Here is a 57671-nt window from a genome sequence, read left to right as displayed (position 1 = left end):
GCGGTGCCTGCGGAAAGCGCATCAGACATGGCTGTATCCCTTTTCAAGCTCGAGATTGCCCTGCCGCACGAGGTCTTCGAACAAGGGCAAAGCGCGGGTTTCAAGACTGCGCGGACGCGGCAGGTCGTTTTCGATGATCGATTCAATCCGGCCCGGGCGCGGTGTCATCACGACGATGCGATCCGACAGCAGCACTGCCTCGCGGATCGAATGGGTGACCAGCACCACGGTGACACCGGTGACTTCATGGATATGGGCAAGCTCCATATTCAGCCGGTCGCGGGTGATCTGATCAAGCGCGCCGAACGGCTCATCCAGCAGCAAAAGATCGGGCTTTGTCGAAAGCGCCCGCGCAATTGCGGCGCGCTGGCGCATGCCACCCGAAAGCTGACGCGGCCGCGCCCTTTCGAACCCTTTCAGACCCACAAGGTCCAAAAGCTCCTGCGCGCGGGCCTCGCGCTTTGCACGCGGGCTGCCATGCAACTCCAGCGGCAAGGCGACATTTTCGATGATCGTGCGCCAGTCAAGCAGCGCCGCCTCCTGGAAAACAAAGCCGATCCGCCGGTCCAGGCGTTCTGCCTTCGGCGATTTGCCATTGATCCTGACCTCGCCCGCGCCGGGATCGAGGAGATCGCCAAGAATGCGCAGCAGCGTCGATTTCCCGCAGCCCGAAGGCCCGATCAACGAGACGAACCCGCCCGTCGGGATCGTCAGATCCACGTCAGAAAGCGCGTGAACCTGACTGCCCTGTCTGCCATAGGTCAGCGACAGGCGGCGGATTTCGACGGCGATCGACAAAGGCTCAGCCATAGCGTTTCCCCCCGGCGAACCAGTCGGAATAGTCCTCGCTGGTGCGCACCGTTACCGACCCTTTGATCAGATAGCCGAGCAGCGCATCCCAGCCGTTTTCATGGCCGTACCCGCTGTCGCCCGAACCGCCCCAGATCGAGCGCGGGTCATTCTTGTGATGGTCATTGATCCAGGCCACCCCCGCCTTCAGCCGGTCGGTAACCCGGTGGGCGCGCATCACATCGCGGGTCCAGACCGAGGCACCAAGGGCGAAGGGCCCGGCATTGGCCAGTGCGATCCCGTCTTCTTCGCTGTCAAAGGGCGTGACCGAGACGACGGGGCCGAAAACCTCTTCGCGAAACAGCCCGGCCTCGGGCGGTACATCGGCGAAAACGGTGGGGGGGACGAAAAAGCCACCTTTGAGCCCTTGCGGCAGCGCGCGCGGGCGGCCGCCCGCGATCAGCCGAAGGCCCCCGGCTTCAGCCCGCGCAATGAATCCCATGCAGCGGTCGCGCGATTTGCCCGAAATCACCGGGCCGATATCGGTCGCAGGGTCAGACGGATCGCCCTGGTGCAGCGCCTCTGCCCGGGCCGCGAGTCTTTCACAAAACGCGTCATAATGGCCGCGCTGCACAAGGAAACGACTGCCTGAGACACAGGTCTGCCCTGCGGCCACAAATCCCGAGAAAAGCGCCCCCGCAACCGCTTCGTCCAGTTGCGCATCGTCGAAAACCAGGACCGGTGTCTTGCCGCCAAGCTCCAGCGTGCAGGGCACCAGCCGTTCCGCCGCCGCCGCTGCCACGCGCCGGCCGGTCGTGGTGCCGCCGGTCAGATCGACATGGGCGACATGCGGGTTCGCGACCAGCATCTTGCCGGTCTCGATACCACCGGTCACCACATTGATCACCCCCGCCGGAAAACCCGCCTCCATCGCCCATTGGCCGAGGAAAAGCGGCGTAACCGGTGCCAGTTCTGACGGCTTCACCACCACGACATTCCCTGCCGCCAGCGCCGCCGCCAGTTTTTTCACAAGGATCAGGATCGGATGGTTCCAGGGGGTCAGCAGCGCACAAACGCCATAGGGGCGATAGCGCGTATAGGTCAGAAACCCGCCTTTCACCCGGTTCGAGCCACCTTCCAGCCCGGCAAGGATCCCGGCGAAATAGTCGAACCATTCCGGGATCCTGGACATCTGCGCCCGCATCTCGCGGATCGGGCGCCCGGTCACGGCACTTTCCAGCGCCGCGAGATCCGCCATCTTTTCGCGCAGCACCCCGGCCAGCGCCCGCAACAGCTTTGAGCGCTCATCCGGATCGGTTGCCGCCCAGGCCGGAAAGGCGCGGGCGGCGGCCTCACAGGCGGCCGCGACATCCTCCTCCCCCGCTTCCCTCACCCGCCATCCGGGCAGACCCGTCGCGGGGCGCAACACCTCATGGCTGTTGCCCGAGGCCGCATCCTGCCAGCCGCCGCCGTGGAACAGCGGAAAGCTCTGGAAAGGCACCGGATCGAGAAGGGGGGTGAAGGAGATGCTCATCAGATGATCGACGCCCTGGAGGCGATGCCGCCATCAACGGTAAAGATCGCGCCCGAGGTATAGCCCGAGCGGTCCGAGGCGAGGAATGCCATCAGATCGGCGATCTCGCGCACCTTGGCCGGGCGCCTGAGCGGATAGGTCGCAAGCAGCTCTTCCCAGCGGCTTTCATCGCCATACCAGTCGACCGCGCGGCGCTTCAGCAGCTTGTAGATCCGCGTGGTATCGACCGGCCCCGGATTGACGCCCACCACCCGGATATTGTCTTCCAGCGAGCGCCCGCCAAGCGCACGGGTAAAGGCCATGAGGCTTGCATTGCCGGTGGTGCCGGCGATGTAATCGGCGTCATAGCGTTCGCCCGCATTGCCGATATCATTGATGATCACGCCGCCGCCGGCTGCCTTCATCACCTGATAGAACTGGCGGCACATGTCGATATAGCCGAAAACCTTCAGCTCCCAGTTGGCACGCCATTCGGCATCGGTGGTCGAAAAGAGATTGCCGCCCGGGATGACGCCCGCATTGTTGATCAGCACATCCGGCGCGCCCACCTGCGCCAGCAGGGTCGCCACCGCGCCCTCGGTCGTCAGGTCCAGCGGAATCGTGGTAACCTCGCTGTCAAACCGCGCGCGCAACCGGGCCGCGATGGCCTCCAGCTTGTCCTGCGAGCGTGCGGTCAGATACAGGCGCGCACCTTCTTCGGCGAAAGTTTCGGCAAGGCCTTCGCCGATGCCCTGCGACGCGCCCGTGATCAAAACGCGCTTTCCACCAAGTCCAAGATCCATGGGGCTTCCTTTGCAGTCTGGAGAATCTGGCCACATGGGCCGTGCCGAAGGTTGAGTTCCGGCCTGTTGAGGTTAAACTATGCCGCGTATGCCAGATGTATACAAGAATTTTGAATATTTTCGCTCATGGTCAAAATATGCACAAATAATAGGCATTATTTGATCAATTATGACCGAAAATTGTGCTTAATGTAACCGTGACACAGAAAGTAGCCCGATGAGTGGAAATACCGGCAACCGAATGACCGAGGTGCCTCATGAGATTTCCAGGGGCGTCGCTCAAAAAACAGGCGAATCGGCAATGGAAATTCCGGCCCGGCCTTTGACGCTTGCGGGTGAGATCGCCGCCACGCTCGAGAAGGAAATCATCACCGGCGACCTCGCGCCGGGGCAGCGCCTTGACGAACAGATGCTGGGCAACCGGTTCAACGCCTCCCGTACCCCTGTGCGCGAGGCGCTGCGGCTGCTGGCGGCAAGCGGCCTTGTCACCTCTGAGCCGCGCCTCGGCACGCTGGTGTCACGGCCGACCGTCTCCGAGATCATGGATCTGTTTGAACTCGTTGGCGAGATGGAGGCCGTCGCGGCCCGGCTGGCCTGTGAGCGGATGACCGAACATCACCGCATCGCCATCGCTGACAGCCATGAGGCCTGTCGCCTGGCCGCCGCCGGGGCGGATGTCGACCTTTATATCCGCATGAATGACCTGTTCCATGCCGCGATCCACGCCGCATCGGACAATCGCGCTCTGATCGCCCAGATCGGGGCGCTGAACAAACGGCTGATGCCCTATCGCCATTTCATCACCTTCCGCCCCGAGCGCAACCAGGCGGCAACCCAGGAACATGAGCTGCTGGCCGCCAAACTGTTATCCGGAGACGCCCCGGCGGCGGCGCGGGCGATGCGCGAACATGTCGGGATGCTGGCAGAAGACGCGCTTGTCCTCGCGCGGAGCCTCAAGCTCTGAAATGTTCAGAGCAGTGCTCCGTCTCGGGCGGCCTGCACATTTCAGCCTGGCCCGCAGGGATGAAATTGACGAACATATAGTGAACATATACTGTCGCGCGTATGGCAAGACCCCTTCAGGACAAGCTGGCGATCCTTTCGGATGCGGCGAAATATGATGCCTCCTGCGCTTCCAGCGGAGGCGAGAAACGTGATTCCCGCAAAGGTGGCATCGGATCTTCGGGCGGCGCCGGCATCTGCCACGCCTACACGCCCGACGGGCGCTGCATCAGCCTTTTAAAAATCCTGATGACCAATTTCTGCATCTTCGACTGCGCCTATTGCATCAACCGCGTGTCATCGAATGTCGAGCGCGCGCGGTTTTCGGTCGATGAGGTCGTCTCGCTCACGCTGGAATTCTACCGGCGCAATTATATCGAGGGGCTGTTCCTGTCATCGGGGATCATCCGTTCGCCCGATCAGACCATGGCGGATATGGCCCGCATCGCGCGGGTCCTGCGCCAGGAGCACGGCTTCAGGGGCTATATCCATCTGAAGACCATTCCCGATGCCAGCCCGGATCTGATCCGCGAGGCAGGGCTTTATGCCGACCGCCTCTCGATCAATGTCGAATTGCCCGCCGATGCCTCGGTGCGCCGCTTCGCTCCGGAAAAACGCCCCGAGACAATCCGCTCTGCTATGGCGCAGGTGCGGCTCGAGGGGGAGGCGGCGAAAGAGAAGACCCTGACCGGCAGGCGCCCGCCGCGTTTTGCCCCCGCAGGCCAGTCGACGCAGATGATCATCGGCGCGGATGGCACCGATGATGTGACGATCCTGCAAAGCTCGACCCGGCTTTACACCGGTTACAAGCTGCGGCGGGTCTATTACTCGGCCTTCTCGCCGATCCCTGATGCGTCATCGGCCCTGCCCCTGGTGCAGCCGCCGCTCCTGCGCGAACATCGGCTGTATCAGGCAGACTGGCTCCTGCGTTTTTACGGCTTCAGCGCCGAAGAGATCGCGACCGGCGCGACTGCCGGGCATCTGGATCTGGAGATTGATCCGAAACTGGCCTGGGCGCTGCAGCATCGCGGGCTCTTCCCGCTGGATGTGAACCGGGCGGCGAAGGATATGCTGTTGCGGGTTCCGGGCTTCGGCACCCGTACGGTCGACCGCATCCTGGCCGCGCGCCGCTCGCACGGCTTACGCTATGAGGATCTCGTGCGGATGGGCGCCCTGATGAAAAAGGCGCGGCCCTTCATCACGGCCCCGGGCTGGTCGCCGGGCGGGCTGACCGACAGCGCCGGCCTGCGCGCCCGTTTCGCACCACCGCCAGAGCAGCTGTTGCTTATATGAGCTTCGCCGTCACCCTGCCCGATCAGGGGCAGTTCGCAGCCTGGCGGCAGGCGGCGCGGCTTGCGATAAGCCACCGCATCCCTCCCGGCAAGATCGACTGGGCCGGCGGGGCCGGGCTTTTCGCGACCGATCCGCTGCCGGACAGCCCTGGCCCGCATCAGGCACGGGTGCCGGAGCAATTCGTGAAACTGGCAGGCTCGGTCATCTGGCATTCTGCGCCAGAGCGGTTCGCCCTGCTCTATCAGGCGCTCTGGCGACTGGACGCGCGCGAGGGGGAGCCTCTGTCGCAAACCGATCCGCTCGGGCGGCGACTGACCCTGATGACAAAGGCCGTGGGCCGCGACATCCACAAGATGCATGCTTTCGTGCGGTTTCGCGAATTGCCTTCTGACGGCAGACGCCGTTTTGCGGCCTGGTTCGAGCCCGGGCATAACACGCTGGAACCCGGCAGCAGTTTTTTCGCGAAACGCTTTGCCGATATGGACTGGATGATCGCCACGCCGCGCCTGACCGCCAGGTTCGAGGCGGGACAGCTTGCCTTTCATCCCGGCGGCGCGCGTCCCGATCTTCCCGAAGATGCCTCGGAAAGCCTCTGGGCCACCTATTTCGCCAATATCTTCAACCCGGCACGGGTGAAACTTGATGCGATGCGCTCGGAGATGCCGAAGAAATACTGGAAGAACCTGCCCGAGACGCGGCTGATCCCCGATATGCTGAAGGATGCAGAAGCGCGGGTGCAGCGGATGCGTGAGGCGGCGGCCAGCGCACCGCGCCCCGGTGCCGCCGCTGTTTCGACCCGCTACCGCGCTACGATGCCCGCAGCTCAGGATCTGCCAGAGACACTGGCGGCGGCGCAGCATGCGGCGCAGCAATGCCGCCGCTGCGGTTTATGTGAGGCGGCCACCCGGACCGTCTGGGGAGAGGGCTCTGCAACCGCCCGCCTGATGCTGGTCGGCGAGCAGCCCGGCGACCGCGAGGATCTGGCGGGCCGCCCCTTCATCGGCCCCGCCGGACAGCTTTTGCGGCACAGCATGGCGGCGGCCGGCCTCGACCCGGCTTCGGTCTGGCTTACCAATGCGGTAAAGCATTTCAAATTCAGCCCGCGCGGCAAACAGCGCCTGCATCAGACCCCGGACCGCCAGGAGATCCTGCACTGCCGCTGGTGGCTCGGGCTGGAGCTGAGCTTTATCCGGCCAGATCTTGTGCTGGCGCTTGGTGCCACGGCGGCGCTTGCCCTGACCGGCAGGGATGACCCGATGACCGCCCGGCGCGGGCAGATCGAGACCGGCCTCCATGGCGGGCCGGTGTTGATCACCTGGCATCCCTCGGCAATCCTGCGGCAGCGGGACCCCGGGGCCCGGGCCCGGATGACCGAAGACCTTGCAGCCGATCTTGCGACGGCGCGCCATCACCCCTGAGTGAACGCGACGTCATCCCGGGGAACCTGAGAGCCGCTTTGCCGTTGAACAGGTGTGAGTTCGTTTACTTGTTCTAAAAGGAGAGCTGACGATGGCAGAGGCCGCAGACGATATCCGCGCCAATCTGGAGAAGCAGATCACCGATCTGAAGAAAGAAGTTTCCAGAATGAGCAAATCTCTCGCGTCGCGGGCGTCAGACGCGATGGATGACGCGGAAGATGCCTTCGAGGAAGGCAAAGGCCGGGCACGGCAGGCTGCGTCGCAGGTTCGCGAACAGGCCCAGCTTACGGTCGGCGCGATGCGCGAAAACCCCGGCACAACGGCAACCGTTCTGACCTCCGTTGGCCTGATGGGCGTTGCAGCGGGCTTTGTGCTGGCAGGGCTTTGCGCCGGTGATCGCCGGCGCTGACGCCTCCGTCGGCAACGGACGGCCGGGGCCGGGCCTCTCCCCTCCCCCTGCCCCGCCCCGGCCTAACGCGGCCCGTGTATTTACACGCGGGCCGCATCCTTATGTCCTCGCGACCAGGCCAGCCCGAAGGAGCGCGACCAACCATGCTGAGACCACTTTTTTTCATCGTGCCGGTGGTCGTGGCCGGGTTGCTGATCGGCTGGCTCAACATCCCCGGCGCCTGGTATGAGAGCCTCGTGAAGCCCGGCTTTAACCCTCCAAACCAGGTTTTCGGCCCGGTCTGGACCGCCCTTTACGTTCTGATCGGCCTCGTCGGCTGGCGGGTCTTTGACAAAACACCCGATCAGCCGCTCCGCTGGCTCTGGATCCTGCAAATGGGGCTGAACTTCGCCTGGTCGCCGGCCTTTTTCGGGCTGCAAAACATTGCACTCGCATTGGTTATCATCCTTGCTCTGCTCGCGACGCTGGTCGCTTTCAGTCTGAGAGCGAGGACGAAAGAGCCGATCTCAGCCCTGCTGTTTCTGCCCTATATCGCCTGGGTCGCCTTTGCTTCGCTGCTCAATATCGCGATCTGGCGCCTGAACTGAGCCGAGGCGCGGAGTACCACTGCCGCAACCGGGCAGGGAAATCGGTGCTGATCATCGACCTATTGCGAGGACAGTCGGCTACCGCTGCCCCTTTTTCGGGCGGCGGAAGCGGGTTTTCAGCCGCTCCCACCCTTTGAAGATCCCGCGCTTTGCCGGGCTCTCGAACATCTCGTCCGGGCCGTTCGGATCGAGGATCTCGTTTTCGGCGAGCCATGCTCCGATGGCGGAGAGGTCCGGGACCTCGTATGGGACGAGGCTGCGGCCTGGTCCGCGCAGCGCCCCGACGGTGGCGATCAGCGAGCCTGTGTCCTGCAGGCTGGCGGCGACCTCCTCTGGTGTGACGCCCAGATGCTCGGCCAGCAGATCATTGCGCAGCGCCGCGATTTCATCTTTCAGATCCGCGTTGCCCGGCTCATCCGCCGAGAGGATCACATCGCATTCACTGTCGAGCCGCATCGAGCGGTTGTTGAAATTCGAGGATCCCACCCGCAGGATCTGATCATCCACAACCATGACCTTGGCATGGACATAGATCGGCTTCCCGCCTGCGGTCTGCGGATGCAGAATGCACAGACGGCCGTGGTGGTCGATCCGCTGCAAAGCCTCGACCAGCTTCGCGCGGGCAGTGTCCATCGCCAGCGGCTCCAGCCAGCCATAGGCGGTATGCGGCATGACGATGACGATCTCGGGCGGGTCCGCCTCTGCAAGCCGTTCGGCAATGGCGTGCGCGATCCTGCGCGAGGCGAAATACTGGCTTTCGGCATAGATCATCCGCTGTGCCCGCGCGATCATATCGATCCAGGCGGCCTCGATCTCATGGACCGGTTCCTGCCCGTCCATCTTCGGGATGGTCCGCGAAATGCCAAGCCGCATCTCTGTGAACGACGTCGCCAGCCCTTCGGGCCAGCACTCGTGACACTGGGAACAGGGTTCAAGGCTTTCCCCCGTGGCGTTCAGCCAGCGCGCCCGCGCCAGATCGCCAATCGCCCGCGCGGCGTCCCCGTCAAAGGCGCTGGTCGCATCATGCCAGGGATCCGTGGGCCGCCCGTCCGGGCTGACACGCCGCGGATCATCATCGAGATGGTCGCGCGTGTCCCATCGCTGCATGGTCAGATCAATGCCGCCGGCAAAGGCGATACTGTCGTCAATCGCCACGATCTTCTGGTGATGCGATCCGGCCAGCGGGTGCTTTGCGTCAAGCTTCAGCGTGATCCGGGGATGCGCCTTCCAGCGCAGAATGGTGAAGATCGTATTGCCGCGCAGCATCGCCCTGAAAGCACCCGTATCCCAGCGAAGCAGCCTGATCTCCAGGGACGGCGTCCGATCCGCCAGCCAGAGGATAAAATCCCCGAGACGCTCAGGCCCCCCGTCATTGCTGTCGCCAAAGGTGATCCGGGTGTCGAAATCCCAGCCCACCAGCATGATCGAATGCCGGGCCTGAAGAAGCGCCTTGCGCAGGGATACGAAGTAATCCGCGCCATCAATGACAAAGGCAAATCGCTGCGCGGTCTCGACCCTCCAGCAGGTTTCACCTGGTCGCAGCAGTGGGCTTTCGGACATATTCCCTCACACCGCATTCATCATATCGGCAACGCCCGGGCCTGGCAGAGGTTCCCTCGCAACCGGCAGGGGTATCAGCCATCAGCGCGTCACTGCGGCGTATCTGCCCCCGCGCAAATGATGCGGTTGCCGCTTTTTTCCTGCAGCAGCGCGAAATGGGGATGTTCCTGCGCGGCTGCGTCCATGATGATATGGTCGGGTTCACTGGCCGATGCAAAAGAGATACGCCCGCAGCGCCCCAGTTTCGATCCATCCGCCAATAGGATCCGGCGCGTGGCGCTGGCAAAGACAGCCCGCGCGATCTCGGCCTCTTCGACGAGTATGCTGGTCGCGCCATCCGCCGCGCTCAGGCCATAGGGCGATGAAAACGCGATGTCGGCGCGCACATTGGCGATTGCGGCAAGGGTCGTCATGCCACAGGTCGAAGCGGGGGCAGGGATGAAATCGCCGCCAAACAGGATGGCGCGGTTCTGGCGCGCGCGCGACGTGGCCGTGCTCAGATGATTGGCGACTTCGACCGAATTGGTGAAGACCAGCAGCCCGCTCAGCCCGGCCAGTTGTCCGGCGAGGCAGGCAGTGGTGCTGCCCGCATCGATCAGCAAGGTCTGGCCGGGGCTGACGAGCCGCAGGCAGGTCCCGGCAATCGCCCGCTTTTCGCGCAGATTCTGGCGGGTCCGTTCCGGATACGGCGCTTCATTCTCCGCATGTGACGGCACGATGCCGCCATGAATGCGCCGCAGGGCCCCCGCATCTTCCAGCTCTTTCAGGTCGCGCCGCACGGTTTCGCGTGAGACGCCAAGCTCGGTGACGATCCTGTCGATGCTGACCTGACCAAAAGTTTCCAGAAGGGCGCGGATCCGCTGATGACGCTTTGCCTGCCACATGGGGCGAAGACCTTTTGTTAACTGTTCAGAAAGGCCAGGGCTTCGCGGTGCAGCGCGGGCGTTGCGGCAGCGATGACCTGCTCGCCGGAGCCGATGGTCAGTGGTTTACCCTGCCAGTCGGTGATGACGCCGCCAGCCTCGGTGACCACCGGCGCGATGGCAAGAAAGTCATATGGCTGCAGGCGGCTTTCGACAATAAGGTCGATATGTCCCGAGGCGAGCAAGCCATATCCATAGCAGTCGCCGCCGAAACGCTGAACCCGGGACGCATCGCGGATCGCCTCGTAATGCGGGCGTTCGCTGCTGTCAAAATAGTCAGGCGAGGTGGTGTAGAACCGCGCCTGGGCCAGGGTTTCACAGCTGCTGCTGCGCGCGGCGCTGTTTGTTCCATCGGCGCCGTGAAAGCGGCAGCCATTGCCGGCGCTGGCGACCCAGGTCTCGCCGAGGGCCGGCATATGCACGATGCCGAGCTGCGGGTGATCTTCGGTGATCAGGGCCATCAGAGTGCCCCAGATCGGCCAGCCGGTGATAAAACTGCGGGTTCCGTCAATCGGATCGACGACCCAGGTCGGAGCGCCGGACTGGCCTTCCAGGCCGAATTCCTCGCCCAGAATTGCGTGTCCCGGAAAAGCCGCGCGCAGCCTGTCGCGCAGCAAAGCCTCGACCGCGCGATCTGCTTCGGTGACGGGGCTCTGGTCTTCTTTGATGTCAATCGAGACCGGCTTGCGGAACCATTGCATGCCCAGCCTTCCGGCCTCGGTCGCGATTTCGAACGCATAATCAGCCATTTCGGCCGGAATTGTCCGATTTCCTGGCGCTGCTGTAACCATGTCCGGACAACTCCTGTGCTGGAATGATCATTTTTAAAAAACCTCAATATAGCACAAATGCACAGATTGCCACATCGTCAAGCCTGCGTTACCGTTTCTGAAAAATAAAACCAATCAACAGGAGAAGGCTTATGAAGAATACTATTTCACTTCTTGCCGGACTTGCTCTCGGGGTGGCGGCTTTGCCGGCACTGGCGGGTGAGATCACAGTCTATTCGGCGCTGGAAGAAGACGAGATTGCCGCCTACCTGGAGCGGGCAGCAGCCGATATGCCGGATGTTACCGTCAATCTTCTCCGGCTTTCGACCGGCGACCTGGGCGCACGGCTGATTGCAGAGGCCGGCAATCCCCAGGCCGATGTGATTTGGGGCTTTGCCCTCACCAATATGCTTAACCCGGCGATCTATGACCAGCTTGCGGGCTATGACGCCAAAGGCGAGGACGCCCTTGGCGCGCAGTTCCGCGACAAGGATGGCCGCTGGTTCGCGCCCACGGGCTATGTCGGCGCTTTCTGCGTCAATACCGAACGTCTGGCCCAGCTCGGCGCGCCGGTCCCCACCTCCTGGGAGGATCTGAAGAACCCCGCCTATAAGGGCGAGGTGGTGATGCCTGATCCATCCTCTTCGGGCACCGGCTATCTGCAGATCGCCGCGATCCTGCAGGGCGCGGGGGACGAGGCCGGCTGGCAGCTGATCAAGGATATCGACCCGAATATGGCACAATATACCACCTCTGGCTCGCGGCCCTGCCGCATGGCCCAGGCCGGTGAATTCGCCATCGGGGCATCGCTTTCCTACGTGGCGATGCAGGGCATCGATGAGGGCTATCCGATCCAGATGGTGATCCCCTCGGATTACGCCGGCTTTGAGCTGGAAGCCAACGGGCTGATGGCTTCGGCGAAAAATCCCGACGATGCGAAGCGTTTCCTTGACTGGACGCTGGGGGAAGGCGCGGCCGAGGCCTATGCGGCGCGTAAGGATCTGGTCACCATTCCCGGTGTGCCGCGGTCGCCCCAGGCCGAAAAAGCCGGTCTGCCGGAAGATCTTTCCTCGGTGCTTTTCCCGATGAATTTCGCCGCTTCGGGCGAGGCGCGCGATGCGATCCTCACCAAATGGCGCGAGACCGTCGGGCGCTGAGACACCTGATCTGTGGGATGCGGCGCCTTTTCCGCATCCCGTCTTCACCGGTCTCCGGTACAAAGCAATTCTGGTTTTGAGTGAGGTAAGATGACCCTGGACATCCGAGGGCTGTCGAAATTCTATGGCACATTTCAGGCGCTGAACGAGATCGATCTCTCGGTCGGCGACAGTGAATTCGTTTGTCTGCTCGGGCCTTCGGGCTGCGGCAAGACCACGCTGTTGCGGGTGATCGCCGGGCTGGAAAGCTTTGAGACCGGCGAGATGATGCTGGGCGGGCGGGATCTTGCCACGATCGGGGCGCGGGACCGCGGCTTTGGCATCGTGTTCCAGTCCTATTCGCTGTTCCCGCAAATGACTGCGGCGCAGAATATCGGCTATGGGCTGAAATTGCGGCAGCGCCCCCGGGCCGAGATCTCCGCGCGGGTCGAAGAGCTGCTGGCGCTGGTCAGACTTGAACAATTCGCCGACCGCCTGCCCTGGCAGCTTTCCGGCGGGCAGCAGCAAAGGGTGGCGATTGCGCGCGCCCTGGCGGTGCAGCCGGCGCTTTTGCTGCTGGACGAGCCGCTTTCGGCGCTGGATGCGCGGGTTCGGGCCGGGCTCAGGACCGAAATCCGTCAGATGCAAAAGCGGCTTGGCATCCCGACCATCATGGTGACCCATGACCAGGAAGAGGCGCTGACCATGGCGGACCGGGTGGTCTGCATGAGCGCAGGCCGGATCGAGCAGATCGGCTCTCCGGCGGAAATCTACGCGCGGCCGGCGACCCGCTTTGTCGCCGATTTCGTTGGCAGCTCGACCCTGTTGAGCGCCGCGCGTGCGGCGGGGTTCGGCGTCACGCCGCCCCCGGGTCAGGGCGACAGCCTTTTCGCGCTGCGCCCGGAAGATGTGCTTATCCGCGAGGATGCGGCGGCCGCAGGCCGGGTGCGGTCGATCACCTTCCTCGGCAATGTCAGCCGCGTCGAGGTCGACTGGCAGGGCGAAACCATCCTGGCAGAGACCCACCGCCTGCCCGGATTTGGCGAGGGCGCCTCGGTTGACCTCAGCCTCCAGCCGGGCGCCGGTGTCTGGGTTCAGCCATGAGCGCGGCCGGCAAACGCGTCGCGCGCGGCCTGGATACCCCGTTTGAAGAGCGGCTCTTTCAGCGCGTGGTGCTGCTGGTGCCACTGGCGGGGCTGGCGCTCTTCTTCCTCTATCCGCTGGCGATTGTGATCTGGCGCAGCCTGTTGCAACGCGACGGCGCGGTGGGGTTTGGCAATTACCGCGAGATCCTCGCGCTTGATCACCTCTGGCGCGTGGTGTGGAATTCGATGGTGATGAGCGGCCTGACCGCGCTGATCTGTGTCAGTCTTGGCCTTGTGATCGCCTATGCGATGAGCCGCAGCAGGATACCGCTGCGCTGGCTGGTCTCGCTGGCACTGATCCTGCCGCTGCTCGCGCCCTCGCTGGTGCAGGCGCTCGGGCTGATTTTCATGTTTGGCCGCAATGGCCTGCTGAATTACCTGACCGGGATGCAAATGCAGATCTACGGCCTGCCCGGCCTGGTGATCGCCAATTCGATGTATGCTTTGCCCCAGGCCGTGATGATCCTTGCGGTCGCGCTGCGCTATGCCGACCGGCGTCAATATGATGCGGCGCTGGTGCTGGGCGCCTCGCCCTGGCGGCGTTTTGTCGATATCACGCTGCCATCGCTGCGGTTCGGCCTTCTGAGCGCGGGTTTTGTCTGTTTCACCGTGACCATTACCGATTTCGGCAATGCGGCGGTGATTGGCGGCAATTACCGGGTGCTGGCCTCCGAGATTTACGCCCAGGTCGTCGGCCAGATGAATTTCAACATGGGCGCGGTGGTCGGGATCCTGCTGCTGATCCCCACTTTGCTGGCCTTTTATCTTGAAAAAGTCGCCGCACAGCGCGGCGGCACCCAGGAAGGCGCGATCCCGGTCGAGCCCGACCGCTGGGCGCCGCGCGATATTCCGCTTTGGGCAGCCAGCTATCTGACCGCGCTGTTCCTGATTGCGATTGTCGCGGTGGTGATCTTCGCAAGCTTTGTGCAGCTCTGGCCCTATAAAATGAGCCTGACGCTGAAGAACTACAATATCACCACCCATGGCGGCTATGATCCGCTCTGGACCTCGCTTTATGCCTCGCTGATCACCGCGACCTTTGGCACACTGATGTTGTTCGCCCTGGTGCTGGCGCAGCGCAAGATGTCGCGCGGCCCGGCAAGGCTGGTCTATCTGCTGGCGATCATTCCGGTTGGCGTGCCCGGGCTGGTGCTGGGGCTGTCTTACGTGCTGTCCTTCAATGTGAAGCCGGTCTTTCCTGGCATTCTTTACGGCTCGGCCCTGCTGATCGCATTCTGCAACTTCTACCATTACCATTCGCAGGGATTCCTGACGATGGTGACGGGCGTGCGCAACGTGCCGCGACAGCTTGAGGAGACCGTGACCACGATCGGTGGCGGTGTCTGGGCCAACCTGCGCGATGCGATCATTCCGATCATGGTGCCAACGCTGATTTCGGTGTTCTTCTTCCTGTTCATGCGCGGGATGGTGACGCTGTCGGCGGTGATTTTCCTGATCACCCCGAAGCTGAGCGTCGGCGCGGTCTCGGTGATGCGGCTGGATCAGGCAGGCTCATCGACACAGGCGGCGGCCTTCTCGGTGCTGATCATGCTGACCGTGCTGGCAGCCATGGGGCTGATGCGCCTGCTCCTTCTGGCGCAGGCGCGGTACAATGGCCGCCCGGGGAAGGGAGAAATTGCCGCCTGAAGGGATGGTCATGCTTTGCAGCGCCGCTGCAAACCGGATCTGCGGCACGAAGAACACGCGGTGTTAACCGGCACATAAAAGCGATGCGAGGTGGCGCAGCCGCGCGCTGGTCTCCTGGGTCCAGCGGAAGGAGAAATTCAGCGCCAGCGCCGCGGCGAAATTGGCCCCGGGATCGGGCGTGACAGGTGCAAAGATCGTGCCGGGCAGAAAACTGGTCCGGGCCTTGCCCGCTTCGCGCAAAAGCACGCCCTGGTCCAGCGGCGCGGGCAGGCTCAGCCAGCAGGTGAAGCCCCCCGCCGGATCAGAAAGCACGCCCCGTCCGCCCAGGGCTTCGGTCAGGATCGCACGGCCCTCCTGCATCCGGCGCGCGAGCGTGCGGTTGAGGTTGCGCAGCTGGCGGTCATAGCTGCGCCCCGAGAGATAGCGCGCGATGCCCCATTGCACGAAACCGTCGCGCAGACGGTGCCCGTTCATGTAATGGGTGACCAACAGATCGCGTTTGTGCAATCCGCCCACCACCCAGCCATAGCCATATTCCGGCGGCAGGGTGAATTCGAAGCTGCCGATCTGCACCACCGTGGCGCCCTGATCGAAATGCCGCAGCGTGACGCGCGGGCCCGGACGGTAGCCAAGATCGCCAAACATATCATTCTCGATGATCACGGTGCCATGACGCGCGGCGATGGCGACAAGCCGCTCCATCACCTCTGGCGGACAGGTGACGCCGGTCGGAAAGTGGTTGGTCACCGTCAGGATCGCCGCGCGCACCGGATGCGCTGCCAGCAGCCGGGCAAATTCCTCCGGGTCAAGGCCGCGCAGCGGATCGGGGGTGATTTCGATCACCTTCAGATCGCGCCGCCGCAGCGTCGCCAGCAGCGGGAAATAGCCGGGGCTTTCCACCAGAACGGTATCGCCCGGCCGGGTAAAGCTGTCGAGACAGAGGTTGCAGGCCTGGATCGCCGATCCGGTGATCAGGATCTCACCCGGCTGGGCAAAGGTGCCGCGGCGGGCGATATGGCGGCAGATCTCCTCACGCATCCGCAGATCGCCATCGGGCTCCAGCCCCTCGGCAAGGCGGCGGCTGCCGGTGCGCAGCGACTGGCGCATGATGCGGTCGGCCTGGGCGCGCGGGATCAGATCGTCACAGATCCACATGGCACCAAAGGTCTCGAACCGGCGGTCCTGCTGTGGACGCAGGAGCTGGCTGTGCAGATCCCCTGCCCTGTCGTCAGGGGCGGTATCGGGCAGGCTTTCAGGCGCGGGCGGAACGGCTGTGACGAAATAACCCGAGCGCGGCTGCGCGCGGCACAGACCACGGCTTTCCAAAAGCTCATAGCCATGCAGCACTGTGACCGCGCTGAACCCGGTGATCCGGCTCATCTGCCGCACCGAGGGCAGACGATCCCCCGGCCGCAAAGCGCCCGCGCCGATGCGCGCGGTGATCATCCCGGCCACTTTCTCGTATCTGGTCATCAGCTGGTTTTCTCAATCTGTACTGATCGAGAATGAGGGGATCTGCTGATAGGAAACAAGGACGCAGCACGCTAATCTTTTCAGGAACAGCCCTTATCTGCGCGGCAGGCCGCGCGACACGCCGGAACGGGCGTGATCGCGAGCGATAAAAGTTTCATCTGTTCTGATTGCCCCGCCGCCTGCATCTCCCCCTTCACCCTCTTCGCAGAGAACAGCCACGATGACCGAAATCAGCCCGCTTGCCGCCGCCACCATCGGGTCCCGGATCGAAAAACTCCTGGCGCTGCAGCCGCCGGGGCGTTCACCTTTGCAGCCGTTCTACACCGATCCCGCGATCTATGCCGAGGATCTGGAACGCTTCCTGTTCCGCCACTGGATTTGCGCCGGCCATATCAGCAGCCTGGCCGCGCCCGGCGATTTCTTCACCGTTGAATTCGCCGGGGAATCGGTGATCCTGGTCCGGGGCCGTGACAATGAGATCCGCGCGCTGGCCAATGTCTGCCGCCATCGCGGATCGCGCGTCTGCCTGGAACGCTCTGGCAATGCGCGGCTGTTCATCTGCCCCTATCACGCCTGGGCCTATCATCTGGACGGCGCGCTCCGGGCGGCGCGCGACATGGGCCCCGAGTTTTCGCGCGAGGATCATGGGCTGCGGCAGTTGCAGGTCAGGATCGCCGGCGGGCTGATTTTCTTCACCTTCGCCGATCAGCCGCCGGATTTCTCTGCGGCGCAGGAGGTGATCGCCACCGTCGCCCGCGCCTATGGCTGGGAGACCGCGAAAGTGGCCCTGCGCAAAAGCTGGCGCATCGCGGCGAACTGGAAGCTCGCGGTCGAGAATTATCTGGAATGCTATCATTGCGGCCCCTCGCATCCCGAATTCAGCGGGATCCATTCCAACGATCAGTCGCCCGAAAAGGTCGCCGGTCTCTTTGCCGCGATGCAGGCCGAGGCGGCAGCCCAGGGCCTTGATCTGCCCGAGACCGATCTTTGGGGCATTGCAGCCGGTGAGGGGCGCGAACCGGTCTGGTGCAAGCGCTTTGCCCTGCTTGACGGCGCGCGCAGCGGCAGTGCGGGCGGCGCGCCGGTCGCGCCGCTGATGGGACAGTTCACGCGCTATGACGGCGGGACCACCTATCTGAATATGGGGCCGGTCAGCTACAGCCTGTCTTATCCCGATCATACGGTGATCTACCGGTTCATCCCCCATGGGGTGAGCGAATGCGAGATGGAGATCCTCTGGCTGGTGCATGGCGAGGCCGAGGCGGGGCGTGACTACGATCCCGAAGCGCTGTCCTGGATGTGGGTCGTGACCTCGGAGGCAGATAAGCGCATCACCGAGGACAACCAGAAAGGCGTCAGTTCGCGCTATTACCAGCCCGGCCCGCTGGCGGTGATGGAAGGGCGCCAGCGCCGCTTTGTGGAATGGTATCTGACCGGGATGGGCCGGGCGGCGGGCTGAGCGCGCCGGTGTGCCGCAAAAGCCGGTGAACGCTGCTGTCTGGCTGGCTGGCAGGTTGGCACCGTGGCGCCCTTGCTGACGCAGGAGCTTACGGTGCTGACGATCGACCGCGCCTATGACAATGGCCCGCATCAGCCTGAACATGTCGCTCTGCTGGATCAGCTGCGCCCGCATCTGACGCGGGCGCTGATGATGTCGGCGCGTCTTGGCATGATGATTGCCGAAACAACGCTGGGCACGCTGGAGGCGGTCGGTCTGGCGGCGCTGGTGATCAACCGCAACCGCCAGGTGCTGGCGGTCAAACAGCTGGCGCAGGATCACACGGTGCAGATCAGCTTTGGTCCGCTGTCGCATTGCACCGGGGAAATCCGGTCATTCCACCATTCGCCCAAAGTCGGCATGGTCCGCGCCCAGACCGAGGTGACCGTGCCGCCGGTATGGCGCCTCGCCTGCCCTTCGACGGGTTTCTTCCAGTCCGCGCCTTTTCCGTTGATATGTTCGTAGAATGTGCAGCCCCTGCCTCTGACCCCCAGAGGCATTTTCCCCGCAAGGCCCGGCGATACGGTGATGTGCGGCAGGTCCTTCAGCTCTGGCATGGAAAGGAGCGAGCCGGCTTTCGGCTTCACCACCCCCTTCAGGGGGTCAAAGGTCTGGGCGAAGGCACCGCCTGCCGCGCTGATTGCCAGCGTCGCGGCGATAAGAAATCTCATCATTTTCAATCTCCATCTGCATGATCCCGGCACAGGGTTCCGGATCTGCGACAAAGAAGACTGGCTCAGGATGTGGTTCGCATCATCCAGGCCGACCGACCCGGCACTGCGCCAGGATATCAGGCTGATCATCCGCGATGACAATCGTCCCGGCCAGGATCTGACCTTCATCGTGAGAGGATCGTTCTATCATTGCCTCCGGCGCGAGCAGGTCTGCGGCGAAGAATAGAAACTGGCAACCGTTACCGGCGCTCATCTCATATGGGCGCTGGTCTCATATGAGGGCAAAGCGCCGGGGGGGCAAATACACAAATCCCGCGACCCGCCCAAAGCAGGCCGCGAGATTTCAGGTCACGGACGAGATCCGCCGCAGATCGTCGCTACATCCCCATAAGCCGTGGCAGGAACAGCGTTATTTCCGGGATGTAGGTGATCATCATCAGGAAAACCAGCGCGGTCAGCAGCCAGGGCACCACCGATTTCGAAACCTCGGTCAGGCCCAGTTTCGAGATCGCCGATCCGACATAGAGGTTGAGCCCGACCGGTGGAGTGGCAAGGCCGATCTCCATATTGACGATCAGGATGATGCCGAAATGGACCGGGTCGATCCCCAGTTTCACCGCAATCGGATAGAGGATCGGCGCCATGATCAGGATGATCGCCGAAGGTTCCATCACCATGCCGATCACCAGCAGCATGATATTGACCATCAGCAGGAAGCCGATCTTGCCAAAGCCCAGGCTGACGATCCAGTCCGACATATGCTGCGGGATCTGTTCCGAGGTCAGGATGAAGGCGAACATCACAGCATTGGTGATGATGTAAAGCAGCATCGCCGACATCGCTGCAGAGGTCAGCAGCACTTTCGGCACATCGCGCATCCGGATGTCTTTATAGACAAAGACCGCAATGACGAAGGCATAGACCGCCGAGACCGCTGCGGCTTCGGTGGGGGTGAAGATACCGCCATAGATGCCGCCCATGATGATAACGATCAGCAAAAGGCCCCAGATCGACTTGCGGAACGCGGCAAAGCGCTCGCCCCAGCCGGCGCGCGGCAGCCGCGGATAGCCGTTCTTCCAGGCCCGCCAGACGGTGGTGGCCGCATACATCGCGGCCAATATCAGCCCCGGCACCACGCCCGCGATGAAGATCTGCCCGATCGAGGGCGAGAAGACGACCTCGCCATCCGGCCCGGTCGCCATCATCCCCGATGTGGCCACCGCATACATCACCATGACGATGGACGGCGGGATCAGGATGCCAAGTCCCCCGGCCGCCGCCACCGGGCCGACCGCGAATTGCGGCGGATAGCCCATTTTCACCATGGCCGGGATCATGATCGACCCCACGGCCATCACGGTCGCCGGGCTTGACCCCGAAATCGCAGCGAAAAGCGCGCAGGCCACCACGGCCGCAAGACCCATGCCGCCATGCCAGTGCCCGACCATCGAGGTGGCAAAGGCGATCATCCGTTTGGCAACCCCGCCATGGGTCAGGAAATTCCCCGCCAGGATGAAGAAGGGAATCGCCATGATCTCGAATTTCTCGATGCCGGTGAACAGCTTCAGCGCGATGCTGTCCATCGGGATCGAGGTGAAGAAATAGAGAAAGCTGAACACCGTCAGACCAAGCGCGATGGACACCGGCATCGAGGTCGCCAGCAGCAGGGTCAGAATGGCAAAGATGATAAGTGCGGTCATTTCGCGGCACCTCCATTGGCGGGTGCCGGCGCGTCATCCATGCCGTCGACATGACCATGCTCGTGATGCACGATCTGGCCGGTGGTGACATAAAGATGCAGCGCCTGGATGAAGCGGAAGCACATCAGCGCCGAGCCGAGCGGCACCGCGAGATAGACGATCCACATCGGCATTTCGAGGTCAGCCGAGATCTGGCCGCCGACGCCGACATGGTAAACAAAGGTGGTGCCGATCCAGACAAGGATCGCGGTGAACAGGATGCCGCCCGACATGGCGATGATCGTCACGATCCGCTGCCATTTGGCATCAAGCTTCAGCACAACCATATCGACGCCGACATGGATGCCGATCCGCACGCCGTAGGCGGCTCCGAATTTCGCCATCCAGACAAAGAGATAGATACAGGCCTCCTGGGCCCAGGTCAGCTTGATCGAATTGATCGAGGAATAGACCGAACGCGCCCAGGATTGCAGTTCGGGCATCTCATTGGCGCGCGCATAGCGCACCAGATCGGCGGCATAGCCGATCGAAAAGCGATGGAAGACCGCAACAAAGATCAGGATCACGGCGGCTGCCATCAGCACCGAGATCAGGACCTCCTCGAAACGGTCGAGGATGCGCAGAAACATGGCAAAACCTCGTGTCAGGGGATCAAAAAAGGGGCGCGGAGAGACCGCGCCCCCGGGTTCATGCAGGGAAATCTGTCAGACGGGATTATTCGATGCCGAGCACGCCATGCGCTTTGGCGATCAGATCAGCGCCGATCCGGGACGCCATCTCATCATGGACCGGACGCAGCCGCGCGATCCATTCGGCGCGCTCGTCTTCAGTCAGCTCGTGGAAGGTGGTGTAGCCGGCCTTCACCATCTCGGCCATCGCCCATTCATTCTCTTCGCGGGCGATGGAATTGGCATAGATGGTCGATTCTTCCATCGCGCGGTCCAGCTGCTCGCGGATCGCAGGGTCCAGACCGTCCCAGAAGGCCTTGTTCACGATGACCGCATAACCGAGATAGCCATGGTTCGAAAGCGTTGCATGCTTTTGCACTTCATGCATCTTCTGGGTGAACATATTCGAGGGCGGGTTTTCGGTGCCGTCGACCACGCCGGTCTGCAACGCCTGATAGACTTCGGAGAAAGGCAGCACCTGCGGCACCGCATCCAGCGCCAGCATCTGCGCCTCAAGGATCTTCGAAGACTGGATGCGCATCTTCAGGCCGAGGAAATCATCGGTGCTTTCGATCGGCGAATTGGCGGACATGATCTTGAAACCATTGTCCCAATAGGCCAGCCCTTTGATGCCCTTGGGATCGAGAAGGCCCAGCAGTTCCTGACCGATCTCGCCATCGGTGATCTTCCGCAGATCGTCGTAATCCGCCATCAGATAGGGCAGATCGAACAGCTCGAACTGCTGCACGCCCAATGGGCCGAATTTCGCAAGCGAGGGCGCGAGCATCTGAACGGCGCCAAGCTGCAGCGCCTCCAGCTCTTCTTTGTCTTTGTAAAGCTGGCTGTTGGGATAGACCTCAACCAGCACCGCGCCTTCGGTGTATTTCTCGGCCAGTTCCTTGAATTTCTGGGCCCCTTTGCCCTTGGGCGTGTCGGGAGCCACCACATGGCTGAATTTGATGGTGACAGATTGGGCCAGGGCCGGGGCGGCCACGGACAGGGCGAGAGCAGCGGCGCCGGCCAGAGCGGCAAGTGAACGACGAGTGATCATGATATCCTCCTCAGATCCCACCGCCCTCCTGCCGTGGGATTTCCGTTTGCTTCCTTGCCAGCGTGATCACGGTTTCGCTATTGTGGATTCCCGCAATAAGGCAAGAAAGTTGCGTATGGGGCGCGGGGGCAAACAGATATGGCAACACAGGATCCCGGCAGCAGGAGCAAAGGGTGAGGCGATACGGTCACGGACCCGTCAATGACTGAGGCCGCGCCTTTGAGTGCCCGCGCCCGGCCCGGCTCTCCCGATCAGACCGGGCGGGCGGCGCCGCGTGGCGGCTCCTGGGCGATGGAGATCGCGCATCCGCCGCGCAGGCGTGTGGATCTCTTGTCCCTGGTGCCGCTGCTGGCGATCATCGCGCTGGTTGGCATGGTCTGGGCGCTGGTCTGGCTGGTGGCCCGCGACGAGGTCGGGAAAGCCCGCGACAAACTCGCGACCGATGCGCTCTGGGTCGAGCAGACCCTGCGATTCCAGCTGGGTGTGGATGAGGATATGCTGGTCCGGCTGGCGCTGGATCATGCCGGCGGCGTGTCGGATCAGGTGATCGCCGCAAGGGCGCGCAGCCATATCATGTCCAATCCCGAAGTGGTTTCGATCCTGTGGTTTGATGCCGATGGCGCCCCTGGATCAGCGGTGCCCGCCATTGGTTCAGAGGCGGATGCCGCGCTGGTCACGCGGATCCTTGCCAGCCCTGCGGGGGCGATCCGCCCGGTTTATGGCGCCGTCGGGCGCGATGGTCTGGTGACCATCGGCGTGCCGCTGGCAGAGCGCCAGGGCGTGATTACCGCAACGCTTTCCCTGCCCCGCGTGCTCGACCGCCATCTGCCCTGGTGGATCGCCGAACAATATGGCGTCCTGCTGGTCGATCTGTCCGGCAATGTTCTGGCCAGCCGCCAGCGCCTTGCAGAAGACCCGGAAAATCCGAAACATATCATCAGCTTCGATCCGCCGCTGCGGGGAACCTGGCTGCATATCAGCGCCTATACCGCGCCCGGAGCCTTCCGCGCCACCGCGCTTTTCGGCGCCATTGCCGCCCTTGCGGCCTTTGCGGTGCTGGCGCTTGGCGTGCTCTACCGCTCGTCGAAACGACGCCGCGAGACCGAAATGCGGCTCTGGAGTGAGACCGCCTTTCGCCGTTCGATGGAGGAAAGCCTGACCGTCGGTCTGCGCGCCAAGGACCATGACGGGCGCATTCTCTTCGTCAATCCGGCCTTTTGCAATCTGGTCGGCTGGGAGGCGGAGGAGCTGATAGGGCATCAGCCGCCAATGCCCTATTGGGACCCCTCGATCCTGACCGAGACGCAGGAACGCCATAGCCAGCTTGCCGCCGGCGGCGCGGTCAGCCAGCGCTTCGAGACCCGTTTCGTTGCCCGCGACGGGCGCGAGATTGACATCGAAGTCTATGAGGCGCCGCTGATCGATGCGATGGGCGCGCATCGCGGCTGGATGGGCTCGGTGATCGATATTACCGAGGCGCGCCGCGCGGCCCGGCGCACCCGGTTGCAGGATGAGACCCTGGCGCGGACCGGCCGGCTGGTGACTTTGGGCGAGATGGCCTCGACGCTGGCGCATGAGCTGAACCAGCCGCTGGCGGCCATCGCCTCTTATGCGGCGGGGATGCTGAACCTGATGGAACGCCAGAAAGCCGATCCTCAGGTGCTCAGAACCGCCACAGAAAAACTGGCCCGTCAGGCCGACCGCGCCGGTCAGATCATCCGGCGGATCCAGGATCTGGTGAAAAAGCGCGAGCCGCATTTTCAGCCGCTTGATCTGACTGCAGTGGTCGATGAAACGCTGGGCTTTTTGCAGGCCGATGCGCGCGAACACCGGGTCAGGCTTCTGCGCGACGGCGCGGTCAGGCAAGAGGTGGCCGCTGACCGTATCCTGCTGGAACAGGTGCTGATCAACCTGATCCGCAACGGTATGGAGGCCATGGCCGAGACCCGCCATGGCGATACGGTCACCGTCCGGCTGTCGGAAGCGCCGGGCAAGGTGGTGCTTGAGGTCGACGATTGCGGCGCGGGCATCTCTGCCGATCTGCGCGAAAGCATTTTCGAAGCCTTTGCCACCACCAAGCCGCAGGGTATGGGAATGGGTCTGAAAATCTGCCGCTCGATCATAGAAGTGCATGGCGGCAGCCTGACCTGGCGCGAAGCGCGGGAGGGGGGAACGGTGTTCACGGTCGCCTTGCCGGCCATGAGATCCGGGGAAGACGAGGGAAAAGCTGAGGGCAGCAGGGGGGATGCATGACCGGACTGGTTGACATCGTTGACGATGAAGAGGCGATCCGCGACGCGCTGGCCTTTTTGCTGGCCTCGCGCGATATCGAAACCCGGCTCTGGGCCTCGGGCGAGGATTTTCTCGCCGCGCAGCCGCTGGAGGATATGACCTGCATCATCATGGATGTCCGCATGGGGGGCCTGTCGGGGCCCGAGGTCTATGAACGGCTGCATTCCATGGGCTCGGTGGTGCCGGTGATCTTTCTGACCGGCCATGCCGATGTGCCGATCGCGGTACGGACACTGAAGGCCGGGGCCTTTGATTTTGTTGAAAAACCCTTCAATGACAATCACATCGTTGATCTCGCTTTGCGCGCGATTGCCGCTGGCCTCGCCGCGCAGACCCAGGCGGTGCATCGGCGCGATTTCGACCATCGCCGCGCCTCGCTGTCGCAGCGCGAGGCCGAGGTGATGGACCTGATGCTGACCGGTGCGATGAACAAGCAGATTGCCGATCAGCTTGGGATTGCGATCCGCACGGTCGAGGCGCATCGCGAAAAGGTGCTGAGCAAGATGGGGGTGCGCAATGCCCTCGAACTCGCCGCGCGGGGGCGGGCGCTGCGCCCTGATCCCTGACGGCAGATCCCGCGATCAGCTCATCGCAGCGGGGATCCGGCTCTTCCGGACCCCGGTGGATCGCCGCATGTTCCCTATCCGGTCCGCCCGTATCCACAGACGACGGCCTGCTGCAAAGACATTACAGGCCGGTTTGCGCTATGGACCGCGAAGAATCCCGTGGGTTCAAGGGGGCAGGTATCAACGGGGCTGATATCAGCCTCGATACTGGCACTGGCAAAGAAACCTCCATACGGAAGGATCAGCTCAGCGCGCGGTTCCTCAGTGAAAATCCCGGCTGGGGAACAGCTTCTTCGCCTGCTCTCTCGGATGCCGCGCCCTGCCCGCTGTCCGCGTCGGCCTGACGGTCTCCCCTGCCCTCTCGGTTTCGGCCCCGATCCGCAGCTGATGCCCGATGGTTGAAAGCCGCGCTGACAGATCCTCGATTGCTTCCGCGATCAGATGGGTGACCTGTCCGTCACGCTCGATCCGCCCCGTCACCCGCAAAAGCCGCCCCGCCACCACGGCGGGGCGGAAGGCCTCATAGATCTTCTTCCAGACCACGACATTCGCGGTGCCGGTCTCGTCCTCAAGGGTGAGAAAGACCACGCCCGAGGCGGTGCCCGGGCGCTGGCGGGTGATGACCAGCCCCGTGAGCCGGATGCGGCCTGTCGCGTGCAGGAGCGAGGCCGCCGGCAGGCTTTCGGGCAGATTGGGTCGCAGGAGTTCCAGAGGATGGGCCCGCAGGCTGAGGCGCAGGGACAGGTAATCCTCGATCACCTCCTGGCCGAGCGTCATCCGGGGCAGATCGCTCATCGGCTCCTGCCCGCCTTCCCCGTCGAGGCCGAACAGCGGCAGCGGCTTTGGCGCCTTCAGCGCTTTCGCCTGCCAGAGGGCATCGCGCCGCGAGAGACCCAGACCCGCGAAACCATCGGCCTCTGCCAGCCGGTCCAGCGCGTCGGGCCTGAGCCCCGCACGGCGCCAGACGCTTTCGACATCGGGATAGCCATTGCCACGTGCGGCCTTGATCCAGTCCGCATCCTCTTCACGCATCCCCTTCACCTGACAAAATCCAAGCCGCAACGCATGCGATCCATCGGCCCGGGGCTCGATGGTGCACTCCCAGACGGACTCGTTCACCGAGACGGGGCGTACCTCGACACCGTGATCGCGCGCATCGCGCACCAGCTGGGCCGGCGCGTAGAACCCCATCGGCTGGGCATTCAGCAGCGCGCAGGTGAAGATCGCCTGATGGTGGCGCTTGAGCCAGGCCGAAACATAGACCAGCCGGGCGAAGCTGGCCGCATGGCTTTCGGGGAAGCCGTAAGAGCCGAAGCCCTCGATCTGGGCAAAGCAGCGTGCCGCGAAATCGGCATCATATCTACGTTCCAGCATACCGCCGATAAAGCGGTCGCGAAAGCCGCCGATGGTGCCCATCCGTTTGAAGGTCGCAAGCGAGCGGCGCAGCCGGTCGGCCTCGGCCGGGGTGAAACCGGCTGCCACAACGGCGATCTGCATGGCCTGTTCCTGAAACAGCGGCACCCCGTAAGTGCGGCCCAGCACCTCCATCATGGCCGGGCCAAGATCTTCGACTTTCTCACGGCCCTGGCGGCGGTTGATGAAGGGATGGACCATGCCGCCCTGGATCGGCCCGGGCCGGACGATGGCCACCTCGCAGACGAGATCATAGAATTCCCGGGGCTTCATCCGGGGCAGAAAGTTCAGCTGCGCCCGGCTTTCGACCTGGAACACCCCGATCGCATCCGCGCGGCAGAGCATGTCATAGACAGAAGCATCATCGGGTGGGATATTCGCGAGCGTCATATGCTCTTGCCGGTGATCCCTGATCAGGCCAAAGGCCTTGCGGATCGCGGTCAGCATCCCGAGCGCCAGCACATCGACCTTCAACAGCCCGAGCGCGTCGATATCATCCTTGTCCCATTCGATGACGGTGCGGTTCTCCATCGCGGCATTCTCGATCGGACAGAGATCGTCCAGCCTTCCCTGCGTGATGACAAAACCGCCGACATGCTGCGAGAGGTGCCGGGGGAAGCCGATAATCTCGGCGATCAGCTTCACCGCAAGGGCCACGCGGTTGTCCCCGGGGCTGAGGCCCGCGTCACGCAGCCGGTCCTCGCCGGGGGCCTCTGACGACCAGCCCCAGATCTGGCCCGAAAGCCGGGCGATCACGTCCTGGCTGAGCCCCATGACCTTGCCGACCTCGCGGATTGCGGCGCGGGCGCGGAAATGGATCACCACGGCGGTCAGCCCGGCGCATTCGCGGGTGTAGCGCTTATAGATCCACTGGATCACCTCCTCGCGGCGCTCATGTTCGAAATCAACATCGATATCCGGCGGCTCGCCGCGGTCTTTCGAGATGAACCGCTCGAAAATCAGGGTGATGCTTTCAGGCGGCACTTCGGTGATGCCCAGCAGATAGCAGACCACGGAATTCGCGGCAGACCCCCGGCCCTGGCAAAGGATGCCTTTTGATCGCGCAAAGCTGACGATGTCATAGACGGTCAGAAAGTAGGGGGCGTATTCCACCTCGGCGATCAGGCGCAGTTCCTTCTCGACGCGGCTGACGATCTTCGGGGGCGCGCCGCCTGGGTAGCGCCAGTGCAGCCCTTCGCGCGCCAGCCGCTCGAGCCGGGTCTGGGCCGGTTCCCCGTCCTTTGCCTCGTCGGGATACTGGTAGCGCAGCTGGTCCATGCGGAACGCACAGCGGTCGGCGATCTCGACCGTGCGGCGCAGTGCCGCCGGATAGCGGTGGAAGATACGGGCCAGTTCCTCGCCGGATTTCAGGCGATGTTCCCCATTGGCAAGGCGCCGGTCACCGATAGTGTCGATGGTGCAGCCCTCGCGGATACAGGTCAGCACATCAGCGACCGGGCGCCGGCTTGAGCGGTGCATCAGCACATCGCCGACCGCGACTTTGGGCAAGCCGGTCGCCTGCGAAATCCCGGCCAGACAATCAAGCCGTTCCTGATCCTGCCCGTCATAGACGGGGGCCGCGCCAAGGAAGCACTGACCGGAGAAGCGGGCGGAAACCCGGAGCAGATCCCGCTCGAAGCCGCTCTTTTCCAGCGGATCGGGCGGCAGGGCGATCAGGATCATCCCCCTGCCCCATTCCTCGAGATCGGCCAGACCGATATGGCAGCTGCCCTTTTCAGCGCGCCTTTTCCCGAGCGATAGAAGCCGTGTGAGCCGCGACCAGGCGGCCAGATCGGTTGGCAGCGCGAGCCATTCCACAGGGCTGTCGGTCAGCACGAGACGCGCCCCGGGGATCAGGCGGGGCAGAGAAACATCCTGCCCCCCCTGACTTTGGCCGGCCTCCTGCGCGACCCGTGCGAGCTCCTTCAGAGCAGAAAAAGCCCGGACCACCCCCGCGACCGAGTTGCGGTCGGTGATGGCGATGGCCGTGAGGCCAAGATCGGCCGCGCGTTTCACCAGTTCCTCGGGGTGGGACGCCCCGCGCAGGAAGGTAAAATTCGAGGTCACGCAGAGTTCGGCATAGGCGGTCACAGGAAAACCCCCTGTGCATACCAGTCCCGTGACCCCGATTGCGGCGTGCGGAAAAGCCAGAGCCGTGGCCCCTCACTGGTCTCTACCCGCCAGTAATCCCGCACGCCGGAACGCCAGGCCGGATCGTCGCACCACCATTCCGGCGTGATCCGCTCCGGGCCATGCGCCCGCAATGTGGTAAAGCCCATCCTGCGCCAGCTGAACCGGGCGGGCGGGTTGCCCGAGACCTGGGTCAGGGGCTCTGCCGGAAAGAGGGTGATGGGCCGGCGGGGGCGACGCCCCTGCGGGAACGGCACCGGCGGCGCAGAGACGGCCGGAACGGTCACGAAACTGCGCTCGGGAATGCGGCTGCTGGCGGGCTGGAAGCGCTGCACGGCGTCAAACCCGAGCCGGTTGCCGATCCGGGAGATCAGATCCGAAAGCTCATCCCCGGCCCGCGCCTCTGTATTGCCGATCTGCTCGGGGGCCAGCGGCTCGGTCATTGTGGCGGTGAGGCGCAGCCCGTCGATCCCAAAGCCGGAATCGACCTCATCGACCCCTTTGAGGAACAAGGCCGAGATCCGGGCCGGATCGCGCATTGCGCGGGCCAGCCCCACATCGACCACCGCAGCCGAGCGGTCTACGCGCTGCAGCTCCAGCCGGACCGCGCGCGCGCCCATCCGGGCCGATGCCAGCCTGTCGCAAAGCCGCACGAGCAGCCGGTCAAGCACGCCCATGACATCCGCCGTCAGCCCGATCGGATCGGGCAGGGTCATCCGCACCCCGAAATGCGGGGCCTCTGACCCCGCCGCGACGGGTTCAACCTGCGTTCCGAGCGCCTGATCCAGCCGCAGCAGAAGATCCGCGCCGAACCGGCGGGCCAGTGGTGCCCGGGGAACATTGGTCAGGTCGACGATCCTGTTCAGCCCAAGCCGGGTCAGAGCTTCGGCAACCGCAGGTTCGATCCGAAGCGCGCTGACCGGCATCGGCCCAAGCCGGGCCAGGAGCCCGCCTTCCGGGATCACGCCACCGCCATGACGGGCAAGGGCCCAGGCTCCGCCCCGGGTTTCCGCTATGGCGCTCTTTGCGCCAACCCCTGTCCGCTCACACCGCGCCTCGAGATCGGCAAGCAGCTCTGCCTCGCCGCCAAAGAGATGCGGCACGCCCGAGACATCGACGACCAGGCCATCCGTTCCGTCTTTCGCTGCATGTGGTCCGTAACGGCTCGCCCACCGTCGCAGGCCCTCAAGCGCCCTGCCCTCGCGGATCAGATCGGCCGGACGGGTCGAAAGCGCCGGGCAGACCGCGCGCGCATCGGCGAGCGGCATGCCGGGATGGAGGCCTGCCGCCGTGGCGGCTTTGTTCAGGCAATGCAGATGTTCCGCGTTCGACGCCCGGAGCGTCAACGCGAAAGGCCCGTCAAGCGGGCGGATCCTCAGGCTGACATCGCTCGCGAGCCTGGGGAACCAGATGGACAGCAGCCGTCGCGCCATTCCAGCTCACATCACAGAATATGATTGTTCCCTTTTTGTTCTTACTAAGAGCCCAGCGATGGCGAGTCGAGTCCGCAGGTGAAGGCAGCGGATCACATTTCCAGCGCGTCTCGGCGGCATTGCTCCCCCTGCCCTCCTGGATCAGCATGAGGCCCGTGGTGTCCCCGGCCTCGGCAGCAAGCTGGAGCCGCCTGCCCGCGGTCAGCGTGATGGGCTTTTCCGGCGCCGCGATGACCAGAGACACCGGCCGCGCCCGCAGAGCCTCTTCAACAGCCCAGAGCAGATCCGTCTCACCAGGGGCCTCGATGAGATGCAGCCGCCCGGCTACACCTTCCGGCAGGGATCCCGGCAGCAGCCTGTCCCGGTCATGCGCCAGCATGATCCAGAAGACCGGCCCCGCCAGCCGGGCGGCCTGAAAGAGAGCGAACCCGATCCGACCGCGCCCTTCGACTTCATGAACGCGGCTGTTCAGAAGGTGCAGCGGGTCAGCATGACTCTCATATGTAAGCCAGTTACGCAGGGTCCGCATGATGCCCCTCCGCCACGATCTGAAGCTGCCCGTCGGGGAGCGGGCGCTGCAGTTTCAGCGCCGTATTGGTGTCCGCGGTCAGCCAGCAGCGCCAGTCCTCGGGGCGCGTCAGGATCACCGGCATGGCTTTGGGATGCACGGGCCGGACCTCGGCATTGGGCTCGCAGGTCAGGAAACCGAAGAGCTCCGCAGTCACTTCGCCCTCTTTCAGCTTCCTGACCGAGGTCCATTCGGTACGGATGCCGGCGAAGAAGGCAAGCGGACGATCCTGGCCGAGGGCAAACCAGACCGGGCTGTTGCGAGCTGCCCCCGGTCGGCCATCGGGTTCGGAGAAGCTGGTGAAGGGAATGAGGCAGCGATGCGCTGGTCCGAGCCAGCGGCGCCAATGGGGCGAGCTGATGTTGCGGATATTCGTGACGCCCGGATCCGTGCGCCTGGCCGAAAGATAGACTGATGGGGTCGGCATGCCCCATCGGGCCGTGGTCAGGGTCCAGTTGCGGCCGTTACCGCGGCGAATGATCGGCGCCGGATAGTCAGGAAAGAGACCGGGAGCTGGCGCGAGATTGCCCGTGGCATCGATAAGCTCCTCGTCTTCGTCCTGGTCCAACACATCACGAAAGACCTGGCGCATCGCGTCCTGGCTTTTGGTCTGGGCGTAAAGGTTGCAGATGTGGACCCCCTCTCTTGTCAGGATTGCAGAAGACTTTTAGCCAAATCGTTTGCTGTCAGATGTCCGGCCTGTTTGCGCAAGGCGAACTCGCTGGCCCAGATGGTGTGCGCTACGCCCGCTCCAGGCACATGAGCGACCTTGTCAGGGCCAGTGTAACCTTCGGAATCACGCGCGTATCGACCGATTGGGTGTTCCATCTCATGCGTCCTGCAAGACTGGTAAGGCTATCGTCGCGATACGTCGGCTGGCCTCATTCTCGCGGTGCCATTTCATCAGCCTGGCCTCTATCTCTTCAAGGCGGGTCTCGACGGCAGCATATTCCCTGGCCTGGAAGCGGAAGGGTTCCCGGGCCAGTTCGGGCAAGGTCTCTTCTTCCAGAACACGTTGTATCAGCTCATTGACATTCTGCCGGCCAGCGGCACCGACAATGCCGAATTCGGCGGCATAGCTGCGGAACGCATTCGAGAGCTGCGATTTGACCGAGACCAGACGTTCGCGCACGGTCATCAACATACAGGCAGCCTGTTGTTCTTTCGACTTGATCGGCACAAAGCGCATGCTCGGTCGGGTGACCGCCTCACAAAGTGCCCCTGCATCTGCAGCATCGTTTTTGCCCCGCTTAACGTAGGGTTTCACATATTGCGGCGGTATCAGCCTCACATCGTGGCCAAGCGAGGTGAGCAACCGCGCCCAATGATGCGAACTGCCGCAGGATTCGATGGCGACGGGCACAGGCGACAACTTCTCGAAATAGTGGATCATCTCGGACAGCCGGAATGATCTGCGGATGACGACAACTTCGTCCGCGTCTACCCCGTGCAACTGGAAGACGGATTTGGATGTATCCATGCCGATGCGGACTGGTGGGTTCTTCATCGCTATCTCCTCAGGTTTTTGACCGTGGTCCGGAAGACCATAGCGCAGGTGGGTGAGCACCCGTCCACACCAGCACATGATTCCTCCTCGCGGCATCTCCGTATGAGAACAATCAAAGAACCTATCCGATTTCCCTCGAGCGGTCTATCTGCGTGTTTCAGGGCCATCCGACCGCGGTCAGGGGTCACGCCCGCAGGAGGGATCTCACATAGGCATCAGGGTTGAGGATGCTTCCGATCTGCTTTGCCATGCGGTTTTCAAGTCTGAGAAGTTCCCAGAGCCCGAGCTTGCTCGCAGCGCTGGCGAGAATGTCCTGGCTTATTCTCAGCATCTTTCCGAATTCGAAAGCGATGCATGTGGCCTCTTGGGAGCTGGTCGGCTCTTCATAGAAAGCACTGATCTCGTTCAGGGCTGCCCAACTGGGAAGATCCGTGGCTTCTCTCTTTCTTTTTTTTGTATCTGAGTCTTGCTCTATGTGGCGGACATTCTGTCCGTCAGAGCCGGGCATTTGTTTGGTTGGGGGGAGGCTGCAGGTTTCTGCGGTGAGGGCCTGAAAGGCTTCCGGGGCTGCTTCGGTGGTGTTGCTGTTGGTCGTGGTCTCGGTGGGGGAAGCAGGATCTGCGGCTTCATCATTGGAAGGTAGGTGTTGCTCAACCAGTTTGGTTTCGCAAATGGCCGCCGTTTGGAGGGCGGTATGAGAAGAGACGACCGCGGTCAGCTGTGAGAGAGCTGACCGAGCCTCAATGAGGGTCAGCGAGGTGCGCCGCACGAGGTTGCGCAGCCCGTCGATAAACGTGACGGCAGCGGCGCTCAATTGGAGGTCAGTACAGGCCGCGCGAAGTCTGAGGATCTGGGCGCGCAGCCCACGCAACTCGTCGGCTTCTTCGCGGCGTTGCAGGGCAAGGGCGAGCAGCTTGTCGGACTGGGCGAAGAGAGGCGACAGGTCCAGCCCGAAGGCGCCGATCGGCTTTCCGCGTTGCATGACGGGGAAGCGCTTGCCATTTGCACTGTCACGGCGGCGGATCAGGCCGGCGGCTTCGAGTCTCTCCAGATGCCGACGCAGTTGACGGTCGGTGAGACCCCTGGCGCGGAAGCACAGGGTTTCGTTGCTGGCGTAGACCGTTAGCAGGGTGGTCGGAGAGACAGGGGTCTCGCGACCATCCGTGCCCTGGCAGGGCAGGCAGCTCAGCAGAGCGTCGAGGACTACAACCGCCCCTTGCCGGATGCCGAGATCGCGGCTGCATGTGTTGACCGCGGCCATAATGTCACGACGAGAGATCGGCCGGAATGCTGGCTGCAGGGTAATCGACCCCATGCCGGGGAGCGAGTGCTCCGCGGATTTGGCACAAGTTTCCTGTGCCCCGGCCGCAAGGACCGTGGATGTGATGTGCTTCATGCTGATTTAGGATGAAAAAGTATCCCCGATCACCGCAAGCGATGTTGATGCCGATTCGTATGTAGGGTATCAATCAGGTGTCGAGACTAATTGAGGCCCTTCGGAAGCACCGCTTTCGGGGGGTCTTTCTTTTTCGCTCCTGTCCTCCTTTCTGCTCGTTATCGTTGTTATGAGTTGTCCGTCTTGACCGCGGTCAAGACGGTATGGCTGTGCCTGGGGCAGGTTCCGGCGCTTCTTCTTGACCGCGGTCAAGAAGCTCAGCAACCAGATTGCGAACGGCGTCTTCAAGCTGAGGCAGCATCACAAGATCGGCTTCGAGAGTGATTTTGTTGCCCTTCCGCTTGATCGTGATCCGATCTGACCTCGCCGGTTTGGTGGCGGGGGCAGGGGGAGGACTCATGCGGTTTATGGCCAACTCCAGCCGCCCGGCACCGGGAAGGTCCTTCGGTAAACCATTTGCCACCGCACCTGCGAGATCGGGGGTTGCTTCGCAAAGCTTTGCGAGCTTCTCCCAGATCCGCCGCCCGGAGCCATGCGCAGGTCCAATGGCCCGGATCAGGACCATCGGGATTGCTGATGCGATGCGGTGCATCCGTGAAACCAGAGACTCATCGATTTGCAATGCACGATACGCAACCGTCTGGGCGTTCTTCCGGGTCTCGTCGGTCTTACCGAGTTCTGCGATGATGCCCGAAACAAAAATCGCTCGTTCGATAAAGGAAGGGTCCTGGCGCGCATTGTTTTCTACGCCCTGGGCGATCAGAGCTTCTTCGTCCGAAAGCTCCATGACCGTCGCCCGGACTTTTTGTCCCAGCTCTCGGCAGGCGAGAAGGCGCCGCCTGCCATAAACGATTTCATAGGCCCCATCTGCCAGTCGGCGGACAAGGATGGCGACCTTCTGGCCGTGCTCCCGGATGGACTCCACGAGCTCTTCGAGACCGTCTGACGGATCGAGGCGATCCTGAACTGCGGACATACGGATCAGATTTGGGTCGATCAGTCGGGTAGCATGTTTGTCCTCTTCTATGACCGAAGCCTGGGCCCGTGCAACAGTCGGACTGGTCCGGGTCTGCATCGCCTGCGCTTCGATGGCATCGAGAGAAACGCCTTCATCCATCGCCTTTTTGAGAGTGGAGCCGAATACCTTACGCGCCATAGGTCCGTCCCCATGCCTTACGGATTTCCCGTTCTACCTCGTCGGTAATCCGAGAGACGGATTCGATTGCCCGCTCATATGTTCGACGGTTCACGTCCTTCGGTTCTACCTCGAAGATGCTCTGCTGAGTGTTAGCGGCATCGCCAATGGCGGTCGATTTCAGGAACTCGGCGGGCAGGACCGAATCCCCGAGCACTGTTCGCAAAAGAGACGAGATCTGCACCTGTGGCCCGTCTGTCGGCTCATAGCGGGTCAACAGAAGACGAACGAAGTTCAGCCCATGCTCAGGGGCGTGGCTCTCGACCACGCCCATCAGACTGCTTGCCATTTTAAGAAAGCTGGCGAGAGACATCACATCCAGCATGGAAGCATTAAGCGGGATCAGGACGCCCGTTGACGCAAAGATGGAAGAGATTACCGAGAAGTTGAGCTGCGGTGGGGTGTCGATGAGGACGATATCGTAGTTACCAAGAACGGGTTCGAGCGCTTCCTTGAGCTGGGTGTGGAAGGTCGTCGTCCCGCTGCGGAAGCTTAATGCGACCTCGAACTCATACTCCATAATGTCCATCGACGCGGGGATGAGGTCCACGGTAGGGAAGTTGGTTTTCCTGATGATCTCTGAAGCGGGCAGGGGGCTGTCTGCACGAATAAGATCGTAGGAGGTCGGCATGTCGGGCGCGAGCTCGGGCGTGATACCGAAGAGATTGGTCAGGCTGGCCTGGCTGTCCAGATCGATGAGCAGTACACGATAGCCGCGCAAGCCAAGAAGCTGCCCGAGGTGGGTCACGGTCGAGGTCTTGGCAGAGCCGCCCTTCAGATTGAAGACAGTGACAACCTGACAGGCTTCGCCGTCCGTGCGATGAGGGTGGTCCTCACGGCGGATGCGCCCCGTGTCCAGAAGTATGCGCTGCGCCTCAACCAGTTCGCTGGCAGTAAAAGATCGCCGATTGCCACCCTCAAGTATGCCCTCCGGAAAACCTTCCAGGTTTGACACATGATGGCGAAAGGTATTTTGATTGATGCGCAACAGATCAGCGGCTTCGCGCATGGCGAAGCGCCGAAGGCCCTTTTGAGCATCCGGCGGGAAGGTCTCTTCGGCATGCTCTCGCAAACGGTTGCCGAGCCGCGTAGACATTGTTTCGAACCGCTGAGATGCCTGTATCGCACTCATTGCTGCCCTCGATGTTGTTATTTTTGTCACTTTAACAGTTTCGCTCGATTAATCCAGCCAAAACCGTTGAGGCCGAGAATTGCGTTTAGAGAGTGGTTTTCTGATGAAGAAATACTACTATAAATCAATAACTTAACGAGTAAAGCTCGCGCTACACCTTAGGAGGCGGCAAAGCAGCTGCCAGCGTCCGGTGGCTTATGTGGATAAGTCGTCTGGCAGGGGCTTCTGGCTTTGGCCGAATCTTGCTTCCACAGAGAGAAAGGCGCGCTTCGATCATGACGAACAGGTTTGGTTTACAATCCGGCAGCTTTGGTCAGGTTCACCCGGAACCTGTCGCGCCAGCGCTGATACCTGCGTGTCATCTCGGCGCTGGCATGGCCAGGCTGCTTCTGCACATACCGCTCGTCGACCTCGGCCGAGGAGGCCAGGCCGGCGCGAAGGCTGTGGCCGGAGAAGAGGGCAGGGCGGTCCTTCTCGGGCAGATCGCCCCGCAAGTTCCGCGGTCTGAGCGGCCCGCCTGACCAGCCTTGCGATCTCGCGGTCGTTGAGGCGAAGCGGCCCCGGTTCCTTTTCCCTGCCGGTTACACGACGGAACAGCGGTCCCTGGCTGATACGCCGAACTTCAGCCATAGTTCCAGCGCCTCGACCGGGCAGGTCGCGGGCGAAGACCCGCGGTTGATCTCGACCTCGCGCCAGCCGGTCTTGCCTCGGAGGGGCACCAGCAAGCCGCCGGGCAGAACCTCGATACAGCCGCGCCCATCCTCCGTCTGGTCACGGCCTGGATCCAACCCGATGATCTCGGACCGGCGCAAGCTCCCGGCAAATTCCATCAGCAACATGGCCCTGTCGCGCAGCCCCCGCAGGGGGCCTCGGTCGCAGGTTTCAAGCATGGTAAGAAGATCGTCGGACAGGATCGCCTCCTTCTGGCGCGGAGGCGCGGCGTCGGTGTTGCGGACGCCCGCGAGGACGGTGGCGAGGTGCCGGTTGTGCCGGTCTAGGACAATGCCGCGTTGGGTATAGGCCCAGACCAGCGCCGAGAGACGCCGCTCGATGGTCGAGACGGTGTTCTTACGCCCGCCGACCGACGTTGCGCCGGAGGCGCAGAACGCGTCCTGATAGGACGACACAGGCTCTTGCGCATCAGCGAGGACAGCGATGCGCTTGGCCGCGATGTCAGGCGAACGCCGCTGACGCTCGATCTCCGAGAAAGAGGTTTTCAGGGGTTGAAGGTTCATGCCTTGGGGCATCAGAGCGCCCCCGCGCAGAAGGCCTGAAACTACGCCGGAAAGAAGGTCGAGACCGTCCCGCCGAGGAAGCCAGGCGCCAGCGGCACAACTGTCGTGAATGCTTTGCTAAGTTGTTGTTTTTGCGTGAGTTTTTTCTGTTAAGCGAAGGCGAGCCCGATAAAACAAGATTGCACGTCACTCCTGTAATCGCTCCCGATCGACGCATCTGTCAGAAGAGCAACCTCACGTTGCAGAGCAGCCACATGAAGAGAGTAAGCGCTTTAATTGCTTGGCAAGCGAATTTTCGCGCATCTTTTGGGGGAGCCGAGCGGGTGTTGCGGGTATGGCGCACCTCGTAATGCAGCTAAGGGGGACGCAGAAGCCAATTAACATATTGGTTTATTGAATAAAAATTATGGCGTGTCGCGAGCTGGTGCATTCCGCCTCCAGCTTCTGTGATCATGAAGTTGCTGAATATTTTGGCAATATTTTGCCAGCTCTCCTTGTTGTCCAGCCGTGGAACCGCTTTTTTGCACACCAATTAGGCGAACGCGAGCAGTGACGCGGCCATCCGAATTTACGGTCTGCCACCCCGTTTTTGGACGGAGTAAGTTCATGCGCGCGTTCTCTGCCTGTCAGGATGGAGTTCGGTGATGATGCGCAAGGTAACCTCGATTCTGGGGACCGCTTTTGTCGCTCTGGGTTTCTCTGCGGGCCTGGCCAGTGCGAACGGGCTTACTCTCAATATCACCGATACCGGTTATGACCCTATCCCGGCTGGCGGCACGATCCAATATGCTGTGCGGATCCAGAATGGCGGGAATGTCCGTGAAGCTGCTGATACGATTACCTTCGCTATTCCGACCGGAGGCGTATATGTCGGCGTTAGCGGCGGACTGCAGAATTGCACGCCCGCACCCGAGCTGACCGGCCCGGCAGCTGTTACCTGCGATGTTCCTTCGCTTGCGCCGCGCGAGCAGCTGACCGGTCACGTGCTGGTTCGCACCACTGGTTCGGGAACTTTGAGTTTCACTGGTACGATCGTTAACGCCGCCGTTAACGTCGATCAGGGCACCACCGTTGTCAGGGGCGCCGATCTTTCGCTCGAGCTTGACGCTCCCGCCCAGGTTCAGGCTGGCGATAATGTGACACTGACGGCCACCATCACCAACGAAGGCCCAGATACTTCGGACGGAGCGACCTTCTCCCTGACACTGCCGAGCGGGCTTTCTTCCAATGTCAGCCTGCCTGCGGGCTGCTCGATTGTCGCAGGAATGATCAACTGCACGGTGCCGGGACCGATTGCGGCCGGTGACGCGATCACGCTGGATTTCACCACTCAGGTCACGACCGACAATGCGTCAAATATCGCGATGGCGGGCTCGGTTACAGGCACATCGCCGCTGGATCCCAATCTCAGCAATGATGCGGACAGTGTCAGCATTGCCGTGCAGCCGGGAACCGACGTCTCGCTTAGCAAGAGCCGTTCGCCTTCTGGGCTGATCTTTACCGGTAGTCCCGTGACTTTCACGCTGACCCCGGGCTTTGCTGGCGGCGCGCCGCTTGAAGCTCAGATCAGCGATATTGTGCCTTCGAACTATATCATTACAGGTGTCAATGCAGCTGGCGCCGGCTGGACCTGTCCTTCGCCAGTCGGGAATGCCGTCAGCTGCAGCTACAGCGCCGCCAGCCCCTCCGGTGCCGATTACAGCGCGCCGATCACCATCACTGCAATTGCAGCCACCGATACCGCCGCCAGTGGTCCGGTGGTCAACACTGCAGAGATCACGTCGCCGACCGATGTGCTGACGACCAACAATTCCGCATCTGACGGCGGTGCAGATATCGCTGTGCCGATGTTTGATCTGGTCGCCCATAAGGGTAGCCCGCCCCATGCGCTGGTAACAGTCGGCAATCAGTACGACTGGCCCATCTGGACCCAGAACACGGGCAACGTGCCTTTTAAAGGCCGGCTGATCTTTACCGATCACCTTCCGGCTGGCCTGCGGCTCGATGATGTTGTTGTTCCTGCCGGATCAAACTGGACCTGCAATGTGACGCCGCCCGTGGCCGGGCCGGCGGATATCACCTGCTATACCGACGATTATGCCACCACCGGCCTGCCCGTCGGTGGTCAGACGCCGCAGCTGAATATTCGCACCACGGTTCTGGAGGAGGGCAATCTGACGAACGGTCTGACCGTTGGTTATTCGGGGCAGGAATTCGACGACCGTGATCTCTCGAACAACACGACCTCCACTGGCGTGGGTTCGGGCGAGGGGCCGCAGATCTCGGATCTGCGGATCGAAAAGACCGTCACCAGCACCGGCCCCTATGTCTCGGGCGATCCGGTCAGTTTCCGCATTGAAATCATCAATCCCGGCAATTCGGCAGCCGAGAGCGTTGTGGTCACCGACCGTCTTGCCGATCTTTACTTTGCCGACGCTTCCACCACCGCGACCGTGATCGACAATGCGACCGGTGGCGCGGTCTGTTCGGTCACGCGTGGCGCGGCCTTCTACAGCGATTTGCGCTGCGAGATCGCAACGCTTCCCATCTGTTCGCCGGGGGTCGACTGTCCGTTCATCGAACTTACCGTGCTTGCCGGTGGCACAGGCAACAAGAGCAACACCGCCGAAACCTATTCGACGGTGACCCCTGACCCCGACTATACCAACAACTCGGCCACGGCTCCCTATGCCGTGACGCCCCGGACCGATGTGGTGGTCGAGAAGTCAGCTTCACACGACGAAGGCGCCTCGCTGCCTGCGGGCCAGCAGCTGATCTATACCATTGCAGCCATTGTTCCGGCCAACGGCCTGTCAGATGCCGAGAATGTGACGGTCACCGACAGCCTTCCGGCGGGTCTGCGCATTGTCAGCGTAGTGCCCAGCCAGGGTAGCTGCGGTGCAGTGAGCGGACTGTCCGGCGGATTGACGACCGCGGGCTCCAGCGTTGTCTGCAATCTGGGCACCATTCAGAACGGCAGCCAGCATTCGGTGACCGTGGTGACGGTGCCCTCGACCGCACTGACGGGCTCCGCGATAACCAATTCCGTCAGTGTCTCCACCACTACGCCGGAGATAGATTCCACCAACAATTCGGATGCGATCAGCCATCAGATTTTGGCTCCGGCGCTCGATCTGATCATCAACAAGATCGACAGTACCGACCCGCTCGAACTGGGCGGGAATACCGTCTATACGGTTACGGCAATCAATGCCGGTCCGTCCGAAGCCTTCTCGGTTGTGATGACAGACACTCTGCCGACCGCAGGCATGCAGCTTGTAGCTGTGCGGCCGATGACGAGTGGCATGGCATGCAATCTGACGTCCGGGGCTGCGCTGAACGCTATCGGGGGGAGCATCGTCTGTTCCGCAGAGCACCTCGCGGTCAACCAGTCGCTCATCCTGGAGGTCGAGATGACCGGCGTGACCCGCGGTCGTTGGACGAACAGTGCCCGGGTCACATCAGCCGAGGCCGCCTATGATCCGCAGGCCAATAACGTGGTGAATGAAACCACCTCGGTCTATGAACGGGCCGATTTGCGGGTCAGCAAGACCGCTTCCGCGCCTGAGGCAGATCTGCTTGAAGGGTTCGACTGGGATATCGTCGTCAGCAACGTCGCCGGCGCGGGTATCGGCCTTGCCGAAGACGTTGAGCTGGTCGATCAGCTGCCGGCGCATATGGAGCTGACGGGTGCTCCTGTTCCGTCGCTGGGCAATTGCGACGGCCAGGTCGGTGGCCGTGACGTGATCTGCATCCTTCCCGACATGCCGGCTGGCAGCTCGATCTCGATCAGGGTGCCCGTCCGGGTGACTGCCGTGACCAGTTCGCCGCAAATCTTCAGCAATAGCGCAACGGTTTCGACGCTGTCTTTCGACGACGAGAGCAACAATACTGCAACCGGCACGATCGACATCGTGACGACGCAAGTTTCTGGCACGGTCTGGCGCGATTTTGACTTCAACCAGATCCGCGACCTTCCGCAGGACAGCGGCGTGTCCGGGGTTTCGGTCCTGCTGACCGGCACAGACCTGCTGGGTGATTCGGTTACCCGCACGACAACCACCGATGCAGCCGGGAATTACGTTTTTGCGCTGCTGCCCCCGGGTGTTGCCTATCAGGTCAGCTATACCATCCCCACCGGCGGGACCTTTACAGCCGGTTCGGCCTATCCGGCCGGCGTTGGCGGAGGTACGGCAAGCGGCACACAATCGATCCTGGGCATTACGGCGACCACCGCTGCGCCGGCTGTGACCAAGGATTTCAGCCTGATCCCGGTTCCGGGGCTTGCGCTGTCCAAATCGGCGACCGCGCCCGTGCTGCGGGTCGATGGCACCTACTCAATTGAGTATACCTTCAGACTGCAGAACAACAGTCAGGAGCCGATTACCAATGTCCGGCTGCGTGACACGCTGGACCCGCTCTTTGGCACATTCAGCGGTGCGTTACCTGCCCCCGGGTCGTTTGCTGTTAGCTCGCTAAGCACGGCCAGCGACCTGACTTTGAATTCGGCTTTCAACGGGAGTGGTAACGATGTGATTTCCGGCGGGACTATCGCGCCGCAGAGCACGGCCTTGGTCAAGGTTACAGTGCTGGTCAATCCGCCAGTGCCGCGTCCCGGTTCCAGCATGACGCTGCCCAATACAGCAGCCTTGCAGGCCGACGGCCAGTTCTCTGGCCTTCAGGGAGCGACCGATCCCCGCCTGAGCGATGCCTCCAACGATGGGACGACGCCGACCTGGGGCCTGGACACGCCGACCGAGGTGGTTCTGAACTTCGCGCCAGAGATAGAGCTGACAAAGACCGCCAACATTTCGCAGCTGTCAGACCCTCCGGTGCCGGGCGATGTGATCACCTATACTTTCTCGGTAGCGAACACCGGTAATACGCCGCTGCTGAATGTCACGGTCGCTGACCCGATGGTGGATCTGGTCTGGACCAGTTATACGCCCGTGGCCCAGCTGGCGGCAGGTACCACCAGTCCGGTGGGTGCCTTCATCGCGACCTATACGCTCAAGCAAAGCGATATCGACAGCGGTCTGATCGAGAATACCGCCACCGCCACCGGAAAATGGGGCGAGGATGGTTCCGGCGATCTGACCGTCACTGACGACGACACCGAAACGGTCACGGCTTTGGCCGAGCCGGGTCTGACCGTAGTGAAGGCGCTGGTCACCAGTGGTGTCCAGGATCCGACCGTGGCCGGCGACACCATCCGCTACAGCTTTACCGTCACCAATACGGGCAATACCCAGCTGAACAACCTGGTTCTGACCGATGCGCTGCCGGGCATCGAGGAATCGCCTGCGGGTGCTTTCACCATCGGTTCGCTGGCGCCGTTCGGACAGTCGGGCAATCAGGCTGTGGTCTATGCGGAATATGCCGTAACCCAGGTGGATATCGACGCGGGCAGCGTGACCAATAGGGCCACCGTTGACGGCGACTATCTTCCGAGCCGTCAACCGATTTCAGCAAATTCCAACGATATCGTCGAGCCTCTCTTCCAGAACGCTCTGATGCGGGTCACCAAGGTGGCCACGACCGTCCCGGCCGAGCCCTTTGAAAGGGATACCGTCACCTGGACGATCACGATCGAGAATATCGGCAATACCAGTCTGGTGATCGACTCCATCTCCGAGCCTCTGGCCAATACCACCGTCTCGCCTCCGGCCAAGTCGCGGCTTGCGCCGGGCGAAAGCACGACCGCAACGGCGACCCATACCCTGAGTCAGGTCGAGATCGATGCGGGCGAGGTCGAGAACCAGGTCGAGGTGGCGGGTACGGTCCCGGATTCGGGCAATCCGTTCCCGGATACGCCCTCGGGCAATGACCCTTCGGATCCGAATGAGGATCCAACCGTCACGCCGCTCAACCCGGCGCCTGCGATTGCGCTGAAGAAGGAGCTCATCACCGATGTGACCGGCGTGCTGATGCCGGGTGACGAGATCGAGTTCCTCTTCACGATCCAGAACACGGGCAACGTCACGCTGAACCAGCTTACGCTGACCGATGACCTGCCTGATGTGGTGATCGATACGGGAATTCTTGGTTTCCTGAGCATACCGCCGGGTGCATCAATGTCGTTCCCGGGGACCTATGTTCTGAAGGTTTCCGATCTTGAAAACGGTGGACTGGAAAACACTGCTGTTGCGACGGGTACGGATCCGAACGGAACTGTCGTTACCGACGATTCCGGAACCGAGCTGACCAATGACGACCCGACCGTGGTCAGTCTTGTGCGCAGCCCCTCGATCAGCCTGACGAAAGCCATCACGACTGCCCCGACTGATCCGGTCATGGCGGGTGACATCGTCACCTACAGCTTCACCATCACCAATACCGGCAACGTCGAACTTCGCGATATCGTCCTGACCGAGCTTGACGATGTGTCGATCACGGGATCGCGCACCACGCCGCTGGCTGCCGGGGGCGTTGACAGCACCACATTCACTGCCAGCTATACGCTGACGCAGGCGGATGTAGATGCCGGCATCTTCACCAATGATGCAGAAGTGACGGCTGTCGGAACCGGGCCGGCCGGAACAGATCTGGACGTCGATGACCAGGCTTCCGTTGACCTGACCTATGATCCGGCTCCGGGTCTGACCTTGGTCAAGAGCGCTGACGATACCGGCGTGCAGAACCCGTCCGAGGTGGGAGATCAGATCGTCTACAGCTTCACGCTGACCAATACCGGCAATGTGACGCTGACAGATGTGACGGTTACTGACCCGCTGCCCGGTCTGGTCTGGACGGCAGGCAATGTAGTTGCTTCGCTTGAGCCTGGCGCGGCCAATGCCGTTATCCTGACCGCAACCTATGATGTGACCCAGACCGATATCGACTTTGGCCGCGTCGACAACCAGGCCAGCGCCGAAGGTGATTACTTCGACCGCGCGACCGGCGGCGATCTGACGATCCCCGAAGTGGATTCGGATCCGGTGACCGTCCCGCTCACGCAGGAGGCCGCAATCGATCTGGTCAAGACCATCACCTCAACCCTGTCCTCTCCGGCTCAGGAAGGTGAGGTCGTCACCTATGGCTTCACCGTCACCAATACCGGCAATGTCACGCTGACAAATGTTTCCGTGGACGAACTGCTGATCGGCGCGGTGGTTTCGGGCGGGCCGATCGACCTTGATCCGGGTGAGGCGGATAGCGCGACCTTCACTGCCACCTATACGCTGACCCAGGCCGATATCGAACGCGGCAACCTGGATAACCGCGCCGAGGCCAGCGGTGACTGGGGTACGGATCCGGCGGGTGGTGGCACTGTCACCGACGAATCCGGCAATACCACCGGCACCGATGAGGATACCACGCTGGTCATCCCGCAAGTGCCGGGGATTGAGCTGGTCAAGACCGGCAGCATTTCGGGCTTTGCAGATGTGAATGCTCCGGTTCCCGGGGATGAGATCCGCTACAGCTTCACGGTGACCAACACCGGCAACGTGATCCTGAGCCATATCACGCTGACCGACCTTGGCGTGACCTTCGATGCGGCGATCGCACCCTTCACTCTGAACCCGGGCGACTCCAGGGTCCTGACCGATGTCGGCGGCTATGATCTGACGCAGGCCGACATCAACCGCGGTTTGTATGAAAATACCGCCGAGGCCGAGGGCGAATGGGGCAGCACGCCGACGACGATCTCGGATGATGACACCGTCATCACGCCGCTGACGCCGGCTCCGTCCATCGATCTGGTCAAGGTGATCGATACCGCGAATTCGCTTCTGTCCACTCCGCCCATGGCCGGTGACGTGGTTCACTATGACTTTGCCGTCACAAATACCGGCAACGTCACTCTGACGGATGTGACCATCGATGATCCCCTGACCGGGATCTTGCTGGCCGGCAGCCTGCCCGTCCTTGAGCCGGGCGCCACCGACGGCACTTCCCTGAGTGCAACCTATGTGCTGACCCAGGCGGATGTGAACCTTGGTTCGCTCACCAATCAGGCCACGGCGACGGGGACCTGGAGTGTTGACGGTTCGGGCGTACCGCAGACGGTCAGCGACGATTCCGGCACAAGCCTCGGGACGGATGACCCGACGGTTCTGCCGCTGACCCAACAGACCGGCATTTCTGTGGTGAAATCAGCTGTTCCCGCACTTTCGGTGCCGCCGCAGCCGGGTGATCTGATCACCTACAGCTTCCTGGTGACCAATACCGGCAATGTGACACTGACGGCGGTCGAGCTGACTGATCCCCTGCCGGGACTGGATTTCACGCCGGGTGGGCGGCTCATCGCAGTGCTTGAGCCGGGGGCAATCAATGCCGTGACCCTGACCGCAACCTATCCGCTCCGCCAACATGAGATCGAGGCCGGCGAAGTGGTCAATACCGCCACGGTTGACGCGATTTTCACGGATCCTGGTACCAATGCAGTGACCAATGTGCCGGGAACCTCGAATACCGTCGTGGTTCCGATCGATCAGCTTCCTGAACTCAGCTTCGTGAAGACGGCCTCCTCCGCTATCTCGACACCGGCGGTGGTGGGTGAGACGATCACCTATACTTTCACGGTCAAGAACACCGGCAACGTCCTGATCGAGGGGGTTTCCATCGCCGACCCGCTGCCGGGAATGACCCCTGCCGCCTTCACCCTTGGCGACATGGCCCCGGGCGCAATCGAGACGCGCACCGCGACCTATCAGATCACCCAGGATGATATCGATGCAGGTCAGGTCGAGAACCAGGCCCTTGCAAGCGGTACCTTCGGTCCAGATCCTGTCGACGAGCCTTCGGGCCCGAGCGAGGGAACACCTGGAAAGACCATCGTTCCGGTTCCGCAGGATCCGCAGATCGAACTGGTGAAGCGTGCTGATGCGACGGCGCTGTCTGATCCGGCCGTGGTCGGCCAGCAGATCCTCTACAGCTTCACTGTCACCAATACGGGTAATGTCACTCTGCGTGACGTCGAAGTGGCGGATCCGCTGACGGGCCTGACGCCGGGCAGCTTCACCATCGGCATCATGGCGCCCGGCGATATCGTTACGGTCGGACCGGCAGGCTATGCGATTACGGCCGAAGACATCACGGCCGGCAACGTCACCAACCGTGCGCTTGCCAGCGGTGACTATGGTCCGCCCGGCAGCCCCGGTACGGTGACGTCCTCTTCCATGACCGACAAAGGTCTGGACGAGCCGACGGTGACTCCGGTTTCGGGTGTGCCTGCCATCGCATTGGTCAAGGCGCTGGATCCCTCAGTTGATCCGGCCGGCCTGAAGCTGGGCGATCCGGTCCGCTGGGTGTTCACCGTCACCAATACCGGCAACGTTCCGCTGACCGGCATCACCCTGACCGAAACCCTTGCAGGGGCTACGGTATCGGGCGGCCCGATCAGCCTGCTGCCCGGCCAGAGCGACAGCACCAGCTTCTCGGCGGTCTATACCGTCAAGCAGTCTGACCTTGATGTCGGCTCGATCGAGAACCAGGCGATTGCTTCGGGTACTTTTGACAACGGCACAGGAACGCCGGTTGTGGTGACCGACAAGTCCGGCACCACGGTCACTGACGATGATCCCACGGTCACCCCGCTGACGCGGACGCCATTGATCGATCTGGTGAAGACCGTCGACGCCTCGGCGCTTGGAACACCACCCCGGCCCGGTGATCTGCTGCACTACAGATTTGCCATCACCAATATCGGTGATGTGACGCTGACCGGTATCGTTCTGAACGATCCGATGCCGGGTCTGCAGATCAGTGGCGGACCGATCGCAAGCCTCGCGCCTGGTCAGACCGATGCCACCAGCTTTACCGCCGTCTATGCGCTGACGCAGGCTGATATCGACAGCGGCGAGGCGATCACCAATCAGGCTGAAGCGGTCGGCAATTATGTCGATGGCTCGGGGATCCCTGTGCTGGTGAAGGACATCTCGGGCACCACCGCGGGGGCGAATGACCCGACGCGGATCTCGCCGGTGCGCAGCAGCGGTCTGAAATTGGAGAAGACCGCCGATGCTTCCGGGATCTCGGCCTCGGCCCAGGTCGGTGAGGAAATCATCTATACCTTCACCCTGACCAATACCGGCAACGTCACGCTGACGAATGTGACAGTGAGTGATCCGCTGCCGGGCCTGGTGCTGACCGGAAATCCGGTCGCCAGTATTGCGCCGGGCGACAGTGTCGCCATCACCGGGACCTATGCCATCACGCTTGACGACATTCGTGCCGCCAAGCGTGAGAACACCGCGACGGCAAGCGGTACCTGGCAGCCTGCCGGGGGGCCTGCGGTCACCGTACCTTCGGATCCGGCCAGCGCGCTGGTCGAACTCGGCTACCCAGAGCTGGAACTGAACATCACCGTGGGTGAACTGCGTGACGTGAATGGCGACGGCATGATGGGGCAGGGGGATCAGGTGATCTACCGCTTCGAGGTGATCAATACCGGAACCGTGGCACTGAATGGTGTCACCATGGATCCGGCCTCACTCTCGCTCAATCTGCCCGGGTTGGTCTGTGTGCCGATCAATCTGCAACCAGGGGAGCGTGCCTTCCTTGAATGCAGCAATGCGGCATATACCCTGACTGCAGCCGATGTGGATCGCGGGCAGGTCGTGCTGAGCGGTGATGCCACCGGCAGCTCGGATGCAGGAGTGCATGTGAGTGCCAATTCTTCGACCCCGGCGGTTCCGGATCTGGGTCGGGGCGGCTTCGGTCTGGAGAAACTGGCCGGTGTTGATACAGCAATGGTCGGTGATGTGGTGCCCTATACCATCCGCATCACCAGCGCAGCCGAGAATGTGCCGCTGACGGCGCGGATCATCGACCAGCTTCCTGCGGGCTTCCTCTACCGCGAGGGTTCGGCACGGCTGGACGGTGTCGCGGTCACGCCCTCGGTTTCGGGCCGGAACGTGACGCTGGACGGTGTCAGGCTTGATCCGGGCCAGACGCGGCAGCTGACGCTGAACGTGCTGATCGGCTCTTCGGTCAAGCCGGGGGCCCATACCAACCGGGCGCGGCTCGTGAACAGCACCACCGGAGGCGAGATTGCCAAGGAGGCGACGGCGACGATCCGGGTGCTTGCCGATGCGGTGATGCAATGCGCCACAGTGCTGGGCCGGGTGTTCGATGATACCGACCAGAACGGTCATATGAGCAAATCCGCAGAAGAACGCGGCCTGCCCAATATCCGCCTGATTGCGCCGAATGGTGTGGCGATCGTCACTGACGAGCATGGCCGCTTCAACGTGCCCTGCGCCGCCCTGCCGCAGACCTTCGGTTCAAACTACATGCTGAAGCTGGATGAACGGACCCTGCCGGCAGGCTATCGCCTGACGACAGAGAACCCGCGCGTTGTGCGGCTGACCCAAGGCATGATCACGCGCCTTGATTTCGGGGCAACTTTGGCGCGGCTGGTACGGGTCGACCTTTCGGCCAATGCCTTCGAAGCCAACGGTGATCTGAAACCAGCGTTGCACGCAGGCCTGCAGAAGATGGTGGGCGAGATCCGCGAGACCGTCACGATGCTGCGCATCAGCTATGTGCTGGCGGGCAGCGAGTCTGATGCAGACGCAAAACAACGTCTGCGCCGGGTCGAGCGCGCTATACATGCGCTCTGGCGGGACAGCGGGAAGTACAAGCTGAACATTGAGACCGTCGTCGAGCGGGCAGGAGTGGCACAATGAAACCTGTCAAACGTTCTTCTGCAACGCTGAAAGCCCTTCTTGCGGGGGGGGTGACTGTCTCGGTGCTTGGCCTCGGCATGCCCGTTATGGCGGATAACTGCCGCGCCGAAGGTCCGGTCTATGAGGGTGACTGCCTGCATTACAACGCCGGCACCACCGTCAGCCGGCCGGTCCAGCCCAATGTCTCGGACGCGCCCGCCGCCCCGCTGGGAGAGATCGGCTTCTCGATCTCCATCGACGGGGTGACGGCGGGCGAGGGGGCCGCAAGGCGCACCATCGCAGGGGCTCCGGCCCGTCCTGACAGGCTGCGCGAGATCGACCGGCTGCTTGACCTTGCCGGTGTGGATCTGAGCTATGATGGACTTGGGGCACGCCCCCGGCTGGCTGTTGCCACTGGCGACCTGCGGCAGGGCTATGCTGCGGGAGAGGTTGTGACTTTCAGGGCCTCTTCCAACTATCCGGGCTGGGTTGAACGTGCAGAGGTGGTGGTCACGGACCGCCGTGGCCGCGAACTGGCGCTGGTGCCGATCGGCGCCAATGGCACCGCTGACTGGCGGATGCCGGCTGCCGATGCAGACCGGAGCAAGGGCGAATATCTCTATTTCCTGCGCGTCATCGATGCCGGCGGCCGGCGGGATGAGACGCGCAGTCTGGTGCTGAACCGCACGGCCCGGAGTGCTGCCGCCGATCTGGACGGTCCGGTCACGGCTGCAGCCGAGGGCGATGACATGACCGCCCGTCGCAGCATTCCCGTGCGGGGCGGTGCCATCACTGTTTCGGGTCATGCGCCCGCTGGTCAGTTGGTGCAGGTGCTGGGGGAAAGGATCCCGGTCGACCCGTCGGGCAATTTCGTGGTCCAGCGCATCCTGCCGCCCGGCACCCATGGCGTTGCGATTGCCATCGATGGCCGCAGAATGGACCGCTCGGTCACCATCGAAAAGTCAGAGTGGTTTGCGACCGGCATTATCGACCTTACGGTCGGCGACGATAATGAGGGCACCTGGAAGATGGGCCGCATTGCCGGATTTGCTCAGGGCACATTGGCCAATGGCACCCGGATCACCGCCTCGGTCGATACGCAGGAAGATGAGCTGCGTGACCTCTTCAGCAATTTCGGCCGCAAGAACCCCGATCAGACGCTGCGGGAAATGAAGTCCGAGGATGTGTTCAACACCTTCGGTGACGATTCCGTCATGACCGAGCTGGCTCCCAGTTCGGGCAAGTTCTTCCTGCGGGCCGAGCGGGACGGCAGCCACTTGCAGTGGGGCGATTTCAAACCCCGCGAAAGCACCGGGCTGACCGTCCGCACCGACCGGGCACTCTATGGTCTGTCCGGGGAATACCGCGATCTTGATGTCACTTCACGCGGTGAGACGAAGCTGCGCGTCACCGGTTTTGCCGCGCAGGCCGACAGTCTGATGCAGCGCGACGTGATGCGTGCGACCGGTGGCAGCGCCTATTTCCTGTCGCGTCAGGATATCCTGTCCGACAGCGAAAGCGTCTTTGTCCAGGTGGTCTCACGGACCACCGGGCTGGTGGTTGAAACCCGCCGCCTGACAGAAGGGACCGATTACCGCATCAATTCGGTGCAGGGGGTGATCATCCTGAACGGGCCGCTGTCATCCAGCACCGGCGGCGACGGGCTGATCCAGAACAACCCACTGGGTGACTATGATATCAATCTGGTGGCACAATACGAATATGTGCCGACCACCGGCGATATCGACGGTTATACTGCCGGTGCCCGCAGCGAAGGCTGGATCAACAACAGCATCCGGCTTGGCGCTTCTGCCCTGCGTGAAACCACAGGCATTGCCGACAATACGCTGGCCGGAGTCGACATCCTGTTGCGGGGCGGGCAAGACCGGGAGCTGCTGCTGGAATATGCTGCCAGTGAGGGACCTGGCTTCGGCTCCAGTTTCTCGCTGAACGGTGGTCTGGACCTGGAGCCGTCGAACCCCAGCTATGGCCTGCCCGGACTGGATGCGGCATCCTGGCGGATCGGGGGCAAGACCGATCTGAGCTTTGCAGGGCTGGACGGCGAACTGGCGGCCTTCTTCGATCACAAGGATGCGGGGTTCTCGTCGCCGGATGCCGATTTCGAATATGATCAGGATGCCTGGGGCCTGTCCGGTACCGTGGCGCTGAACGCAAGCACCGATCTGACCTTTGGTGGCGAAGGGTTGAAGCGCGACGATGGTGATCGTGAAGAAAAGGCCCGGATCGGCTTTGCCCATCGCATCAACGCGCAGTGGAAGGTCGAAGGTGAGCTGGCCCATGATCGCCGCGACGAAAGCGGATCGCCGCAGGATTTCGGCAGGCGGGCCGATGCCGCAGTCCGTGTGACATGGCAGCGTGATGCCGATCTTTCGGTCTGGGGCTTCGGTCAGGCGACATTGTCGCATGACCCGACCCGGCGCAGCAATGACCGGGTCGGGATCGGCAGCACGCTTCGGCTTTCTGAACGGACCGAGATGACGGCCGAGCTTTCGGACGGCAGCCTCGGCGGGGCAGGGCGGCTGGAGTTCGGCTACCGGCCTAACGACAATACCACCACCACAATCGGCTACCGCCTTGATCCGCTGCGCCGCTTCGATGCCAGCGATTTTTCGGGGCGTGACAAGGGCAGCCTCGTCTTCGGGAGCAGCTCGCAGGTCAATGACAATTGGGCCTATACCACCGAAAGCAACTACAGCGCTTTCGGCACAAGGCCGGCACTGACCTCGGGCTATGGGGTCACCTATACCCCCGACCAGCGCTGGCGCTATGACGGCATGATCCAATATGGCGAAGGGCGTGAGACCGACGGCAGCAGCCTCAAGCGTGAGGGTCTATCGCTTGGTGTGCGCTACAGCGAAGCAGAGGTAATGTCGGCGGGCCTGCGCGGCGAATGGCGGCGCGAGCGGTCGGATCGTCCGGGCAATGAACTTGACCGCGATACATGGCTGATTTCGGGCTTCTATGAAACCAAGGTCAGCCAGGACTGGCGCTTTGTCTCCTCGGTCGACGCGGTGATCTCGGAAAGCGACCAGTCCTCGTTCCGCGATGGCCGTTACATCGAGACCCGCCTTGGATATGCATGGCGTCCGGTCGGGAATGACGAGCTGAATGCGCTGGTCAGCTATACCTATCTTTATGACCTGCCGGGTGCCGATCAGGTCAATATCGACGGTGACGTCAATGGACCGAAGCAAAAGAGCCATATTCTGAATGCGGCTGTTAGCTGGCAGGTCGATCCGCTTTGGACCCTGGGCGGCAAATACGGCTATCGGCTGCGCGACAGCGCCGGGCGTGGAACAAGTGACTTCACCTCAAGCGAGGCGCATCTGGCTGTCCTGCGGGTTGATTACCACGTCGTTCACAACTGGGATGTGATGGCCGAGGTCCGCAGCCTTTATGCTCCGCGCTCGGATACCACCGAAACGGGCGCGCTGCTGGGCGTCTACCGGCTGTTTGGTGACAATATGCGGGTAGGGGGCGGATACCTCTGGGGCAAAGTCGATGATGACCTGCGGAAGATCGATGCGCCCCGGACCGGCTTCTTCCTGAATGTCACGAGCCAGTTTTAGCGGGGATGTTACAGGCGGCAGCTGGTCGCTTCTGTGACGTCAACCGGCGGCCGCAGATGGTGATTTGGTTGAAACGAACATAACATCCGATAATGCAACATTATCAAGACGTTAGCAGGCGCAACACAAGGATTAGGACGGTACACAATATGTTGTCAAGCAGAAAAGATTGACAGCGAAAGGGAGTCCCCCTTGAAACGAAAAACCCCGGAAATCCCCAGCCCTGTGATTGGCGGAATTTCCGGGGTTTTTGTCCTGGCGGATTTGCCTAGGAGTTACTTACACCATGGGATGAAGTCTCGGCTCTTTCCAGAGCCGCCGCCCTTCGGGCGGTTGTCGTCTGGCCGGGCCTTGCAGCGTTCTAGTTTATCGTCGCGCACCGTGGGTGAACTCGCAGGCTCGTGCAACTTGGAAGCGTCAGGCACCTTGGCAGACGTCTCAGGGGACAGGGGGACAAGCCCCCCTTTCCCCCGAACCCCCACACCCCCCTTCGGCTCCGCCTCCGGGGGGTTTTTGTCCCACCGTTTTCTGTCAGCCCCGGCGTAGTGAACGCCTGCGATCCGACCGGGACGGCGGATAAGACGTTCCGGCTTAGGAGGGGTGAGGACAGGATTATGACGAATAGGCCCAGAGGATACAGGCGGCTTCCTCGGGGAGGGGGGAGCCGTGGGGCCAGTCGGCGTCACGCCAGAATTGGCCTGAGCAGCCCTTGCCCGCGACAAGGTGGAAGATGCCCCATCTTTCGAGATCGGCGTCTGTTGCCGCCGAGAGGCAGCCATAGCATGAGCAGCGGCGGTCATCATGGGTTGCGGTTTGGGGGCGCTCTGCGGCGTTCCACGCGGCGCGCTTGCGGGCGTTGCCGACCGGGCATTCGTAGTCTGGGTTTTCTGGGTTTTCCGTTTCGTCGATTTTGCCATGGAGAATGTCCAAATCAGGTTGGTTATCTTCGCAGCTGCGAAGGAGAGAGGACCACTGGGCAGCATCGCAGCCAGTCGCCCAACGGGCGCGGGTGTTAAGAGCAAGAAGGCACCAGAGGATTTTCTTCCGCCAAAGGCCGGAGGGGTGCCAATAGCCCTTCAGACCCGGGATCTTGATATTGAGAGAGGGAAGCACCGAGCCGGAGGCTTCGAGAGCTTCGAATTTGCGCATGAGGAAGTTTTCCCCGATGCCGGGGCGCTTGCTCATGCGGAAGAGACCAGTAGCGAAGTTTTCTGACTTGCTTTCCCGCATAGTCCCTTCGGACTTTTCAGCGGTGAACTGGTCTTTATTTACATACGAGAGCACATAGGACGCCCCGCCCTGATCTACCTCATGGAGGCAGGAGAACCCGGCAGGCCAGAGTGACCAGTTGAGGCGGATTTTTCGACCGCCAAAGACAGTGAGCATGTCTTTACGGTCAGTGACGATCTGGCGCCTTCCGTCGCGCAGCGCTTGAAATTCGCCGATCTTGAGGACGTCAAAGTTTGTGTAGAGGATGCAGTGCCAATGGCAGCGCCCCTCTTGGTCGCCCTGTTCGCCAGCGACAAGGAAGCGGACATAAGGAACGATGTTCAGCTTGTGGCGCTTGGCATAGCGCCGCGCAGCAGACCGGAGCCGGTCAACGAACATCTTGACGTCATAGTAACAGAACATCTGAGCCGCATCGCGGCCTTCCTGCGTATCCTCGGAATAGGTCAGGTCGACCCAGAGGGTGTGAGTGTGATCTGTTTTTTCGGCCAGCGCGCGGGCGATCCATTGACGCCGCCGCGTGTCGAGGCAGTCATTACAGGACCGGCACGAAAAAGTGTGGCCATTCATTTCCGGGGGGCGGGTGCACATGGCGGGGTAGTCCTATTTAGTCTCGTTAAGTGCATACAGGAACAAGGGGTATGCAGACGCCCCGCCGCCCATCTGAGATAGGGCGGCGAGGGCTTAAATGGTCGCTAGCTGACCGTTATGTTCCACAGGAATAACGGTCAGCTCGCGCCCAAAATCATCAGAGCCAGTCAGACGATTTGACCTTGAAGCCGGGGCAGAGCCGCGCGGCGTGGTCATTGTGACCCGAGACCTTTTGAAGGCCGGGGATTTTCGAGAGGCAATATTTCACAGCCTCGCGCTGATCCTCGGTAAACCAGTCGGAGAACTCACCTATGTGGGTAATTTCGCGGCTTTCGATCATGAGAAAGCCGAGAGTGCCGGTGTTCCGGCCCAATGTGTGAGCGCCGACCATGGAATAAGGGCGACCCCAAGCGAAATCACCATCGGGCATGAACAGGCCATGATAACCAAAGCCGTGTTTAAAGCCGCGCTTGATATGCCACTGATTGATAGTGGCAAAGACCTGAAAGGCCCTCATTCCCTTGAATTGGCCGGTCTTGATCGCAGCGCAGTGAAGGACAGCCTCCCGAACGGGAGTTTTTGCAGAACCGTGCGTGAACATCGTTCACTTTTCCTCTTTGAAGTGTCCGCTTGTGGTGACGACATAGGGGCGGTTGAGACCGACCCAGTTGTAATGTTGCGTCACGTCGACCCGATATGTGCGGGCGACGATGCGGACAGCGATTTCTGTTGCGTTCTGGAAGTCGGGCGGCAGATCGCCCGTATCCTTGCCTTGTTCGTAAATGACGAAGCCATCTAACCAGCCGTCAGCCTCTGGATCACCGCAGGGTTTCCACCTGGCGGGCCAGCCGTGTTTCACAAGCGCCTTGACCACAAGCGTGGCGAAGTACTCTAACGCGCCCCGATCCTTCGGGACGCGCCAGACGCGCTTGATATAGCGCCGTGAAGTCATTCAGCGGCAGGAGCCGGAGAAGGGACCGGCGCAGGCTCAGGAGACGGGGCAGGGGCCTCAATGAGCGGCTCCGGGTTGTCCGGTATGCGCTCAAGCGTATCAAGCGCCGCCATACGGGCCTGAAGGCGCTTTTCAGTGCCTTGCAGCTTGCGCATCATATGCCGCATGTCGGCCTCAAGAGCAGAGGCGGGGGTAGGCTGGAACTCCGGGTTAGCCGCCGTGTCGAAGGAGCCTTCGCCATACTCGACCGCGCCGTAAGCGGAGCGCGGATTGACGACAGCCACGTCGATGATTTCAGCGGTAGCGCCCTCGATCTCGATATCGAGATAGGGGGCAGCATCAATTCGCCCTGGGGGAATTGCGACCGAAGCCAGAAGCTCCCCGCTTTCGTCATGAACGAAGTCGATGCGACCGCCAGCAGCGGACAGGAATACGGCCTTGCGGTGAATATTGGTCATTCGTCGTCTCCGAACAGGTTATCGCTGTCGATGATTGCAAGGGTTTCCACCGGCGTCGGCCCAAGGATCATCGGAGTGCCAAGCGTCATGTTTGACGCAATGGTAAACGTGCAGACCTCTGCAAGCTGGTCAGCGAAGGGGTAATGGGGCAGGTCAGCCGGATACAGGATGTTATCCGGCGTGACCGAGAGAGGGATTTCCAGTTGCCAGATAGCGGTCTTGTTTTCGACCGTGGTAGGGTCAAGCTGGCGGCTCAGGCCGTAGCTGACATAGGTCTGTTTCAAGGCATTGTGGCCCGTGTACATGACGCGTGTACTTTCAGCGGCAGCGTTTGGCGGATTGCTGGAAAGATCGCGGATAGTGACCGGAACAGGATCAAGCGCCAGTTCGTCAGCGAGGAAGTTATCAACGCCCCAGTTATCCGAGAGGAAGGGGTGAGGTTGCGCCGCAAGCGTTTCGTCGGGCTTGAGCGAGGCGAAAGTCATGATCACGCCGCCGAGCTCGGTTTTGGGAACAGGCACCATCACATTGATGGATGCAGCCATGTCAGAGCGCCGGACATTTTCCTGAACGCCGGTAGTATCGGAAGCGCCGACAAGGTTACGCCCGAACTGGACGCGCTGTTCCGAGAGGATGAACGGGTTCCTTCCCGGGTCAACAGACATACCATGCGCATAGCGCACAGCCATTTCCTCGCCATACTCGGAATTTTCGTCAACGATCTGGCGCAGAATACGAACGAGGCTGTCTTTCTTTTCTGCGTTGTACAGATCGGTGAGGGACAAGCCGCCAGCGGCAACAGCGTCAAGCTGCGCGAAGACATGCGGATGACCGCTCGGCGTCACATTGATATGAACGCCGTTACCCGTAACAGCGGTACTGTACCCCTTCGCATAGTCCCTGACTTTGCTGTTGCTTTCCTTGATAGCGGGAGCCAAGGCACCCGCACCAGACGGGTTGGCATTGGTGCCAATACCATAGACCGGAAGCTGAACAGTCGGCAGCGCCAACTGAACTTCGCCATTGATCCGGTCGTCAGGATCAAGAACGCCGTTGAGCATTTCCAGAGACGTGCGGCTGATCAGGGCAGGGGTGCTCGCGGTAGAGGACGCCAGAAGCTTTGTCGCCTTCACATACTTGCGGGTGCGCAGGAAGTTGACGGCGGCGTTATGGCCGAGCCGGATAGTCTCGGAAACCTTTTTTACACCGCCGATGGACCGGGGATTGATCCGGCAGCGCTTAGAGATTTCATTCTCGTTTTCAAGCACGAACAGCGGATTGCCCGAGAGGTATTTTTCGCGCACGACCTCAGTCAGTCCAGGGTAATCTGCGTCAGGGTTTTTCAGCGCATCCATCGCCTGAACAGGGACGAATACAACTGTGAGTTCCGCATACATGGGCGTGACCATGCGACCGGCGATCGGATCCAGCTCATAGGTGATCTGCTGTGAAAGCATACCACCTTCGGACGGGCGAACGGCAGTGAACGCGACCGGAGAGAGCATGCCCCCACGGAAGCGGCCAAGATTAGTGATGCTCTCGCGGCGCGTGTTGCGCGCGTTTTGATAGGTCGTCATTTGACGTTCCTTTTAGGCTTGATTTTGATGATGAATTTTTTCGCCGCCAGCTTCAAAGCAGCGCGGCGTTCAGCGCATTTCTTGCAGCGCTTCATGGTTGGAACGGGCGCTTACCAGCGCTGTTTTTCTTGGGCGACTTTACGCGCCCACCAGCCATTTTAGGCCGCTTGCCGGAGTGAGGATCAGCGAAGAGGTTATACATACCCCTCGCACCACGAACGGCGTGAACGCCAGCGGTGGCAGCGCCGGCAGCCAGAAGCCCCGGCAACTCATTGAAGGTGAGAGCCTCATCCCCATCAAGCGTCGGGACGTAGATATCAAAGGGGAGATTGGGGTTATCAAGAACCATGACCCCGGGATGAGTCTTGATATCTTGATTATCGACCTTTCGACGGTCGTCTAAAGCACTTTTAGTGCTTAGACCCCGCCCAAACCAAGCATTATCCCCATCAGGAATGCGAGCAGAACCACCAGAAGGAGGTACTGACGAAGCATTTTGACCATTACTGCCCCCATTTGCTGCAGGCAGCATAGGCGACATTTCCCGCTGGGCATAGACCCCACCGACCTTGGGCCGGAGGGTTTGATGATCGAGCTTGGTTTGAAGCTCTTTGATCCGCTCGTTAGAGCGTTGGAGCTTCTGGGCGTCAGTACGCTTCGCCCACGCATCCGCGAGGATCATACCCGCGTCAGCGATAGCATTGCCCATGTAGTTCGGGTCAGAGCCACCGGGGGCAA

Annotated in this window: 40 protein-coding genes and 1 pseudogene (1 of these 41 running past the window's edge); 15 read left to right on the top strand and 26 right to left on the bottom strand. The window is 62.0% G+C overall.

Annotated features, from left to right (window positions below; translation table 11 throughout):
- The 4 genes in view from JC607_RS04865 to JC607_RS04850 are tightly spaced (each overlapping or abutting the next) and all read right to left on the bottom strand, a layout consistent with a single transcriptional unit that may run on beyond the window.
- Positions 1 to 29 carry the 5' end (the start) of an ABC transporter permease gene (locus tag JC607_RS04865; RefSeq protein WP_198835827.1) on the bottom strand. The gene continues 811 nt to the left of window position 1, outside the view, so the window shows 29 of its 840 coding nt (coding positions 1-29); it begins with the start codon at positions 27 to 29; its stop codon lies beyond the left edge, outside the window.
- The gene (locus JC607_RS04860; RefSeq protein WP_198835826.1) at positions 22 to 810 is read right to left on the bottom strand and encodes an ABC transporter ATP-binding protein; all 789 of its coding nucleotides are present in this window, start codon (positions 808 to 810) and stop codon (positions 22 to 24) included. The genes JC607_RS04865 and JC607_RS04860 overlap by 8 nt, the downstream gene beginning before the upstream one ends.
- Entirely contained in the window at positions 803 to 2323 is a 1521-nt protein-coding gene (locus JC607_RS04855) for an aldehyde dehydrogenase family protein (RefSeq protein ID WP_198835825.1), read from the bottom strand. Before JC607_RS04855 ends, JC607_RS04860 begins: the two co-directional genes overlap by 8 nt.
- Positions 2323 to 3105, bottom strand: a complete 783-nt coding sequence (locus tag JC607_RS04850) for an SDR family oxidoreductase (RefSeq protein ID WP_198835824.1) — start codon at positions 3103 to 3105, stop codon at positions 2323 to 2325. The genes JC607_RS04855 and JC607_RS04850 overlap by 1 nt, the downstream gene beginning before the upstream one ends.
- A 301-nt stretch (positions 3106 to 3406) precedes the next feature.
- Here JC607_RS04850 and JC607_RS04845 point away from each other — a divergent pair, with 301 nt between their 5' ends.
- The 5 genes from JC607_RS04845 to JC607_RS04825 all read left to right on the top strand — a co-directional run bounded on the left by JC607_RS04845 (position 3407) and on the right by JC607_RS04825 (position 7814).
- On the top strand, positions 3407 to 4069 hold the full coding sequence (locus tag JC607_RS04845) for a GntR family transcriptional regulator (protein WP_198835823.1): 663 nt from the start codon (positions 3407 to 3409) through the stop codon (positions 4067 to 4069).
- 101 nt (positions 4070 to 4170) lie between these two features.
- Complete coding sequence (locus JC607_RS04840) at positions 4171 to 5400, top strand: putative DNA modification/repair radical SAM protein (RefSeq protein WP_198835822.1); 1230 nt, start codon at positions 4171 to 4173, stop codon at positions 5398 to 5400.
- The gene (locus JC607_RS04835) at positions 5397 to 6818 is read left to right on the top strand and encodes a UdgX family uracil-DNA binding protein (RefSeq protein ID WP_198835821.1); all 1422 of its coding nucleotides are present in this window, start codon (positions 5397 to 5399) and stop codon (positions 6816 to 6818) included. Before JC607_RS04840 ends, JC607_RS04835 begins: the two co-directional genes overlap by 4 nt.
- Positions 6819 to 6909: 91 nt before the next feature.
- Positions 6910 to 7227, top strand: a complete 318-nt coding sequence (locus JC607_RS04830; protein WP_198835820.1) for a hypothetical protein — start codon at positions 6910 to 6912, stop codon at positions 7225 to 7227.
- 143 nt (positions 7228 to 7370) lie between these two features.
- The gene (locus JC607_RS04825; protein ID WP_198835819.1) at positions 7371 to 7814 is read left to right on the top strand and encodes a TspO/MBR family protein; all 444 of its coding nucleotides are present in this window, start codon (positions 7371 to 7373) and stop codon (positions 7812 to 7814) included.
- A 78-nt stretch (positions 7815 to 7892) separates the two neighbouring features.
- Here JC607_RS04825 and JC607_RS04820 read toward each other — a convergent pair whose 3' ends face one another.
- From JC607_RS04820 to hisN, 3 genes are all read right to left on the bottom strand, one after another.
- Positions 7893 to 9374 carry a phospholipase D-like domain-containing protein gene (locus tag JC607_RS04820; protein ID WP_198835818.1) on the bottom strand — a complete coding sequence of 494 codons (1482 nt, stop codon included), beginning with the start codon at positions 9372 to 9374 and terminating at the stop codon, positions 7893 to 7895.
- A gap of 89 nt (positions 9375 to 9463) precedes the next feature.
- The gene (locus JC607_RS04815) at positions 9464 to 10258 is read right to left on the bottom strand and encodes a DeoR/GlpR family DNA-binding transcription regulator (RefSeq protein ID WP_198835817.1); all 795 of its coding nucleotides are present in this window, start codon (positions 10256 to 10258) and stop codon (positions 9464 to 9466) included.
- A 17-nt stretch (positions 10259 to 10275) separates the two neighbouring features.
- On the bottom strand, positions 10276 to 11046 hold the full coding sequence (gene hisN, locus JC607_RS04810; RefSeq protein WP_198835816.1) for a histidinol-phosphatase: 771 nt from the start codon (positions 11044 to 11046) through the stop codon (positions 10276 to 10278).
- Between the two features lie 173 nt (positions 11047 to 11219).
- Between hisN and JC607_RS04805 the strand changes: the two genes are divergently transcribed.
- The 3 genes from JC607_RS04805 to JC607_RS04795 all read left to right on the top strand — a co-directional run bounded on the left by JC607_RS04805 (position 11220) and on the right by JC607_RS04795 (position 14995).
- Complete coding sequence (locus JC607_RS04805) at positions 11220 to 12224, top strand: ABC transporter substrate-binding protein (RefSeq protein WP_092904467.1); 1005 nt, start codon at positions 11220 to 11222, stop codon at positions 12222 to 12224.
- A gap of 90 nt (positions 12225 to 12314) precedes the next feature.
- On the top strand, positions 12315 to 13307 hold the full coding sequence (locus JC607_RS04800) for an ABC transporter ATP-binding protein (protein WP_198835815.1): 993 nt from the start codon (positions 12315 to 12317) through the stop codon (positions 13305 to 13307).
- A complete protein-coding gene (locus JC607_RS04795; RefSeq protein WP_198835814.1) occupies positions 13304 to 14995 on the top strand; it encodes an ABC transporter permease subunit in 1692 nt (563 codons plus the stop codon). Before JC607_RS04800 ends, JC607_RS04795 begins: the two co-directional genes overlap by 4 nt.
- 63 nt (positions 14996 to 15058) lie before the next feature.
- Here JC607_RS04795 and JC607_RS04790 read toward each other — a convergent pair whose 3' ends face one another.
- A complete protein-coding gene (locus JC607_RS04790; RefSeq protein ID WP_198835813.1) occupies positions 15059 to 16468 on the bottom strand; it encodes a PLP-dependent aminotransferase family protein in 1410 nt (469 codons plus the stop codon).
- Positions 16469 to 16688: 220 nt separating this feature from the next.
- Here JC607_RS04790 and JC607_RS04785 point away from each other — a divergent pair, with 220 nt between their 5' ends.
- The 3 genes from JC607_RS04785 to JC607_RS04775 all read left to right on the top strand — a co-directional run bounded on the left by JC607_RS04785 (position 16689) and on the right by JC607_RS04775 (position 18866).
- Positions 16689 to 17927: an aromatic ring-hydroxylating dioxygenase subunit alpha gene (locus tag JC607_RS04785; RefSeq protein WP_198835812.1), complete on the top strand. Its 1239-nt coding sequence runs from the start codon at positions 16689 to 16691 to the stop codon at positions 17925 to 17927.
- Between the two features lie 63 nt (positions 17928 to 17990).
- Positions 17991 to 18431, top strand: a complete 441-nt coding sequence (locus JC607_RS04780) for a hypothetical protein (protein WP_198835811.1) — start codon at positions 17991 to 17993, stop codon at positions 18429 to 18431.
- 90 nt (positions 18432 to 18521) lie between these two features.
- On the top strand, positions 18522 to 18866 hold the full coding sequence (locus JC607_RS04775) for a hypothetical protein (RefSeq protein WP_198835810.1): 345 nt from the start codon (positions 18522 to 18524) through the stop codon (positions 18864 to 18866).
- A gap of 151 nt (positions 18867 to 19017) precedes the next feature.
- On the opposite strand, the gene JC607_RS04770 is transcribed toward JC607_RS04775, so the two are convergent.
- From JC607_RS04770 to JC607_RS04760, 3 genes are all read right to left on the bottom strand, one after another.
- Entirely contained in the window at positions 19018 to 20340 is a 1323-nt protein-coding gene (locus JC607_RS04770; RefSeq protein ID WP_198835809.1) for a TRAP transporter large permease, read from the bottom strand.
- Positions 20337 to 20969, bottom strand: a complete 633-nt coding sequence (locus JC607_RS04765; protein WP_198835808.1) for a TRAP transporter small permease — start codon at positions 20967 to 20969, stop codon at positions 20337 to 20339. Before JC607_RS04765 ends, JC607_RS04770 begins: the two co-directional genes overlap by 4 nt.
- A gap of 85 nt (positions 20970 to 21054) precedes the next feature.
- Positions 21055 to 22059, bottom strand: coding sequence for a TRAP transporter substrate-binding protein (locus tag JC607_RS04760; protein WP_198835807.1), 1005 nt, complete (start codon positions 22057 to 22059; stop codon positions 21055 to 21057).
- Positions 22060 to 22260: 201 nt separating this feature from the next.
- On the opposite strand from JC607_RS04760, the gene JC607_RS04755 reads away from it, so the two are divergent.
- Together JC607_RS04755 and JC607_RS04750 are read left to right on the top strand one after the other, a co-directional pair.
- Positions 22261 to 24312, top strand: a complete 2052-nt coding sequence (locus JC607_RS04755; protein WP_198835806.1) for a PAS domain S-box protein — start codon at positions 22261 to 22263, stop codon at positions 24310 to 24312.
- The gene (locus JC607_RS04750) at positions 24309 to 24917 is read left to right on the top strand and encodes a response regulator transcription factor (RefSeq protein WP_198835805.1); all 609 of its coding nucleotides are present in this window, start codon (positions 24309 to 24311) and stop codon (positions 24915 to 24917) included. The genes JC607_RS04755 and JC607_RS04750 overlap by 4 nt, the downstream gene beginning before the upstream one ends.
- 261 nt (positions 24918 to 25178) lie before the next feature.
- On the opposite strand, the gene JC607_RS04745 is transcribed toward JC607_RS04750, so the two are convergent.
- From JC607_RS04745 to JC607_RS25950, 9 genes and pseudogenes are all read right to left on the bottom strand, one after another.
- On the bottom strand, positions 25179 to 28421 hold the full coding sequence (locus tag JC607_RS04745) for an error-prone DNA polymerase (RefSeq protein WP_198835804.1): 3243 nt from the start codon (positions 28419 to 28421) through the stop codon (positions 25179 to 25181).
- Complete coding sequence (locus tag JC607_RS04740; protein WP_198835803.1) at positions 28418 to 29893, bottom strand: DNA polymerase Y family protein; 1476 nt, start codon at positions 29891 to 29893, stop codon at positions 28418 to 28420. The genes JC607_RS04745 and JC607_RS04740 overlap by 4 nt, the downstream gene beginning before the upstream one ends.
- Complete coding sequence (locus JC607_RS04735) at positions 29820 to 30422, bottom strand: ImuA family protein (RefSeq protein WP_233092669.1); 603 nt, start codon at positions 30420 to 30422, stop codon at positions 29820 to 29822. The genes JC607_RS04740 and JC607_RS04735 overlap by 74 nt, the downstream gene beginning before the upstream one ends.
- Positions 30406 to 31092, bottom strand: a complete 687-nt coding sequence (locus tag JC607_RS04730; RefSeq protein WP_198835931.1) for an SOS response-associated peptidase family protein — start codon at positions 31090 to 31092, stop codon at positions 30406 to 30408. Before JC607_RS04730 ends, JC607_RS04735 begins: the two co-directional genes overlap by 17 nt.
- Positions 31093 to 31317: 225 nt before the next feature.
- Positions 31318 to 31968: pseudogene (locus tag JC607_RS04725) on the bottom strand (IS110 family transposase); the annotation flags it as partial.
- 184 nt (positions 31969 to 32152) lie between these two features.
- Complete coding sequence (locus JC607_RS04720; protein WP_233092667.1) at positions 32153 to 33283, bottom strand: helix-turn-helix domain-containing protein; 1131 nt, start codon at positions 33281 to 33283, stop codon at positions 32153 to 32155.
- Between the two features lie 274 nt (positions 33284 to 33557).
- On the bottom strand, positions 33558 to 34520 hold the full coding sequence (locus JC607_RS04715; protein ID WP_198835800.1) for a ParB/RepB/Spo0J family partition protein: 963 nt from the start codon (positions 34518 to 34520) through the stop codon (positions 33558 to 33560).
- Positions 34510 to 35655 carry a plasmid partitioning protein RepA gene (gene repA, locus JC607_RS04710; protein WP_198835799.1) on the bottom strand — a complete coding sequence of 382 codons (1146 nt, stop codon included), beginning with the start codon at positions 35653 to 35655 and terminating at the stop codon, positions 34510 to 34512. Before repA ends, JC607_RS04715 begins: the two co-directional genes overlap by 11 nt.
- Before the next feature lie 617 nt (positions 35656 to 36272).
- Positions 36273 to 36926 carry a hypothetical protein gene (locus JC607_RS25950; RefSeq protein WP_198835798.1) on the bottom strand — a complete coding sequence of 218 codons (654 nt, stop codon included), beginning with the start codon at positions 36924 to 36926 and terminating at the stop codon, positions 36273 to 36275.
- A 644-nt stretch (positions 36927 to 37570) separates the two neighbouring features.
- Here JC607_RS25950 and JC607_RS04700 point away from each other — a divergent pair.
- Entirely contained in the window at positions 37571 to 48559 is a 10989-nt protein-coding gene (locus tag JC607_RS04700) for an SdrD B-like domain-containing protein (protein ID WP_198835797.1), read from the top strand.
- Complete coding sequence (locus tag JC607_RS04695) at positions 48556 to 52128, top strand: hypothetical protein (RefSeq protein WP_198835796.1); 3573 nt, start codon at positions 48556 to 48558, stop codon at positions 52126 to 52128. Before JC607_RS04700 ends, JC607_RS04695 begins: the two co-directional genes overlap by 4 nt.
- Positions 52129 to 52740: 612 nt before the next feature.
- Here JC607_RS04695 and JC607_RS04690 read toward each other — a convergent pair.
- From JC607_RS04690 to JC607_RS04665, 6 genes are all read right to left on the bottom strand, one after another.
- Positions 52741 to 53946 (bottom strand): hypothetical protein, encoded by a 1206-nt coding sequence (locus JC607_RS04690; RefSeq protein ID WP_198835795.1) that lies wholly within the window; start codon positions 53944 to 53946, stop codon positions 52741 to 52743.
- A gap of 157 nt (positions 53947 to 54103) precedes the next feature.
- Positions 54104 to 54547, bottom strand: coding sequence for an N-acetylmuramoyl-L-alanine amidase (locus JC607_RS04685; RefSeq protein ID WP_198835794.1), 444 nt, complete (start codon positions 54545 to 54547; stop codon positions 54104 to 54106).
- Positions 54548 to 54550: 3 nt separating this feature from the next.
- On the bottom strand, positions 54551 to 54898 hold the full coding sequence (locus JC607_RS04680; RefSeq protein WP_198835793.1) for a hypothetical protein: 348 nt from the start codon (positions 54896 to 54898) through the stop codon (positions 54551 to 54553).
- Positions 54895 to 55356 carry a hypothetical protein gene (locus JC607_RS04675; protein WP_198835792.1) on the bottom strand — a complete coding sequence of 154 codons (462 nt, stop codon included), beginning with the start codon at positions 55354 to 55356 and terminating at the stop codon, positions 54895 to 54897. The genes JC607_RS04680 and JC607_RS04675 overlap by 4 nt, the downstream gene beginning before the upstream one ends.
- A complete protein-coding gene (locus tag JC607_RS04670; protein ID WP_198835791.1) occupies positions 55353 to 56933 on the bottom strand; it encodes a hypothetical protein in 1581 nt (526 codons plus the stop codon). The genes JC607_RS04675 and JC607_RS04670 overlap by 4 nt, the downstream gene beginning before the upstream one ends.
- A 91-nt stretch (positions 56934 to 57024) precedes the next feature.
- Positions 57025 to 57671, bottom strand: a 647-nt coding sequence (locus JC607_RS04665; RefSeq protein WP_233092665.1) for a hypothetical protein, incomplete at its 5' end; no start/stop codon positions are given.

The sequence above is a fragment of the Paracoccus sp. IB05 genome (assembly GCF_016405985.1).
Classification (GTDB): Bacteria; Pseudomonadota; Alphaproteobacteria; order Rhodobacterales; family Rhodobacteraceae; genus Pseudogemmobacter.
Note: the sequence above shows the minus strand (reverse complement) of the source record. Positions and strands in the feature narration are given on the sequence as shown.

Bases quoted from the DNA above. Each gene is read 5' to 3' on its own strand.
- JC607_RS04860 (WP_198835826.1), bottom strand. From the start codon at position 810: ATGGCTGAGCCTTTGTCGATCGCCGTCGAAATCCGCCGCCTGTCGCTG.
- JC607_RS04855 (WP_198835825.1), bottom strand. From the start codon at position 2,323: ATGAGCATCTCCTTCACCCCCCTTCTCGATCCGGTGCCTTTCCAGAGC.
- JC607_RS04850 (WP_198835824.1), bottom strand. From the start codon at position 3,105: ATGGATCTTGGACTTGGTGGAAAGCGCGTTTTGATCACGGGCGCGTCG.
- JC607_RS04845 (WP_198835823.1), top strand. From the start codon at position 3,407: ATGGAAATTCCGGCCCGGCCTTTGACGCTTGCGGGTGAGATCGCCGCC.
- JC607_RS04840 (WP_198835822.1), top strand. From the start codon at position 4,171: ATGGCAAGACCCCTTCAGGACAAGCTGGCGATCCTTTCGGATGCGGCG.
- JC607_RS04835 (WP_198835821.1), top strand. From the start codon at position 5,397: ATGAGCTTCGCCGTCACCCTGCCCGATCAGGGGCAGTTCGCAGCCTGG.
- JC607_RS04830 (WP_198835820.1), top strand. From the start codon at position 6,910: ATGGCAGAGGCCGCAGACGATATCCGCGCCAATCTGGAGAAGCAGATC.
- JC607_RS04825 (WP_198835819.1), top strand. From the start codon at position 7,371: ATGCTGAGACCACTTTTTTTCATCGTGCCGGTGGTCGTGGCCGGGTTG.
- JC607_RS04820 (WP_198835818.1), bottom strand. From the start codon at position 9,374: ATGTCCGAAAGCCCACTGCTGCGACCAGGTGAAACCTGCTGGAGGGTC.
- JC607_RS04815 (WP_198835817.1), bottom strand. From the start codon at position 10,258: ATGTGGCAGGCAAAGCGTCATCAGCGGATCCGCGCCCTTCTGGAAACT.
- hisN (WP_198835816.1), bottom strand. From the start codon at position 11,046: ATGGCTGATTATGCGTTCGAAATCGCGACCGAGGCCGGAAGGCTGGGC.
- JC607_RS04805 (WP_092904467.1), top strand. From the start codon at position 11,220: ATGAAGAATACTATTTCACTTCTTGCCGGACTTGCTCTCGGGGTGGCG.
- JC607_RS04800 (WP_198835815.1), top strand. From the start codon at position 12,315: ATGACCCTGGACATCCGAGGGCTGTCGAAATTCTATGGCACATTTCAG.
- JC607_RS04795 (WP_198835814.1), top strand. From the start codon at position 13,304: ATGAGCGCGGCCGGCAAACGCGTCGCGCGCGGCCTGGATACCCCGTTT.
- JC607_RS04790 (WP_198835813.1), bottom strand. From the start codon at position 16,468: ATGACCAGATACGAGAAAGTGGCCGGGATGATCACCGCGCGCATCGGC.
- JC607_RS04785 (WP_198835812.1), top strand. From the start codon at position 16,689: ATGACCGAAATCAGCCCGCTTGCCGCCGCCACCATCGGGTCCCGGATC.
- JC607_RS04775 (WP_198835810.1), top strand. From the start codon at position 18,522: ATGGAAAGGAGCGAGCCGGCTTTCGGCTTCACCACCCCCTTCAGGGGG.
- JC607_RS04770 (WP_198835809.1), bottom strand. From the start codon at position 20,340: ATGACCGCACTTATCATCTTTGCCATTCTGACCCTGCTGCTGGCGACC.
- JC607_RS04765 (WP_198835808.1), bottom strand. From the start codon at position 20,969: ATGTTTCTGCGCATCCTCGACCGTTTCGAGGAGGTCCTGATCTCGGTG.
- JC607_RS04760 (WP_198835807.1), bottom strand. From the start codon at position 22,059: ATGATCACTCGTCGTTCACTTGCCGCTCTGGCCGGCGCCGCTGCTCTC.
- JC607_RS04755 (WP_198835806.1), top strand. From the start codon at position 22,261: ATGACTGAGGCCGCGCCTTTGAGTGCCCGCGCCCGGCCCGGCTCTCCC.
- JC607_RS04750 (WP_198835805.1), top strand. From the start codon at position 24,309: ATGACCGGACTGGTTGACATCGTTGACGATGAAGAGGCGATCCGCGAC.
- JC607_RS04740 (WP_198835803.1), bottom strand. From the start codon at position 29,893: ATGGCGCGACGGCTGCTGTCCATCTGGTTCCCCAGGCTCGCGAGCGAT.
- JC607_RS04735 (WP_233092669.1), bottom strand. From the start codon at position 30,422: ATGCGGACCCTGCGTAACTGGCTTACATATGAGAGTCATGCTGACCCG.
- JC607_RS04720 (WP_233092667.1), bottom strand. From the start codon at position 33,283: ATGGGGTCGATTACCCTGCAGCCAGCATTCCGGCCGATCTCTCGTCGT.
- JC607_RS04715 (WP_198835800.1), bottom strand. From the start codon at position 34,520: ATGGCGCGTAAGGTATTCGGCTCCACTCTCAAAAAGGCGATGGATGAA.
- repA (WP_198835799.1), bottom strand. From the start codon at position 35,655: ATGTCTACGCGGCTCGGCAACCGTTTGCGAGAGCATGCCGAAGAGACC.
- JC607_RS25950 (WP_198835798.1), bottom strand. From the start codon at position 36,926: ATGAACCTTCAACCCCTGAAAACCTCTTTCTCGGAGATCGAGCGTCAG.
- JC607_RS04700 (WP_198835797.1), top strand. From the start codon at position 37,571: ATGATGCGCAAGGTAACCTCGATTCTGGGGACCGCTTTTGTCGCTCTG.
- JC607_RS04695 (WP_198835796.1), top strand. From the start codon at position 48,556: ATGAAACCTGTCAAACGTTCTTCTGCAACGCTGAAAGCCCTTCTTGCG.
- JC607_RS04690 (WP_198835795.1), bottom strand. From the start codon at position 53,946: ATGTGCACCCGCCCCCCGGAAATGAATGGCCACACTTTTTCGTGCCGG.
- JC607_RS04685 (WP_198835794.1), bottom strand. From the start codon at position 54,547: ATGTTCACGCACGGTTCTGCAAAAACTCCCGTTCGGGAGGCTGTCCTT.
- JC607_RS04680 (WP_198835793.1), bottom strand. From the start codon at position 54,898: ATGACTTCACGGCGCTATATCAAGCGCGTCTGGCGCGTCCCGAAGGAT.
- JC607_RS04675 (WP_198835792.1), bottom strand. From the start codon at position 55,356: ATGACCAATATTCACCGCAAGGCCGTATTCCTGTCCGCTGCTGGCGGT.
- JC607_RS04670 (WP_198835791.1), bottom strand. From the start codon at position 56,933: ATGACGACCTATCAAAACGCGCGCAACACGCGCCGCGAGAGCATCACT.